The organism is Mastigocoleus testarum BC008 (assembly GCF_001456025.1).
Lineage (GTDB): Bacteria > Cyanobacteriota > Cyanobacteriia > Cyanobacteriales > Nostocaceae > Mastigocoleus > Mastigocoleus testarum.
In genome coordinates this window covers 1-57,671 of sequence record NZ_LMTZ01000140.1, presented here as the reverse complement: position 1 = coordinate 57,671, position 57,671 = coordinate 1, and the positions used below count along the sequence as shown (strand labels likewise).

The following is a 57,671-nucleotide window of genomic DNA, read 5'->3' as shown; positions in this document are numbered from 1 at the left end:
GCCTTTACCAATTTCAATGTGATACCAGCACAAACCCATGAAAAATCTTGTGGGGTAGGGACCGCGACTATCCGTATCGTCGGTGTTTGATTCCATTGGTAACCAACCATAGCCGGGCACATAAAACTCCAACCATACGTGATTGTAATCCGGTTGTAAAGGAACACCCTTTTGATCGGGGTGGGGTGGACATTTGTAACGACCAACGGTACGACAAGGAATACCATTCAATCGACACAATGCTAATAAAACACCAACATACTCACCGCAGGAACCTACACCCCTTTCTAAAACAACGTCAGGGGTATCAATATACGGTTTAATCCCGTAGGATAGTTCGTCATAAACATAGTTACGAATGCTGTACATTTTTCGTAACAGATTTGTTTCCCGCCCAACAGCTTCATTTGCAGCGTGACGAACGATTGCTGTGTCCATAGCTAATTCGTCATCATCCACCAAATAGCGTTCGTGAAATTCCGCCGGGGGGTTGGGTATATTTTCCACATCTGGGGGCGTTATGCGGTATTTTACACCTCTAACCTCTAGGAGCGCCTTCCAACCAAATAAATGTCGTTCCCCAGGGGTGAGGGTTTCAAATTTAAATACTGCTACACTTTGCCCATCAATTAGTTCTTCAGTAAAAGGTAAACCTATAGGTTCGACACTTCTAACTTTTTGACGATCAGTGTTTGAAGGTAAAGCAATTCGCCATTCTAAATCTTGTAGGTATACCTCATCTAGAGGTGAAATCTCCTCCGCATAGGACATTTCAATTAAATACCCATTAGAGAGCGCACAACGTTTTTCCGGGTCGTAATGGTAATGTAGAGGATGAATGAAAGTGCGATCGCGACGGGCGACTTCATAACTGGGGTCGGCGTTTGGGTTATCGCGAATGTAAGTTTCATCGGAAGCATAAGCAATGTAAATATTCTTTTGCTCCTGCTCGCCATCTTGATGAATTGCAATCCCAGTTGGCGACTCAAAAGGGGTAAGGACGCTGAAAATAATCTCTCCCGTTCCCCTATCAATCACATAAACTGTTTGTTCGAGGTTATCGCAAACCCATAGAGTTTCTTCATCGACCGCTAAATTTTCAATTCCTACACCTGGTGCATTAAAACTAGTAATTTCTCGCCGCGTATCCTTTTCAAACACCAATATTTTACCCAGCCTTTGGCAAGTAACATAAATTGCTGATTCCCAAACAGCCACACCATCAGCTTCATAGGGTAAGGTAACAAAATGTTCCAGACCCAAAGAATTGAGGTTACACAGGTATACACTATTACCCCGGGTTACCCAGAGAGTATCTTGCCAAATTGATAGACCCGTAATATCCATAAATTCCCGGGTTTGGTGGGGATTAATAATTTTTGTGTTGTCAGAAACTGGATCTATTTGTAAAAGATGTCCCCTAGGAGTGTCAATCGCAATCAGGGTATCTTTAATGAAAGCTATGCCGCAGATGGCAGCAGCACTAAGGGGTCGAATGGTCTTTTGCCCAAACATTTGGCTCGCTAGAAAACGGGGGAGTGCAAAACTCATATTAAACTGATTCACCTGAAGGGCTATTGTGCTAATGGGCGTTTTATGACTTTAATCGATTGTGGTGTAACCTGTCGGAATAAAATCTAAGATTTTAATTACTCACAATTGATGATTTAAATTGACGATTTAATGTGCTATATATTGCTAGAAATTACACAAGATAATGTACATAATTTGATAATTAGAAAAGTAAAGTTAAAAAGTTTATCTGTGTATAACATCTATAAGATATAGCCTGGAGACAGGGAAAATGTAAATTTAGGTGATGCTTTTCCCGCTATCACTAAATTATGATCGAATTTTGTAACCATTTCCTTTAATCTACAAGATGTCTGCTAATTCTCTGCCTGAAAATATTGCTGCTTGGCATACTTTGGAAGTTGATGAAGCACTAGAACTGCTCTCTACTCAAGCAGACACTGGTTTAGCGCCTCAAGAAGTTAACTCGCGGTTGCAAAAATATGGTGCTAATGAATTAGAAGAAGCTGGCGGACGCAGTGCTTGGGAAATTTTGGTAGATCAGTTCAAGGACATTATGTTGTTGATGCTGATTGCTGTTGCCATTATTTCTGGGGTATTAGACCTTGTTGCTTGGCGATCGGGTACATTACCTGCCGGTGAAATTCCTTTCAAAGATACAATTGCGATTATGGCGATTGTGATCCTAAATGGAATTCTTGGTTATATCCAAGAAAGTCGTGCTGAGAAAGCCCTTGCAGCCCTCAAACAACTTGCTTCTCCTAATGTTCGCGTAATTCGTGACGGTAATACCCTGGAAGTAACGGCAAAGGAATTGGTGCCAGGGGATATTATGTTGATCGAAGCTGGAGTACAACTTGCTGCAGACGGTCGCTTAATTGAAGAATCTAATTTACAAATCCGGGAGTCGGCATTAACTGGAGAAGCTGAAGCGGTTAATAAACATGCTAAGAAACCATTGTCGGAAGAGTCTTCCTTGGGTGATCGCGTAAATATGGTTTTCCAAGGTACAGAAGTTCTTCAAGGACGAGGAAAGGTTCTAGTTACCGGTACCGGGATGAAAACCGAACTGGGCAAAATAGCCGAAATGTTGCAGTCGGTTGAAGCGGAAGATACGCCACTGCAGCAACGTATGAGCCAATTAGGTAATGTTTTGGTAACTGGTTCTTTAGTCCTGGTTGTAATTTCTATTGGTATTGGTTTATTGATGGGTGGAAACTTCATAGATTTAGTGGAAGTTTCTTTGAGTATGGCTGTGGCGGTTGTTCCAGAAGGTTTACCGGCAGTAATTACGGTAACTTTGGCGTTGGGTACTCAACGTATGGTACGCCGTAATGCCCTAATTAGAAAATTACCCGCAGTAGAAACTTTGGGCTCTGTAACTACCATTTGTTCGGATAAAACCGGTACTCTGACCCAAAATAAAATGGTGGTTCAGTCAACTTTTGTCGGTAAAGAATATTTCAGTGTCAGTGGGGAAGGTTATGCTCCATCGGGAGAGTTTTTGTTAGATGAACGAACAATAATCCCCGAAGAATATCCAGAGATACCACCCTTAATGGTGGCTTGTACTGTTTGTAATGATGCCATCCTGCAGCAAGAAAAAGGGGAATGGAAAATCTTAGGAGACCCGACAGAGGGAGCCTTAGTAACTTTGGCTGCAAAAGCTGGATTTGAAAAAGATCAATGGGATACTAAACTACCCCGTGCAAGCGAATTTCCTTTTTCCTCAGAACGAAAGCGAATGAGCGTGATTTGCCAGGTGGAGGAAGTTGAAACAGGTTTTTCGCCCATTCGAGATGTTGACCCCCAAATTAGTAATTTATTGGCAGACGAAAGTCATTTAATGTTTACCAAGGGGTCGCCAGAAATAATTTTGTCCCTTTGCGATCAAGTTTTCTTGGGTGGAAATTCTGTCCCTCTCACCGAAGAGCAACGAAAACAAATTTTAGCAGCTAATAATAAAATGGCGGGTGAAGGTCTTCGAGTGCTGGGTTTTGCTTTTAGAGCATTAGCAAAAGTTCCTTCCGAAGCTTCAGAAAAAGAAGTCGAGCAACAATTAGTCTGGCTGGGATTGACCGGTATGTTGGATGCACCTCGCCCAGAAGTAAGGGCTGCAGTCCAAGAGTCCCGCGATGCCGGAATTAGACCTGTAATGATTACTGGCGACCATCAGTTAACTGCTAGAGCAATTGCTACCGATCTGGGAATTGCTAATGGAGGGGACCGGGTGCTCACCGGTCAAGAATTACAACGAATGAGCGACCAAGAACTAGAGCAAAATGTTGACTTAGTAAATATTTATGCCAGAGTCGCTCCCGAACACAAATTAAGAATCGTTAAAGCCTTACAAAACCGGAATAAATTTGTGGCGATGACCGGTGATGGTGTAAACGATGCTCCCGCGCTCAAACAAGCTGATATTGGGATAGCCATGGGTATTACTGGTACTGACGTCAGTAAAGAAGCCAGTGACATGGTGTTGTTAGATGATAACTTTGCAACAATTGTATCGGCGACCAAGGAAGGTAGAGTAGTTTATACCAATATCCGTCGTTTCATTAAATATATTTTGGGTAGTAATATTGGTGAGGTTTTGACCATTGCTGCAGCACCTTTATTGGGGCTTCCAGATGTTCCCCTCACACCCCTACAAATTCTATGGATGAATTTAGTGACAGATGGTTTACCTGCTTTAGCTTTAGCTTTAGAGCCAGCCGAACCAGATGTGATGAAACGTCCACCTTTCAGTCCGCGTGAAAGTATTTTTTCTCGGGGTTTGGGTTTTTATATGATCCGGATTGGGATTATTTTTGCAATTATTACAATTATTCTCATGATGTGGGCTCATTCTCACGTCCAGTCTGTTGGTGTAAATGGACTGAGTCCCGAGCGCTGGAAAACGATGGTATTTACAGCTTTATGCATCGCTCAAATGGGTCATGCGATCGCGATTCGTTCCAATAGCAGGCTGACAGTTGAAATGAATCCATTTTCTAATCCCTATGTTTTAGCTGCAGTAACTGTAACCACGATTCTCCAGTTGATGCTAGTTTACGTCCCCCCCCTCAGGGGATTCTTTGGTACCCACGCCTTAAGTTTGTCTGAATTAGGTATTTGTCTTGGTTTTAGTGCGCTGATGTTTGTTTGGATTGAAGGTGAGAAATTATTTTTAAGGATTATTGGCAAAAAAAGTGTTTAGATTTTTGGAGTTAGGAGTCAGGAGTCAGGAGTCAGGAGTCAGGAGTCAGGAGTCAGGAGTCAGGAGTCAGGAGTCAGGAGTCAGGGGTCAGGAGTCAGGAGTCAGAAGTCAGGAGTCAGAAGTCAGGAGTCAGAATTCAACTCTCAGAATCGACAAAAAACAAATAACTAAAACACCGATCGCTTTAGCCATTGGGGGCGTTATTCACAAACTTTTAGGATTCACCTAAATTCCTTTTTGCAGTACATTTACTCTACAAAATAGTTTGCAGTATTCATTATCTGGATTAGTGAATTGCAAGTTACAGTAATCGCCGTCGTATTTTTAAGACATGTTTGTGCTCCCTATTCCCTTTAAACCAAAATATTTGTTCTAAATTAATTGTCCATTACTAAAGTAAAGGGTATTTCTACTCCTTTCTTCTGTCTTCTGACTCCTGAGTTTTGCTATTAATATCAAAAAACTCAATGGTACCAACAAATTCAAAAATCTGTTGTTTGATTTCTTTTGCAAGAGTTTCAGTATTTTCAAAGCCTTTGCTGTCTTTAAAATAATGTTGCTTGCTAATTACATACAAAAAATTATGTTTCTTAAAAATTAACAGCCCTCGGTAAGCATTTTTTTTCGCACCCGAACCATTACTTTCTTGATGAGTAACTGTCGACACATCAGGCATATAAATTAAAATGAAATATGCCCCCGACATTACTTGTTCGATAAATTCACTATACTCAACTTTTGACTTGGGTAAATTAGCGACTATTCCCCAAGGTACATACTTATCTAAAAGAACGTGGGGTAAATAGTCTTTTAACCCCAAAGACTCAATTTTGTTCGCTTGCTTCTGAGAAATAAGATAATAGTCAATTCGCAATAAAGTAGCAAAGTTATCAGAAAACTCGACCATTCCTTCTTGAAACTGAAGTTTGCCCCCTTTATCAGCCAGAACAGGAATTTTTAGACGAAAATTACCCAGGGGCGAACTATAAACTTTGTCATGAAAGTTTTCCAAAATAATCGTTTCATATTCATCATCGACATAAGATGTTTCTGCTTCTTTAATCGCCGCTATCACCTCATCGATTAATTCTCCCGCTTCAGTTTCTTCTACTCCTAAGGTTTTTTGGAATTCCTTAAGTAAAGTCATCTTTGATAATGGGATAGAGAACGTTTCTTCATCTACCAATACAGAAACGCCTACCCCAAAAGCATCTAGTACTAATTCCTCTCCAATATATTTATTTGCCGTATTAAAAACTACTCCTAATTCTTGATCTTCGGCAATTTCTAGAACTCGATCGAGAATATCCAATAAATCTTCATTGGAGTATTCTTCAAAAATGTCAAACTCCCATAAGACATCAGCGAGAAAGTCAACATCTAATTCATCAAGGGAAGTATCAGCTGCTGCGACCACAACTGCGATCGCCGCGACGGCTTCTTCTGCTGTCAGTTCTTCAGAGGATACCCCAACTGCATGAAATATGTCGTCATACTGCGCCATAACTGCTCCCTGCGTCAATATCTTGATGATGATAGTCGATTAATGCTATCAATGGGTAGTTTAGCAATGCAGAAATATTTATTTTGATTTATTTTGTTTTTTGCTGGAGTTTAAAAATCGTAACTTCATGCATTTAACTGCTTTTGAGCAATTATATTAATTTAAAGAACTTAACAATTTCTGGTACTATTCGCTTACATTCTTTTACTAATTTACTATCTGGTGGTCTCTGTGCCACCGTTCCAATAATAATTTTGATTGCAGTACGAGCTACTTTTTTTACTTGTGTTTCTGCTGGATTTTGACTGGCTAATGCAAGGTTTAATATTTGTTCTAATACTTCGGTTTTATCTTCGGTTCTTAGCTCAAAATCATTCTCGATAGTAGTTTTGAGTCGATTTAATAATTCTTTTATTCCCGATTTCTCAGAAAATGATTTATCTGGTAGATCTTCGATGATTTCATTAATGTTTTTAATTGAAAATAGTTGATCATCTTGAATGCTATCTTTAATCTCCCTAATTTCATTAATTAATTTTTGGGCTTCTATCAATATTGTATCTAAACGTTCTATTTTATCTTCAACAACTGCAGTTTTGATAAATATATCGCTGTGGTAAAAGTCTGGAATTTGTTCTGAAATTTTATTTGAGGCTTTTTCCTGTTCTAATCCTTGAGTTTTATTTGTTATCTTTGTATAGTTAATACTTGAATTAATCTGAGTTAAAAGTTGATTTAATATTTGTGCAGAGTTAAGTCCCAGATTTTGTAAAATCCTTAAGGAAACTCCTTCCCCTTCACGAATTAAAGCCAACAATAAATGTTGAGTATCGACATATTCTTGATGTAATTGGCTAGCTTCATGATAAGAAAGTTCAATTACGTTGGTAGCTCTTTGAGTAAAAGGGGCTTCTCCGACAAAAGAACCAGAGCCTCGACCAATACTTTTTTCTACCTCTATTCTGGCATCTTTAAGAGTTATACCTAAAGATTTTAAGAGATTGGCAGCAACTCCTTTCTCTTCCGCAATTATTCCTAACAATATACTTTCTGTTCCAACAAAATTATGACCCAATCGTTTGGCTTCAGCTTGGGCTAGTATAATTACTTGTTTTGCTTTCTCAGTAAAATTTTCCAAATTATTTGCTCCTAAAATGACCATATAAGTTACAGATAATCAATGATAATGAGAACAAAAAATTAGAGTTTTTTGATTTTTTTATTTTGTTTTAGTTTTAATTAATTTACCAAAAGTTATACTTTTCGTTTGCGGATTTTAATTGAGACTGAAAGTAAGATTTTTAGATTCTTTGTAGCTGGATATAATTCACCTATAAATTATCCTGGGTAGGATATTTTTACAGATAGTTAATATTGATTCTGTATTAATTTTTATTTTCCTTTTGGTTTTATCTTTTTTGCAAAGCAAGGTTTTAGCTAGGCAAATAAGGTAGCTACCTGAAATTACACACAACCTAAATTTTGCTGCAACAGTTACTCTAGAAAGCATGCTTTGTCGTGAATTCACCTATAGCTTCTATTTTGATGCAGTGGGGGACAATAAATTTAAGCTTGACAAATGCAAGCGCCATTCTAGCTTTGAGGAAGTGCTCAAAAACCATGCTTTTAAAATTTGAATTAAATTAAAGATAAGGCGAACGGTTAATAAGTAGACAGACTAGCTTTCATAAGCTGTCTTGAAATATATCTAAATAATCAGTGTGTTTACTAGCATAGGTAATTACTGATGGTTAAAACATCTCAGTATCAACTATCTGAAGATTCTCAAGAACAGTCCCTTGTCCTTTGGTTTAACGAAATCGGCATCAATGATATTGAGTTAGTTGGTGGTAAAAATGCATCCTTGGGAGAAATGATTCGGCAGTTAACTCCTCGAGGTGTAAATGTTCCTACTGGTTTTGCTACCACAGCCCATGCATACCGCTATTTTATTGAGTCAGCTGGTTTGGAAGAACAATTGCGATCGCTATTTGCTGACCTAGATGTGGAGGATGTCAACAATTTACGGCAAAAAGGACGAAAAGCAAGGGATTTACTGTTGCATACTCCGTTTCCTCAGGAGTTAAGAACTGCGATCGCCCAAGCTTATGAAGTTTTATGCAGACAGTACAACCCAGATACAGATGTAGCCGTTCGTTCTAGTGCAACAGCAGAAGATTTACCAGATGCAAGTTTTGCGGGACAACAAGAAACTTATTTAAATGTGAGAGGTGTACGAGGGGTTCTAGCTGCTTGTCATCGCTGTTTTGCTTCTTTATTTACCGACCGTGCAATTTCCTATCGTTACACTAAGGGGTTCGATCATCTTAGCATCGCTCTGGCTGTAGGCGTACAAAAAATGGTGCGCTCCGATCTAGCATCCTCTGGAGTGATGTTTTCCATCGATACTGAAACAGGTTTCCAAAATGCAGCTTTGATTACTGCTGCTTATGGTTTAGGGGAAAATGTGGTTCAAGGCGCGGTTAATCCAGATGAGTACTATGTGTTTAAACCAACTTTAAAAACCGGTCATAGTCCAATTTTAGATAAGAAGTTGGGCAGTAAAGAATTACAAATGGTTTATGATGACGGCTCCAAGTTTACCAAAAATATTCCAGTTCCTGGGGTTTTACGAAATAGGTTTGTTCTCAATGATGATGAAATTTTACAGTTGGGACGTTGGGCTTGTTTAATTGAAGACCATTATTCCCAAGTTCGCGGTACCTATTCCCCAATGGATATTGAATGGGCAAAAGATGGTATTACCAATCAATTATTTATTGTTCAAGCCCGTCCAGAAACCGTACAGTCACAAAAAAACCAAACTGTTTTACGGAATTACCGTTTTCGAGGGATAGGGAACAAGGGACAAGGGATAAGGGAGAGAGGAGAAGAAAATATTAATGGAGAACAGGGGGGTATACCCACTCCTTTAGTTACTGGACGAGCAGTAGGGGAAGCGATTGCTCACGGTAAAGTCAAGGTAATTTTAGATGTAGCAAGAATAGACCGATTTGAAACTGGCGATGTATTAGTAACGGATAGAACTGACCCGGACTGGGAACCGGTCATGAAACGCGCAAGTGCAATTGTCACGAATTCCGGAGGAAGAACCTGTCATTCAGCAATTATTGCCAGAGAATTGGGAGTTCCTGCAATTGTTGGGTGTAATGATGCGACAGAAGTTTTAAGAACAGGTCAAGAGGTAACAGTTTCTTGCGCTGAAGGTGAGGAAGGAAAAGTCTATCCTGGTTTAATACCATTTGAAATCGAAGAAAATAATATAGAAGATTTACCCTGCACTCGTACCCAAATTTTAATGAATGTGGGTAATCCTCAAGAAGTTTTTAGTTTGTCAGCAATTCCTAGCGATGGAGTCGGTTTGGCGCGGACGGAGTTTATTATTGCTAACTACATTCAAACCCACCCAATGGCATTACTTTACTTCGATAGTTTAGAAGATGAGTTTGCCAAAAGCAAAATTGCTCAAATGACGGCGCTCTACAATGATAAACCCAGCTACTTTGTGGAAAAATTAGCCCAAGGTATTAGCAGAATTGCCGCCACATTCTATCCTAAACCAGTAATCGTGCGTATGTCCGACTTCAAAAGTAATGAATACGCAAATTTATTGGGAGGAAAACAATTTGAACCCAAGGAAGAAAACCCAATGTTGGGCTGGCGGGGAGCAGCCCGCTATTATGATGAAGGCTATAAAGAAGGTTTTGCCCTGGAATGTAAAGCGATCGAGCAAGTCAGGGGAAAAATGGGTTTAACTAACGTTATTCCAATGATTCCTTTTTGCCGTACTCCCGAAGAAGGACGTTTGGTGCTGGAAGAAATGGCACATAATGGTTTGCGTCAGGGTGAAAATGGTTTGCAAGTGTATGTAATGTGCGAGTTACCCAATAATGTGATTTTGGCTTCCCAATTTGCAGAAATATTTGATGGGTTTTCTATTGGTTCCAATGACTTAACCCAGTTGACCTTAGGAATAGATAGAGATTCAGCCTTGGTCGCCAAGTTATTTGATGAACGCAGCCAGGGTGTAAAGCAAATGATACTTTTAGCAATCCAAGCAGCAAAAAAACATAACCGTAAAATAGGAATTTGTGGTCAAGCACCCAGTGATTATCCAGAATTTGCCAGATTTTTAGTTGAAGCTGGAATTGACTCTATCAGTCTCAACCCAGATTCGGTATTGAAAACCATCTTAGAAATCGCTGAAGTTGAAAAGGAAATTGGAGATTAACAAAAATAATAGACACCTCCAAGGGAGTATATTATCCGGAAAGTATTAATAGGTAAGTAATACAGCTAAAAAAATACCCCAAAATAGAAGTAATTTTTTGCCATTAGTTAAAAAGTGAATCCGAGAAATAATAGTCGGTGCTATCCTACTTAAACACCCTGCAGATTAAAATCACTAATTACAGTTATCAGTTAACAGTTGACTGTTGAAAGTGAAAAATAATTATTAGTATCTTGCCCATCTCCAGGATGAAGTGCGGTAAAAAGCTGTTTTTGTCAATTACGTCTGTACTATGATTCCTCTTGGAATATTCATTTCTTTGGAGGTGAGGGCTAGAAATTCTATTCCCGTGTTCTAAGAGGATGTTTTCAAAGCATCGTTCTCGGTAAGTTTCTGTGTGTATCCTTAAATTTCTCAAAACCTTAAATTCCATCTTAATAAGGACTTAGAGGGATTTAAAAAGTTTTTGAGTTTAATGAATTATTTATTAACTTACAGCTTGAACTAACTTAATAGCTTGAACACACATCTTCTTAGTAATCGGAGAAAGACTAAAAACTAATGGCAAATCATCAGTAATCGATAACAAATGATTAAAAAATGGTTTTGGATAAGCATAGCCGGAATATTTATACTTTCATTTACTCTGCGCTTTTGGGAACTCCAAAGGTTTAACACCTTAGTTTTTGATGAAGTGTATTATGCAAAATTTGCCCATAACTATCTCAATAATGTCTCGTTTTTTGACGGTCATCCGCCCTTAGGCAAATATATTATCGCCATTGGTATTTGGTTGGGCGATCTGCTCCCATTTGGAAAAGATACCGTTAATGGATTAACCGGTGCAATGCGATCGCCTTGGAGTTATCGCTGGATCAATGCTTTCTGTGGTGCATTTATTCCTCTGATTGTGACAGCAATTACTTATCAAGTAAGTAGGCGGAGAATTTTTGCTGTTGTAGCTGGCTTATTTACCGCCTGCGATGGCATTTTTCTTGTAGAGTCACGTTACGCCCTAATTAATCAATATCTAGTAATTTTTGGATTATTGGGACAATTATGTTTATTATTAGCCCTGAATAGTTATCAGAAGAAAAGAATTATTTGGCTGCTACTTTCCGGTATTGCTTTTGGAGCTTCCGCAGCTACTAAATGGAATGGTTTATTTTTTCTATTGGCAGTTTATCTTTTATGGGCAATTGTTTGGTTATTTCAATTTCTGTCAAGATTTAACTTTAAGAAGTTAGGATTACAGCTAGAAGATTATTTAGAAAGATTTCTTGAATTAGGTTTTTTTAAGTGGTTATGGTATTTACTATTTGCTCCTGACAGATTGGATAGAGCGAGGGACGTTCGGTATTTTCGTAGAGGTTATATTCATCCCCTTCAAAATTTAACTCAGTTTGGTGTCGGGCAAATGGTAATCTTCTTTGGTATTTTACCCGTCATCGTTTACAGCATACTTTGGGTTCCACATTTATTATTAGATACTAAATTCGGTTTTATTGAAGTCCATCAGCGGATTTGGCAATTTCATCATCGCCTGGGTGGTAATAATTCAGACGTACATCCCTACTGTGCAGCTTGGTATAAGTGGCCACTAATGATGCGTCCGATCGCTTATTTTTATCAAAGAGCACAGTCGGTTGACGACCCTTTACCCGTAATGGGACCACACTTAAATAAAGTCGGTGGGAAAATAATTTATGATATCCATGCCATGGGAAATCCTTTACTGTGGTGGTTGGGTTTAGTAGCCTTATTTTTTCTCTTAGTAGTCCTAATTGCCCAAATATTAATTCCTTGGTTTGAAGGAAAGCGTTTTCCCTACACCGCCAACTTTAATGTGGATATTTGGATTGCTTTATATTTATTAGTCAATTATGGCGCTAATTTATTACCTTGGGTGACAGTAAATCGCTGCGTATTTATTTATCACTATATGTCGTCTGTGATATTTGTATTTATGGCATTTGCATGGTTAGTTGAATGCTGCATCAGTAGCTATTACAAGGAAACTCGCGCCCTCGGTGTAACACTTACTTTTCTTGTGATTGCTGCTTTTATTTTTTGGATGCCGCTATATTTGGGCTTACCACTTTCTCCTGAAGATTATAAATTAAGAATGCTATTTGACTCTTGGATTTAATTATTACTACTGACTGCGCTGACTGCAAATATCCATTTAGCAGAAATACACACAGAGTTTTATCCTAGGTTCGAATAGTTTCTGTTAAAGATTAGCAGTTCTAAATCGACCAACATAACAGCTGTAAAAACTCCATAACCAATATTTCTATTTCTACAACGAGATTCTTGAGGAAATAATTATCTATATATATCCACATATATCCGTAATTACACTATACATAATATTTCTTTTTTCGTAGAACGGGTACTTTCATGCAGGACTTTTCTTGATAAAGTGAATATCTGTATTTAAGTCATATAAATTATTTTTATTAGTATATGTTTTTTTAAATTTCTCAATATATACAAATGTATACAATCAAATTTAATTCATATTTTTTATCTGTATAAAGCTTAGCTGTTTGTTAAAATTTAAACTATAATTAAACACAAATGTAGAGCCTCTTTAAAATTTGAAGGCTGAAGTACATAAATTAATTTCAATTTATAAGTACATCAATTAAACTCTTGTAATCCTAATTTTGAAAGCTCTATCTATTTTTTATATCTTGTTTTAAAATTCGATTTTCAAATCATAAATAAAATATTTTCTGTTTGACTTATCGTAATTTTAGTGTTCATTAACAATTCATTCTCAAGTTTAGATATTGGATAAAATTTGATACTTGCTGCTAACTACAAAAATAACTTTCGTGATTTACAGTAATTAATTTTTTAATGCCTAGCTGGATTGAATATTATATTTTTATGGTAGTTGAATGAATATTAATGACATAAATTATATATTGACGGAATAGTAAGTTTTTACTCTTTAACAGTATTTTTTTACTTGTCATACTTGGATTAACTTTGACATTAAATTTCAAGATCTATTTCGACTTACTTCAGGTATTGAATTATTAAACTCTCTATATTAATAACATCAAAATTTTATCAAGATTAATTTTAAAGCAAATTAACACAGTAAATACATTGTATTAAATAGTAAAACTTCAATAATTGAATTTAGTGTCAATAAAATAGGTAATTTTTTTGTACATAGGAGAAGATTGATCATGAGTAATCTAGAATTTCAAGAAATTAAATTTCATGATATTCAAACTCAAGAAAATAATTCTGAAGATATAAGATTATCGGAATTAGCAGAAAGCCCCATTAATCGTAATAATAAAATTCAACCCCATGGAGTATTACTAGTATTACGAGAAACAGACCTAAAAATTTTACAAGTTAGCACTAATATCACAGAAATACTCAATATTGAACCGAATCAGATACTTGATAAGAGTCTTGAAGAATTACTAGACCCTTTTCAAATAGAGAATATCAAAAAAGGATTATTACAAGAAAGTATAGATCTGATTAATCCCAGCAAAATTTGGATGCGCAAAAAAGGTGACGATTATGCAGTTTTTGATGCTATTTTTCATCGCAATCCTCAAGGCTCTTTGATTTTAGAGTTAGAGCCAGCTTTTTCTCAAGAGAATATTCCCTTTTTAAGTTTTTATCATCTGGCAAAAGCATCAATTAGTCGTTTAGAAGAAACAGCTAATCTAGAAGATTTCTGTCAAATTATTGTCCAAGAAGTCCGAAAAGTAACAGGTTTCGACCGAGTGATGCTGTATAGATTTGATGAAGATGACCACGGTAGCGTCATCGCAGAAGAAAAGATTGATAGCTTAGAACCTTATTTAGGTTTACATTATCCAGAGTCAGATATTCCTAAACCAGCAAGAAAACTATTTTGTGCGAATTGGATTCGATTCATCCCCAATAGCCACGCAACAAATGTAGACCTAATTCCTAGTACCAATCCAACAGTCGAAAGCGCTACAGATTTAACGAATTCTATCCTCAGAAGTGCTTCTCCATGCCACATAGAATATTTGCACAATATGGGTGTTGGTGCTTCTTTAACTATTTCTTTGGTCAAAGAAGGTAGACTTTGGGGGTTGATTGCTTGTCATCACCAAAAACCCAAATATGTTTCTTACGAACTGCGAAAAGCTTGCGAATTTTTGGGAAGAGTAATATTTTCAGAAGTTTCAACAAGGGAAGAAACAGAAGATTACGATTACCGTATGAGACTGACATATATTCAATCCACATTGATTGATTATATGTCTCAGGCAGAAAATTTTATTGATGGTTTGGTTCAACAGCAACCAAATATTCTTGACCTGACTAGCGCTCAAGGTGCAGCCATTTGTTTTGGTGGTAATTGGACTACAGTAGGTGAAACACCAACAGTAGAAGAACTAAATTTTTTAGTTGGATGGTTGAAAAATAATGTAGAAACAGAAATCTTTTATACTGATTCACTCCCACGCATTTATCCCGATGCAGAAAAATTTAAAAACGTTGCAAGTGGATTGTTGGCTATTCCCATTTCTCAACGAAATTATGTATTGTGGTTTCGACCGGAAGTTATTCAAACTGTAAACTGGGGAGGCGATCCTAATAAACCTTACGATCTCAAAAAAGAACAAGATGATTTACAGCTATGTCCCCGTAAATCTTTTGACTTGTGGAAACAAACCGTTCAATTAACTTCTTTACCCTGGCGAGCTGTTGAAGTTAAAGCAGCATTAGAATTACGTAAAGCGATAGTTAACATTATTCTGCGCCAAGCAGATGAATTAGCACTATTAGCTGCTGACTTAGAACGTTCTAATGGAGAGTTGAAAAAGTTTGCTTATGTTGCTTCCCATGATTTACAGGAACCCCTCAATCAAGTAGCAAATTATGTACAACTACTAGAAATGCGCTACAAAAAATCGCTAGATGAAGACGCAGATGAATTCATCAATTATGTAGTTGAGGGTGTTAGCTTGATGCAGACTCTAATTGATGACGTCCTAGCCTATTCTAAGGTGGACATGCAAGTCGGTAATTTTCAGCGAACTGAGGTGGGAAAAGCTTTAGAACGTGCTTTAAATAACTTGCGGGGACGCATCTCTCAAAGTGAAGCAATTATTAACTATCCGGATTTGCCAATTATTTTGGCAGATGGAACGCAATTAATGCAGCTATTCCAAAATCTCATTAGTAACGCGATCAAATTCCGTAGCGAAAAACCTGTGGAAATTGATATTAATGCTTCCCGTCTTGAAGATGAATGGTTATTCAGCGTTAGAGATAATGGTATTGGTATCGATCCTCAGTTTAGCGATCGCATATTCATCATTTTTCAACGCCTACATGCTCGGGACGAATACCCAGGTACGGGTATGGGATTGGCTATATGCAAGAAAATTGTTGAATGTCATCGGGGACGAATTTGGGTAGAATCCCAACTCGGAGAAGGTGCTACATTCTACTTTACAATTCCAGTCGGAGGAGGGAAAATACGCGATCGTGAATGGAGAAATAGAAATCAATAAAAAAATAATCTTTTTGGTAGAAGACAACAAAGCAGATATTAGGTTGATTCAAGAAGCACTCAAACATAGCTCCGTACCCCATGAAATAATTACAGTCAGGAATGGGATGGATGCAATGGCTTACTTGCGCAAAGAAGGAGACTATGCGGAAGCAATTCGTCCCGACCTGATTTTGCTGGACTTAAATCTACCAAAAAAAGATGGTAGAGAGGTCTTAGCTGAAATCAAAAGCGACCCCGAACTCAAGCGTATTCCTGTAGTTGTTTTGACCACATCTCGCAATGAAGATGATATTTTTCAAAGCTACAACTTACACGTAAATTGTTACATTACCAAATCTCGTAATATCAGTGAACTATTCCAAATTGTCAAAGGAATAGAAAGTTTTTGGTTTTCGATTGCAACTTTACCATTGCATTGAAAAAGACAGGGAACAGAGAACAAGAAACAGGAAACAGGGAAAGATAATCTCGATGACAAATGACAAATGACAAATTATGTTAGGAAGCTCAGTTAACATCTTATTAATAGAAGATAATCTTGCAGATGCGAGATTTTTACATGAGGTGCTGAAGCAACCTAAATTCAAGAATTTTAGTTTGTTTCATGTTAAACGATTAAAAGAAGCTCTAAATCTTTTGGACAAATCTTCACAAGTTTCTGTCTGTTTTGATGTTATTCTGCTGGATTTAACTCTTCCAGACAGTCAAGGACTTGATTCTTTACAACCCTTAATGGAATGTGGTGTTAACTTACCAATTGTCGTACTAACAAATACTAACGACAATGAACTAGCGATAGAAGCTGTAAGACAAGGAGCACAAGATTATTTAGTTAAACGTCAGGTAAATGATGAGTCTCTTTTACGTTCTTTGAGATATGCAATCGAACGCAAGCAAACCCTTGAAAGTTTACACACTCTAAATCAAACACTCAAAGAAGAAGTTGACAAATGTACTTTAGAACTAGTCAAAGCCCAAGAACTTAATCAGTTTAAATCTGAATTTGTTTCTATTTTGTCTCATGATATTCGTAATCCCCTAAATACCATTCTTCTAACTGCAGGATTACTACAAAATAGTGACGAACAATTATCTAAAGAAAAAAAATTAACCCATTTTCAAATGATTCGCTCTGCGATTAAAAATATGGCTTTACTATTAGATGAAGCTTCATTTATTGGTAAAGCTGATACAGGTAGACTTAGATGTCAAATTTCTCAGCTAGACTTACAAGATTTCTGTAGTGAAATTATCAAAGGGAGCAAAATAAGTGCCAAATATAGAAATATTAACATCACATCTATTATTCCTGAAATAGATTTTGAAATATTTTCTGACGAAAACTTATTACGACATATTTTAGATAATTTACTCACTAACGCTGTTAAATATTCACCCCCTGGTAGCACAGTTCACTTTGAACTCAAGCTTACAGAAGAATTTATAATATTTTCTATTCAAGATTGGGGTATTGGTATCCCGAACCAAGAACAACAACAACTATTTCAACCTTTTTACCGTGCTTCTAATATTGGCATGATTCCTGGTACTGGTTTGGGATTATCAATTGTAGCAAAGTGTGTTGATGCATTGCAGGGCGAAATAGAATTCGACAGTCAAGTTGATTTAGGTACAATATTTATTGTTAAGCTACCATTGATCAAAGTTTAAATTTCTAATTATTTTTACACTTTTATTTTTTCAACTTTTGCACTATCTAGACTCAAGAAATCTCTAATTTCTTCTAGCATTTTTTCGACTTCACTGTAGTTAGAGTTGCGATACAAAGGGATTTTTCTCTTCGAATCGAGAATAAGATTAAGTTTATGAATTCCAGTATCATAATCATCACTTTCTGATTCAATAGATAAATTAAAATTATTACCAAGGGAATACTTGTTTTTTTTGAACCAAAAAACCATAAATTTTATAACTATTAGGTCTCCAGATTCACGATCAAAAATCATTTTTTCGTAGAACGGCTTCGATTCTAAAAGCGAACAGATGACAAAGAGAAAGAAGCCATAAAATATCATAACTCTTACTTTCCCTGAATTCACTTCATGGGACAAGTGGTCTATTTGCTTATTTTCGGAAATTGTTTCTTCTGAATATGTCAGCAAATGATTAATATATCTACCGGCTTTTTCTACTTCGTTCTGAAGTTTTTTTAGACTATCAAGTTTAAGTTCTTTAGTTTGAGATTTATGTTGAGTTGAATAAGTAAAAGAAGATAATTGAATCGTTCCAGGCTTATTATTTGCTATTATCTTCGTCAATGCTTCCGACTTAGTTTGCTTGTGTTCAATTTTACTCCCCTGAATAATATTGTCTTCAAATTCACATTCAAGGGATTGGGAACTTAAATGAGCGCAGTTGGATTTAATTTCTTTTTGTTTTAATTCATCAAATTTAAAAAGTGGGTAGAGTAAAAAAGGTGCAACAATAACTGAAATTATAGTATAAAATCCAGTTCGATTGATGTGAATGGTCAGTTTTTCAGATGCTTTTTGAACAGTAGTCATGGTTTTGATAGTTAATAAATATCAGTTGATAATTTAGCAGAAGAACAAATAAAAAATAACAGATTAGTATTAACTTTTAGTTTTAAGTCAGATTATATATCGCAAATTTTCTATATACTAAATTATTTATACTCAAAATTTCATAGTTTATTGAGAATCTACAATTTATGAGTTTGCCTCATAATTACTACATAAAAATTCTATGATTTTGTTTTGCTTATACTTGAGTTCTACAACTATTTAAGTTTTGGCATGGCTTTCTAAAACTTTATTGGATTAAGCTTAATTAAATTCAATTTAACTATTACGTAAACCGAATTATTGTCTTGGAAATTATTATATTGTAAATTATTTTTTGGACATTATTTCAACTCACACAGATACAGTTTAAATAACCTCCAATATAAACTATTCCCATGCTTCAGAAGCCTTACCATATACTCCATTCTGGGGGCTATTCAATGGGATAGGTGCAGAAAATAGCACCATAATTTTTATATATGCAGCATCAATTTCTAAATTTAATGCCTCTTATTTGTTTTAATTCATCGGTTTATTTGCTAAAGCTTTCGCATTAGCACCCACTAAAAATTACTCCCTTTTTGTTGGGGATTATCTCGTCCAAAATTCTCTGGTTCATAAAATTTTAAGTCACTTGCACCTGTTAAGGCCACTTAGGCTTTCAGGAGCAATATCATAATACTAGGTAAATTGGCAAAAAGCACGCCTATTTTCAAAAAATCCTCCAATTAGTATAGTCCGCAGATAACTTGAATAATCTACAAGTTTCATAATTCAAATACTACATAAAAGGCAAAATAAAAATTTAGATCATTGCTGGCTAAAATACAATTAATGACCAACTACATACCTGTAAATCCGGCCAATACAACCTGATATTAACTGGGAAACAAATTTAAAATTCCAATTGTAAATCTCTCATTAAACTTGAAATTGTCTCAGGATCGCCCTGGGAATAGTAACCACCATTCAATTGAGCTATTCGTTGCAGCACATCAGAATTGAATTCTCCATCTTCTCCATAACCAACAGTTAAAAAGGTAATCCTTTTCTCACTATTGAATCCACTACTTTTCAGTTCTTTCTCCAAATCCTGGAGAGAAATCTTTGACTCAGAGTCTTCCCCATCAGTTAATACGAGAACAGCATTAATTGTATCCGAGTGGAGATTTTGTTGCAGCCAATTACGTGCATAAATTGCAGCATCATATAGTGCGGTTCCACCATCGGCTTTTAAACTACCAATAAACTGTAAAGCTTTTTCCTGTCCTTTCTGACTTGCGTCCACAATAACAGGACGCCTAACTGCAGAATCAAAATCAATTAGAGCAATTTTTTCTCTTGGTCCCATATTACTTATGTAAGTTTGAAGAGTATTTTGAACTGCAGATAACTTATTTCCCAACATTGAAGCAGAGGAGTCAATAACCACAGCAACCAAAGAAGGTTTTTTCGCTGTTTTTTGCCAAGAATTTAGCATAGCTTCCACAACAGAAGGTTTTGGTGGGCTGAAAGAATGATATTTTGCTGTTGCTTGAACGCCAAATTCTGGAGAGAATTTTGTACCCAGACTAACTCCAGGTATACCTGGACGCAAACCTAAACTAGTTGCGATTTCTTGAACTTCGGGAGAACGGAAGTATTCAATCACTTGTTCTGCAGCTGCTTTTTCATCTGCACTTACCCAAGGAGCATTGGGTATAATCGCCCGCATATTAGAAGTAAAAGTTGACTTGGGATAGACTGCTTGATAACGATTTTTCCCTGGTTCTAAATTCGAATTAGCAGAAATAACTGAAGATTCATACACGGAACCGACAGAAGCCCAAGAGGGACCATTTTCAACCATTGCTTTTGCTAAGGAGCTAGTAGAAGAACCGTATCGAGTAATTTTACTTTGAATTTTCTTGACTTGCGGTTGATATTTTTGTACATCTGCGACTGTGATTTTTTCTGGTGATTTACCAGAAACAGCTGCAAATTGTGCAACCAAAGCTTGCAAACCAGAATTGGAACGGGTAGGCGCTGTGTGGACGTAATATACTTTGCTTGATGGACTTGAAGAATAAATATCCTGGTGAGTTTTTGCTTTAGCCAGAGATTGAAACTGATTATTTACTTTCTGTAAACCCTTGGCGATATCAGAGCGTGCCATAAATACCATAGGGCTATTTGCCAACATTGGTGAGTCAGCTACTTCAGGAATATACTTTTGACCAGGAAATAATTTATTAACTTGATAAATTAATTGACTTTGATAAATTTCACCATCAACAGAAAAAATTGTTGGGAATTCTTCTCCATCCGCTTGAAGATCACCATTTTTAAGCTTATTTGCAAGACTCACCACTTTAGCAACAACATCACCGCTACCTTTTGCTTCACAGTAAACTTTAAACTTTGTCCCATTACTTAATTCGGGTCGCGTATCATTAAATTTTTGCGTAGCTTCCTGACAAAATTCATCTAAAGCACTCCCAACTAGCAGTTTAATCTTTAACCCAGGAAAGTTATCTGTCGCATAGTTGTTGCTTTCTTCTGTTGTGCAAGCTGTAAGGAGGAAGATACTTAAGACTGTCGTAAAAAAATTAATGGATAGATGTTTTTTTTTATTCATAGTAGCAAGCATATAAAGGCAGATAGATTATCCCTATAAAAACGTCAAAAATAAAACCTAGTAAACACTTATAAAAAATATCTATAATTACAAATAATCAAGATACTAACTGATGCTTTATTTACTCGCCAGTGCTATATGTAACTAAATCAACAATAATTCGTGAAGAGAATAATAATTTGACAATCCAATAAAGTGCGTAATTAGCAATACCAGCAAAATTGACACGCAATAAATAATATTACTGAGGTGCAATTTCTTATCCTTCATTTGTTTCCAGGTCTATGGTTTGGGATTAGGACCAATATTTAAAATCTATGGTTTTAGTATTTAAGTTTTTGATATATGCCTAAAATCAGTGAAAACTACTGCTAATTCCAGCTTAACAATGAGACAAAGAAGTAATAATTGCAGAGTAAGCTAACATTTTGTTGCAAACAACTAAATCCCTACCGGGTAGGCATATTTTTGTGTCATGATTGCAAACTAGAAAACATATTTCTTTGAAATCACAGGGAATCTCAAATGGCTCTCCGACTAGGTGACACAGTACCGAATTTTACCCAAGCTTCTACCCATGGAGAAATCAATTTTTATGATTGGGCAGGTGACAGTTGGGTTGTGTTATTCTCACACCCAGCAGACTATACACCTGTTTGCACTACCGAGTTAGGAACCGTTGCGAAACTTAAGCCAGAATTTGATAAGCGTAATGTTAAGGCTGTGGCTTTGAGCGTTGATGATGTTGACTCCCATAATGGTTGGGCGGTTGATATTGAAGAAACCCAAAGTGCTAAACTTAACTACCCCATTTTGGCAGATCCTGACCATAAGGTTTCTGACCTTTACGATATGATTCACCCCAATGCAAATGCTAAGGTGACCGTAAGGACGGTGTTTGTTATTGACCCCAACAAAAAGCTACGACTAACTCTAACCTATCCTCCTAGCACTGGACGTAACTTTGATGAAATTTTGCGGGTAATTGATTCTTTGCAGTTAACAGATGATTACAGTGTTGCAACTCCTGCTGACTGGAAAGATGGTGATGATTGTGTAATTGTCCCCACACTCCAAGATCCAGATGTTCTCAAAGAAAAATTCCCCAAAGGATATGAAGTTGTCAAACCTTATTTAAGGATGACTCCTCAACCCAACAAGTAATAACATGTTTGTCTGAATAACGACTTGATTACTTTCGATACAGTTAGCTGGTAATTGGTAATTGGTAACTGGTAATGGGTGTTAGCAGCAGGCGGTTAGCGTTAGTGGCTCCATTCTAGAGGTGGGACAACTAAGGTAGGGTGACGTTACTCAAAGGTTAACTGCCGACGCCGCAGGCTAAGGGTATACCGTAGGTATTGATTGTATTAAAAATCCTAGGGATAGTTATTTTTAAGCCTCAAGCAGGCTTAGAAGTATAGATAGTGCCCCATAAATACAATGTGGATTTGCTCTAGAACATTACCTATTACCTATTACCTATTCCCGTTACTTATCATTTAAATTATTGACCGCCTATTGACCGCCACAATAGGCCACAATTTTTATAGTAAATCTTCAAATGGATATTATTTATGGATATTAAAGATGGTTTTGTGGGTACCGTTGGTAACACACCACTAATTCGCTTAAAAAGCTTCAGTGAAGAAACCGGTTGTGAAATTTTAGGGAAAGCAGAATTTCTCAATCCTGGAGGTTCGGTCAAAGACCGCGCTGCGCTTTATATTATTCAAGATGCAGAAGAAAAAGGTTTACTTAAACCAGGTGGTACTGTTGTAGAGGGAACAGCGGGAAATACGGGTATTGGCTTAGCACATATTTGCAATGCTAAAGGTTATAAATGTTTAATTATTATTCCTGAAACTCAATCACAGGAGAAAATGGATGCTTTGAGGGCATTAGGTGCTGAAGTTAGACCAGTTCCTGCAGTACCTTACAGAGATCCAAATAATTATGTTAAGCTTTCTGGTCGCATTGCATCGGAAATGGAAAACGCCATTTGGGCAAATCAATTTGACAATTTAGCTAATCGTCGCGCCCATTATGAGACTACAGGTCCAGAAATTTGGAAGCAAACCGATGGAAAAGTTGATGGTTGGGTAGCTTCAACTGGTACAGGCGGTACTTTTGCTGGTACGGCGATGTATCTTAAAGAGAAAAACCCTAACATCAAGTGCGTAGTTGCAGACCCAATGGGTAGTGGTCTCTATAGTTACGTTAAAACAGGTGAAATCAAGATAGAAGGAAATTCCATTACGGAAGGGATTGGTAATAGCCGAATCACTGCAAATATGGAGGGTGTACCCACCGATGATGCAATTCAGATCGATGACTCAGAAGCATTACGGGTTGTATATCAGTTACTTCAAAAAGATGGTTTACTAATGGGAGGTTCTACAGGTATTAATGTTGGTGCGGCTGTAGCATTAGCAAAACAGATGGGACCGGGACATACAATAGTTACTATTTTGTGTGATAGTGGTGCTCGATATCAGTCACGCATATTTAATCGTGAATGGCTAGCCTCAAAAGGTTTATCAGTTGACGCCTGATATTTAAGATTAAAAGATTTTTCTCTTTAAAGCACCTATTAGCTTAAGCATAAAATAATGCCATGCTTCAAGCTTTGGTGCATTTCAAAATAAATTCTTAATATAAATTCATCTCATAAAAATTAAAGACTATCACTTAAGACACCACGATTTTTTTAATAGTTAATTTCTGATTGCTTCGATAAAATGACTTCTATGGGAACGGCGTTATGAGTAGTATATCCCAACCGTCCGACTCATCAAGACAAAATTATTCATCTTATCCTCAATGCGTACGGATATGTGTGAATCGTACTTGTCGCAAACAAGGTGCAAAGTCAGTATTAGCAGCTTTTGAGGTTAGTACTGTTCCTGGAATAACAGTAATGGGGAGTGGTTGTTTGGGACAATGTGGTAATGGTCCTATGGTACTAGTGTTACCAGATGTTACCTGGTATTGTGCTGTCCATCCCAGTCAAGTTCCATTAGTGATAGAAAAACATCTACTTGGTGGTGAAAAAGTCGAGCAGATGCTTTATCGTCGTTTTCATAACAGGGAACAGTGTTAGCGTTCGCGCAGGGCGGTCTCAGCGTGGCGTTAGCCATACAGTTAACAGTGAATTGGAGGTAATTGGTAACTGATAACTGTAGCCCGTAAGGGCATGGCGTTAGCCATAAACTGACAACTGACAACTGACAACTGTTAGCGCCTAGCGGTTAGCGGCTCGTGTAAGCGCGCCCTGCGTGACGTTAGTCAGAGGCTTTCTTTGCCGACGCCGCAGGCTCTAGCGTACCGTAGGTATTGCGTGCGCGGTAGCGCATTAACTGATAACTGATAACTGATAACTGATAACTGATAACTGACAACTGATAACCGTCAAGAGGTTTGGAAGCGTGTCGTCTGAATCATGGCATCCAATTAATATCCAGCAGCTGCGTCAATCCCTAAAAATGAAGTGGCTGACTTACTATAAAATAAATCGGCGTTGGTTAGTACGGATGCAAGTTTGGGGTACCTTCAATGGTCGTCGTCGTCCCTATTCTGGTTTTATTTTGGCGACGGTCACGGCTTTGGAACCTAAACTACATCATATTTTGCCTTTTGTATTAGATCTGAATAATAATCCTGATGACATTATTGCTGCTTTAGGTCTTAACTTTAACCCGGAAGAACAATTACATTTAGTTAAAATCGATAATATTTCAAATACAACAGCCGCAAAAACTGTTGAAAGTCAAGCAATTCCTCAATCTTCTGTTGCTCAATCTTCTGTTTCTAAGCCTTCAATTTCTCAATCTTCTGTTTCTAAGCCTTCTGTTTCCCAATCTTCTGCTTCAAAACCTTCTGTTTCACAACAACCCCTACAAAAGTCTAAGGCTTTACCAGCAGTTCCAGTAGTTGTTGATTCTTTCAAGCAACAAAATAATAATCAAAAAGAACAAGCTCATTCTTTAGCACAGCCTCGGGAGCAAATTTCACAAACCAAAATCTCACAAACCAAAATCTCACAAACCAAAGTCTCACAAACTAAAAGAGCCGAACCAACAATTGATGTAACAGTTACAAAACCCACAGATAAATTTGGGAAGGATGCAAGTAGTATACAGGATGCAAATCGTCAATCCTTCCCACAAAAACCCCTACCCCATCCTCAAACGAAACTTCAAACTAATTTTCAACAAAATCTCCCACAAAATATCCCGCAAAATATCAAAAAACTACCAACAGATAAACCCCAAACTATTTCGGTCGCATCCAATTCTGTCACATCAGAGGTTGAGGATAATCGCAGAGAAATACCACAACAGAAAATCGGTTTAAATCAGCAATTAAGAACTGAAACAAAAGTTAGTAAAACAATCCGCAGTCAAGAAGAATTGAAAAATCAGGAAAATTTTCAACGTGATAATAACAACGAAAGTGATGAGCAACCGGCTCGAGTCAATAGGTTAGCAAAATGGATTGATGAACTTTGTCAAGGTAGTGGTTGGGATCGGGATGATATGATTTTTATCAGATTTTGAAAAACGAGCTATATTAATTGAGTTTTAAGAAAACTTGGTTAATAAACCGAGTAATTTTTTACTTGTGGGTGTAAGAAGGGTACGACGGTAAGCATCAGCAGCTTTTTTAATACATTCTGCTTGGGTAGGATAGGGGTGAATTACACTGCTTAATTTACTCAAGCCAATTTTGTTGACAATGGCGGTGGTAACTTCAGAAATCATTTCCCCTGCATGGCGAGCAACAATCGTAGCACCCAGAATTTCATCCGAGCCCTTCTTATGAAGAATTTTTAGAAAACCTTCTGTTTCACCATCTGCGATCGCTCGGTCCACATGGCTAAAGTCAATTTTAATGGTGTTAATGTCAAAACCTTTTTCTTGAGCTTCCTGCTCGTACATTCCCACATGAGCAATTTCGGGATCGGTAAATGTTACCCAAGGCATTACTAAATTACTAAGTTTATAACGCCCCATGCCAAAAGGTGAAAATAAAGTATTTTTGATTACGATTCTTGCTGCTGCATCTGCTGCATGAGTAAACTTCCAGTTCATACAGATATCGCCTGCAGCATAAATATCAGGGTTGGTAGTTTGCAGATAATCATTAACTATTACCCCTTTACGGCGATCGTACTCTACTCCAACTGCTTCTAAATTTAAGCCATCAACGTTGGGGACGCGTCCTGCACCAGCTAAAATTTCGTCTACAATTACAGACTCTTCTTTACCCGTACAGGTCAAAAAGTGAATCTTTTTACCTTCTGGAGTCTTTTCTACTCGCCGTAACTGAGAGCCTAGTACCAAACGGATTCCTTCACGTTGCAAAACATTTTGGACTATTTCAGCAGCATCATCATCTTCTTTATTTAAGATGTGAGCACCGCGATGGAACAGAACCACCTGAGTACCAAGTCGTTGAAAAGCTTGGGCTAATTCAGAACCAATGGGACCACCACCAATTACTGCTAAACGTTGGGGTTGAGTTGTTAGGGAAAATACTGTTTCATTAGTTAAATAACCCGCTTCTTCAATTCCTGGGGTAGAAAGACGTGCAGCTCTCGCACCTGTAGCAATTACGGCTTTTTTATACTTCAAAACGCGGTCGCCAACTTGAATTTTATTTTTATCAGTAAAACGACCTTCTCCTAAAAAGACATCCACACCGAGTTTTTGAAAACGGGGAGCAGAATCGACATGACTGATACCAGCTCTAAGTTTCCGCATTCTCGCCATTACTGCGGGAAAATCCACATCAATATGTTCTGGGGGATTAATACCGAAGGGTTTAGCTTCGCGAATATCAGCAACTACACGAGAAGAACGAATAACACATTTGGATGGTACGCAACCAACATTTAAGCAATCTCCACCCATGAGATGCTTTTCAATTAATGCAACTTTTAAACCTAAGCCGAGACCTGCAGCACCTGCAGCGACTACTAAACCTGCGGTACCCGCACCAATTACAACTAAATCGTAGCAGTCAGCAGGTTTGGGATTAACCCAATCTGGGGGATGGACATGGGAGAGCAATTTTTGGTTATGCTCGTCCATTGGCGGAAGTGTGACTCTTTGAAATGCTGAATTTGACATGATTTTTATGGGGATTGGGGATTGGGGACTGGGGATTGGGGATTGGGGACTGGGGATTGGGGACTGGGGATTGGGGATTGGGGATTGGGGATTGGGGACTGGGGACTGGGGATTGGGGATTGGGGATTGGGGAATAGGAGATAACAAGTATTAAATTGTTTCGTCTGCAACCTGGTCTTGGGAAACTTCTTCATCGAGAGCTTTTCTCGCAATTTTAGTCACGTAGACAGTTACAGCAACCGTAGCGATTAAACCAACTATGCGGATAGTCCATTCCACTGCAGGGTTACTTGTCTGTTGACCTGCTCCCAATGTGGCAAGGTTACCTGCTAAAGAACCAAGATAAACATACATTATTGTTCCAGGAAGCATACCAACACTTCCAAAAAAGTAATCCTTGAGGGAAACTCCCGTTAAACCGTAAGCGTAGTTTAATAAATTGAAAGGAAATACCGGTGAGAGTCGGGTTAACAAAACTATTTTCAATCCTTCCCTACCTACTGCTCTGTCAATTGCTGCAAACTTTTGATTTCCTGCAATTTTGTTTGCAACCCAACCTCTGGCTAAATAACGCCCAACTAAAAAAGCCGCAGTTGCACCAAGTGTTGCACCGATGAACACATAAAGCGAACCTAAAAATACACCAAATACTACTCCAGCACCGAGAGTAAGAATAGAACCTGGTAAAAAAGCAACAGTTGCAACAATATAAAGCAACATAAAGACAATACCGCCAACTGTACCTTGCTCGTTAATCCACTCCAAAGCATTTAATAACCACTGTTGGGGATTAAAACCAGCTCCATCCGCAGTACCCTGAGCCAAAGCAGGATCTGAATGCATCAAAATGGGGAGCGCAAATCCTACAAGAACTAATATTGTTAACCGTAAATATGTTTTTTGGAGAAAAAATCTCGAGTTTCTAGTCTTTTTTAAGTCGCTGGAGTTTTCATCCCGGCGAGGATATAGTATTAATTTATTTGTCATGATTAAAAAATGAAATTTTTAGTTTAACTGTTAGAACAAAAACCTATTTTTCTTCAGTTATTTGTGTCGTAACAACACTTTCATTAAGTGCTTTCCGGGCAATTTTGGTGATGTAAACAGTTACAATTACAAAAGCAATTAAACCAATTCCTTGAATTACCCATCTAGCGATTTGAGTTTCTGGAGTATTGGGGAGATTTGAACTGTCGAGCCTTGTCAAATCGGTTGCTAAAGATCCGATGTAAACATACAAGATAGTACCCGGAATCATACCGATTGAACCCAAGATATAATCTTTCAGAGATACTTGGGTAACTCCCAACACGTAATTTAATAAATTAAAAGGAAATACTGGTGATAAGCGAGTCAGTAGAACTATTTTGAATCCTTCTTTGGCAATAGCTTTATCTATAGCTTGAAACTGTGGATTTTTAGTGATTTTTTTACGAACCCAATTGCGTGAAAAGTAACGCCCAATTAGAAAAGCAAAAGTTGCACCCAGAGTAGAAGCAATTATTACGTAGATGGAACCCCAAAACAAGCCAAACAGACAACCTCCTTTAAGAGTTAAAATGGAACCAGGTACAAATAGTAATGTTGCTAAGTTATAAATAGCAATAAATGCTATCGGACCTAACGTACCAAGACTTTCTACCCAGATAATCGCTTCTGCAAATGCTTGTTGTAAATTAAGGTGTTTATTGGTAATTATCAGTATAAAAACCAGTAAAACGATGGAAACTAGCTTTAATTTGGGATAAAAAAAACGTTGCTTTTGCTGACTCATAGCACTTATCAGTTAACAGTTATCAGTTAACAGTTTATGGCTGACGCCACGCCCTTATGGACTACAGTTATTAGTTAACAGTTTATGGCTTAATTTGTACCCTTGCGGGTTATAGCTAACATTTGACTGTTGGTAACTAACAGTTGCTAACCTGCAAGCTGTAACTTGTAACTCTTCTAACTAATTTCTTCACTGCTTCTCTATACAATTCAAGATAAGTTGCTAAGCTGAGAATCACCTTAAAAGCGTATAAGTTTTCCCTGACGATATAAACTACGAAGACGTTGAGGAGAAACGCCTAAAAAGTAAGCAACTATAACAATCTGATTAATTAAGGTAGTTTGAAAAACTCCTTTTTGTAACCAACGTCTAGCAGATGTGACTACTGGTACGCTAATGGTAGTAATTTTACCGAAGGACTGCAATCGTCTGACCAATTCAAAGTCTTCCATAATTGGTAATTCAGGAAAACCGCCTATTGCTTCAAAAGTCTGCTTCTTTAAGAATATAGCTTGATCGCCATAGGGCATTTGCCATAAACGCGATCGCAATTTAACTCCCCATTCAACTAACCGCAAACCGATACCTTTTGCATCAATTTTCAGGGTAAATGCACCCGCTACAATTTTTGACTTGGAAATTGGTGCTGAAAATATCTTTCTTACCATCACATCAAATTCTGCAGGTAAACGAGTATCTGCATGAAGAAACAAAAGAATTTCTCCTGTTGCTGCTGCAGCACCCGCATTCATTTGTAAAGCACGACCGCGATATCCAGAAATAATTTTGATGTCTTTGATATCCCTATCACCTGCATTCTGCTTGCAATATTGCTTCGTTATTGCAACGGTATCATCTTCAGAACCACCATCTACAACTATCACTTCAACATTTGTCCCTGTATTTATTGTGGCTAGTGTTAACTGAATATTTTTTGCTTCATTTAGTGTGGGAATAATAATGGAGATTTTTGGGGTTTTGAGTTTGTGACTCTTAATTCCCGACAAGTTACGTTCCTGTGAGTTCGATCTTTCTTTAGTAATCATTTAAAACCTAAAAATTAAAATCTAAAATCTAAGACTTAAAACTTGAAACTGAACTGGGAAAAATTGCTCGTTCCAATATAAGCTATTACAGATATCAAATAGCAGATAAGCGATAGAGTTGACTATTAATACAGCAAAAATGCATATCATAAAAATACGCGACGCATCTTTCTGAAAAAACAGATATTAGCAGTTATAGATATTCAAAATATGCTCGTAATTTAGAAATTGTTCGGTTTATAAATTTAAAAACCTAAACCTAGTATCCTCATCACAAAGTTAAAACTGCAGAGTTAAATCATACATATAATCAAAAAAACATACAATTACTACACTATAAATATTTATACATTAAATCACAAGTGAATTTCTTAGCTGTTGACCTAAAAATTTCATTCTAAAAATTAAATTATTAACTTGGCAAATAATAGAAAACTGTGCAAATAGAGACTAATAATCAAATTTTTTAGTAGAGGGGTTAATGTTGACCTTAATACTAGCTACCCTACACCTATAGTTAACCACTGTACTCCAGTAATAGAGTAGCAGTGGTAAGGTGGAAATCGAACAACTACAAAACGAAGGCGTAGTAAAATTAACTATTATTGAAGTGAATGAGGAATTTCGAATTGATATTAAAGCAGAATTAACTTTTCCTCAATAAATCTTGTAACTTATATTCAACCGCTCTAATGTAATCAGAGTTGTTAATTGTTTCTGGAGATAGTCTGCCATTATCAATTCCACGTTGAACCAAATCTTTTCCGGTAACTTCCTTAAATGCAATACTATTTAATAATGAGTGATAACCTGAAACACCTTTGAGTTGACCTCGATAAGCAAAAATCACTAAATTAAATGGCGTAACATTTTTAACTACTTGATTTTGTCCTACTTTGGAAGCGACAACATTTTCGTTAGCTAAAGCGGGTTGGATAGCAGTAGTTGCAAATAGAAGTGTTCCGATAGTAGCAAATAATAAACGTGGCATAATCAAGGCTCCGATATCAAAAATGTGTTTAATTCAATTTGTTTTCCTTGATTAATATCATGCTTGACTAAGCTGAGAAGGCAATAAGTGATTTATGAGATATCGATAAGAAATTATTGAGAAATCTGAGAAAATATTATCCATTTCTAGGAGAAATTGGAGCGCTATTTCAAATTCAAAATATAGTTTTATACTGTATTAGATTTTAATTCAAATTTCCTTTATATGTCTAATGAAAAACTACACTCTAGCAGTCGATTAAATTTTTTCATAAATCCTCAAACAGAAGTAGATTAATATACTAAAACCCACACTCTAAGGTCATTATACTTGTGTAATAATACTCGTAAACACATCATTTTGCGAGTGTAGAACCGCATGACATTACAACATAATGAAGTCCGAAAACTCTCGCTCCATCCTAATGAGATAACGGCTAAAACTGAACTAGAGAAATTTGACTGCGTTTACCTGATAAACCCTCATACTTTTGGTACCGGTCGTCAGCGTGTCATGTATAACCTTATCTATAATCTGGCTCGCTTGGGTTGTGAGCGACCGGTACATCTTTTTTATAATCAGTGGAAAACTAAATTGTGGTATGCCATGCTCGGTTATTATCCTCAGGGGTTAGAGGATTATCACAATCACTTTTACACCTGGCAACAAACTTTGAAGGGAATGACAATATGGTTTCACCCCATTCCTATGGAGCGAGAATATACCAATCTTTTGTGCCAATTTAAGGAATGTATGAAAGATGAATCCGCTGAGCATTTTTGGTTCTCGGTTTGGCGTGATGATGCTCCGGGTTGCGAACTGGATGCTTTTAAGGCAAATGCCATCGTTGAAAGTATTCAATTACCCAAACAGAGCTACCTGAAATTTTATAAACATTCTCCTCTTTTCCAAGATCTACGACGCGAAGAAATCCCTAAAGCAAGAACTGAAAAACGCTCTTCCTACTGTCCCCATGCTCTCTTCACCAATAATTTGCGGACTTATGTCAACAAGGGTCTACATCTTTTACCAAAGCAAGATCCTAATGGAAAGAGTGATGGGAATAAGAAAATTCTGACGATGTTCGCTGCCTGCGATAACTTTACACATGTTCAAGAAGTATTAATCCCAGATATTATTCAAAACATGACTGCTGAAGCACAACCGTGCATCATTATTTTGCAGTCATTCCTTTGGTGGTCAAAACAGTTGAGACCTTGGCCTTGTTTAGTCAAGGGTGATTTGATCGCATATCTTATGGATGGACCACCCAAGAGCGATACGCCCTTAGGCATCGGCTCAGCCGCACCTGCGGTGAACGGCGATCGCAAAAAAGAACATCACAAACTTCTCTTACCGATTTACCCATCCAAACCAGATCGCGATCTTCTATCCCAACTTAATACAATCCCTGCTTCTGCAGAAAACTATAAAAATAAACTCATCCAAAATATTATTACCCTTGCCAGAGAGGAAATTGAGTTAATTTCTGTTTATTATACTGAACATCGCTCCCACCTATGCCAAGTTACATATTCCAAACTACTAGATGCTCTAAGGAAAGTTATGGAAATGAATCCTAACCCTTACGACAAACCAGTTGTAATTGCTTTCCTAGGAGAAGATAGAATAAGTTCTAATTTACCTGAGTTAGCTGCTTTATTGAAGGGTGAGAGCAATCCAGAAGAAATTCACGAAATAATTAAGAAAAAACGTATTGTCTGGCAGAGTTTCGGCAGAACAAACTATATACCTCTGTTTCAACAATACTCACTTTTTTTTGTTACAGAGGGAGCAAATACCTGGCAAGAAACCTTATCCATCGGTAAACCCACTCTATCTGTCAATCCTAATGGAGATACCCAACCATGGAATCACGATTGGTTAAATGCAAATGGGGCAAACTTGGTCAAAGACCCATCAGAAGAATTGGTTGCACTTGCATTAAATCCTAAAGAAAATAATTTAAGCTTCAATAAGCTATCTCAGTTTATCCGCGATGTGAGGGTAGATGAGAGTAAGCTTTGTCTTTACTTCCAGAAATGGTCAGAGATTTTAAACAAACATGAATGCAATCAAGTTGTTACAGCACTTTGTAAACTTTCTTCTCTTTCAAACGAATAAGTGTGTATTAGATAAAGTGCAAAAGTAGATTGCTGCTAGCATACCGTAGGTATTGCGTAACGCACCATTACAAATTTCAGAATTACAGGTTCTTAAATTCTCATTCTTATATTTTCAATTTAAAAATGAGCAAATAGGTACAATAAATATTTCTGTGCAATCAGACTAGTTTAGTACTGTCATCAAAAGGGGTTTTGAATATGCAAGTGGAAGAGATTATATCAAAATTAGAAAATAATACTGGGGTATTTCCTCGTAGAGCCTTAGAAAGAGCTATTGAGGAGAAAGAAGCTATTACTCCTTTTTTATTATCTACCTTATCCGAATGCAAAGATGACCTCGAGAATGTAATTAATAAAGATGCATATATTTTACATATTTATGCCTTATTCTTACTCGCACAATTTAGAGAATCAAAGGCTTATCCTCTCATAATAGATTTCTTCTCAGCCCCTGGAGATATATCATTAGATGCAACTGGAGATGTAGTCACTGAGGATTTACCTCGAATACTAGCTTCTGTAAGTCATGGAAATATTAAACCCATCAAAACACTTATAGAAAATCAAGAAGTTAATGAATTTGTTAGAGGCGCTGCGATAAGATCCTTAATTATTTTAGTGGTTCAAGAAATTATTCCTAGAGAGCAAGTAGTAGAGTATTTCAAGGAAATTTTCTCAACTCTCTTTGCAAATAAACCTTCTGCAAATGTCACAGAAAAAGAACCTGATTTTATGTGGACCGATTTAGTAATTAATAGTTCGATACTTTGTCCTACAGAACTAAAAGAATACATTGAGCGAACTTTTGATGAAGAACTGATCGATCCATTCTTTTTCGACCGGGATGATTTTAATTATTATCTTCAATTAGGTTCAGAAAAAAATTTACAGAAGATTCGTAACGACCCGCATCATTCTTTGGTTGAAGATGCAATATCTGATATGGAATCTTGGTCTTGCTTTGATTGGAAAGTACACAAAAAATTTCATAAACGTAATAATATTATGGAGATAGAAGGTTTTTCAAAGTCGGTGAAAAAATCTAAAAACAAAGCTAAGAAAAAGAAAAAAATGCAGAAAGAATCTCGTCGCAAAAACCGACAAAATAAAAAATAAAAGAGGATAATATTTATCCCCTTTTTATATTCATTATTCAATTTTAGGATGGTTTTAAGTTACTGGTATGTCTTGAGTTTCCGACTGACCTACCAATTTAACTTGACTCGACAAATATGAATTTAAAAATGCCAAGATTCCCACATAAAACAACAATGCAAACAATACTAGAGGAGTACTAGTATGACCCATCGTTACCCAAGGGAAACTAGAGAATAACCACACAAAAGGCGTTAACTGAGGATTTACCTGTGCAATACCCAATGCAATTGGTGGTAAAAATACTATTGCTGCGACACTACCAATAGACCAAAGATGACGCTTAGAAGTTTTCAGCATCAACATAATCTGAGCAACAGTAGCACAAACCATCATTAAAACAATAAACAAAGCTACATATAAAAGGGCTTGGAATCTACCAACGTCATTAATTAACCAGTTTATTGGAGCCCAGCGATCGCTATTAGAAACCTGCAACAATGGTGAAATGACAATCCAAACCATTAACGGAACGGTCGCAATTAATAGATGAATCGCTGTTGCTAAGAAACTCGGACTTTTTTCTGCAAAGATTAAATCTCGTATTTGGGAATTGTACCACCATCCCTGATAGCGAGAAGTTTGTTGATGTTTATATCTGGACCAATCTTGTACGGTTTGACGGACTGGAGATAAAATTGCAATCAGCCCGAATAACAAGATGACGTTCATAAACACTAGAAGGAAAGAGTTATTAGCTACTTGACGGTTTACATCACCAAAATTTTGCAACGTAAAACCCCAAAAAATAAATTGCAAACAAATTATAAGTAAATAACTCTGAGATTTATTTAAAAGGCTAGCATTAGGATTACGAAATAAGCGCTTTAACGATGTCCAGATAAAATAAATCCAAAAACCGTAATTTAACAAGTGCAAACCGATCAAAGTGAAGAAGCTTTTACCAATTGGAATCGAAAAGAACTGCAACTGTTCGATTTTAGAAGCACCATTAGTAAATGCAAAACCTGGAAATAAGTAACCAGCGATATGAATCGGACTTAAAATTTGAAACCAAATTGCTGCATGATTCACATTATGATAACTGTATGCAACAAGATTCCAAGTCAACATCAGGAATCCTAAAACTGCAGCACTTCCCAACCAAGGTTGAAAAAAGCTGAAGAAACGACCCCATAAACCAAACAACATGGCTAAGCTGTACAAGAAAAAGCAGCCAACAGCAAGAATGAGGTCGAAACTTAAGACATTAGTTAAAGGAATATTTCCTGCAATACTCGCCCATAAATGTAAAGGTAGCGCTGCTACTACCAGCAAGTATACCAAAACAGGAACACCTAGTATTTTACCGAGAAAAATATTTGCTTCTGACTCGGGACTAAGGCGAATAAAATTTAAAGTTCCTCGACGTTCTTCTTTGGCTACGTCATTAATTATTAAGTATGTTCCTCCTAAAAAAAGTGTAGAGATAAAAGTTATAGATAAAGCATTGAAAACATTTCTCCAATTATCTATCCACCACTGTTGCGCATTAATTTCTTCTGGCGGACAGAATTTAGGAATACTTGCTCTTAATTCTTCTTTTTGAGCTTTTAATTTTGCTTTTTTTTGTTGTAACTCTTGAATTTGTTCTGGCTTAGTAGTATTGAGTTTATTTGCCTGATCTAACTGATTACTTACTTGATAGTAATTATTATCAATTTGATAGATTTGCTGTTGTTTTGGTTTATAAACAGATGCTAAGGAACAATATTTGCCAGTGATGGAGTAATGTTTGTCAGGATAGTCACTGAACTGACCAAAAGAAATTGCAAGTTGAACTATTAATGAAAGACAGATAGTAATAATAACGGGAAAAACTTTTAGACGACCTTTAATTTCCCTCAATAGTTGAGGATTACAGTCACCGATTTTATCTAATAACATCATTGCTAATTGGTAATCGCTAATTGGTATTGATTGATTAAGATGCTTGTTTGTGACCCAGATTCAAGAAAATGCTTTCTAAATCTTCTTGGGTACATTGAAAATTACTCAAAGGAATACCTGCTCCAACCAAAGAACGTAGTAACTCGGCGCTGTCTTCCTCTTTCCCCGAAAAGTTAACCCGTATGCTGTTAGTTGTAGATAGCACTTCTAACTCTTCTACCAAAGAATTATTTCTTAGTTCCTTTTTGAGTTCTTCAAGATTCCCTAAGGTAGATATAACAATTTGTTGATGCGCTAAGCGTCCGTAGATATCTTGAAGTGAAGCACTTTCCACTAAAAATCCAAGTTCCATAATTCCTACAGAAGTACAAAGTTCTGCTAAATCAGTCAGAACGTGGGAGGAAATTAAGATAGTCATTCCCGCTTCTTGCAAAGCTTTGATAATTTCCCTAAACTGCATTCTAGCGATCGGGTCAAGTCCCGAAACTGGCTCGTCTAAGAGCAAAACTATTGGTTCGTGAATAATAGTTCTAGCCAAACACAGACGTTGTTTCATCCCTCTAGAGAGAGTGGAAATGACACTGTTACGTTTATTCTCGAGTTGGATTAGTTCTATAACTTCATGCAAACGTTGGGTTCGATATGGTTCTCGTAAATGATATAAACGAGCAAAATAATCTAGATAATCCCAAACTGTCAGTTCATCATAGAGAGGGTAATCATCGGGTAAGTAACCAAGTCTACGTTTCAGGGTAGGATTGCTTTTATCCCGCAGCAGGCGATCGCCATTAATAAATATTTCTCCATTACTTGGTTCTTCCGCTGCAGCTAACATTCTTATTAACGTAGTTTTACCCGCACCATTAGGACCAATTAATCCATAAACCTCACCTTCTGCAATCTCTAGATCGAGATTATTGACAGCAGTGTGTCTATCGAACTGTTTGGTTAAACTGCGAGTGTAAATTGCTAAATTTTTGGTCATAAGTTATGAACCTTAAACGAACCTTGAAGGAAAATTAAAAGTAACTTGTTATTTGAATCGACTTAGTTTCTGGTTACTAATTGAATTTTTTGACAAACAAATATGGTAAGCACATCTGGTAGATAGAGATATCTAACCGACATAGATATATGTGTTGGCTAGAATTATGTCTCACAAAGGTGAAAATTAATGATGGTAAAGCTAGCCTAGCCTTATTCTTCACAGATTTTCTTGTCGATTACAGAAATGGAAACCAACTTTTTATAAATTTCTCAATTTTTCAAGCTTTTTCTCGATCTGTGCTTCTGAAGATATATATTTTGTGGGTTGAAGTTTTCTACAATAATAAGTGAGACTGTTGGGCTTAATTTTCTCTTATCTCGTTTGAAGTCAGTGAAACTTTGCTATACCGTGTAAGAATTTAGAAGTGAGATCTAGTTCTTCCTAATTTACAGCTTATGAACTTACAGCTTATGAACTTATACATTACCTAATCAGGTAGAACTTTGGAGAACACTGTTTGTCCTACGGACACGCTATGCTAACGTCGTAGACGCGGTAAAAGCTATAGCTAGCAAACTTTTGTTCGCACAGCGAGCAGCGAGCGTAACGAATACGCTAATGACTCCTCGCCTATAGCGCTACATAACTTCTAAACTTGCAACTGCTGAATTTTATCTAAAAATATGGCTGCATCAAAAGGTAAATCTAAAAAACATTCCGGATGGCGGGAGTTTGGCGAGGATAACTCCATTGCAACCGAAAAAGCGACTCCAGATCTACCCCCAGAGAAGCAAAATATACGAGTACAATCAACCCGAGCAGGACGTAAGGGTAAAACTGTAACTGTGATTACAGGTTTCCAATCAAAAACAGAAACTCTACAAGCATTACTCAAAAAACTAAAAAGTCAATGCGGTAGCGGTGGAACTTTAAAAGAAAACGAAATTGAGATTCAAGGTGACCACAAGCAGAAAATTTTAGACATCTTAAAACAATTGGGTTACAAAGCCAAAATCAGTGGAGGTTAAATTAATATCTTTAGACATGACCTGCTATTTGATGTGATACCTGTCGTTTGATGCCATAAATGTTATCTTAAAAAAAATGATAGATAAAATCCTGCTCATATAAATTTAATAGGAGGGAGCTATGGATTTAGTTCGCATACTTTGTGCTATATTCTTGCCACCTTTAGGAGTATTTCTACAGGTTGGAATCGGAGTAGACTTTTGGATTAATCTACTTTTGACTATTTTTGGTTTTTATATTCTAGGAATCGTCCATGCTGTCTGGGTAATTGCTAGAAAATAATTTTAAGTGTTGAAGATTAGAGATTAACTAATAAATAATTTGCGATTTGGGTTGAGTAATAGCTTAACCCAATATTTATATATTTTATTGATATGCTTATCAAACTAAAAAGTACTAAATAACAATTTGTTTATTATTTTCTTATTAAGATAATAATTCTATCAAACATAAGTAAAGTATCACAAAATATTTGGCTGTTTCAAAATTTGGCTGTTTCAGATTAAGTTACTTTAATGGAAGCCCGATCACAAATTTTGCACCTTTGCCGGGTAAAGAAATACATTTTAACTTTCCCTCATGTTTTTCTTCTACGATTTGGAGACTGATTGACAAACCTAAGCCAGTACCTTTACCCACAGTTTTGGTAGTAAATAAATGTTTAAATACATTTTTTTTAATCTCATCAGGTATTCCAGGTCCATTATCTTCGATTGATATAGTAACCACTTGATGTTCTTGAATAAACCTAGTAGTGATGTTTATTAAGTTCGGATTAGTTTGAATTTCACTGTAAGAACGTCCATTATTAATCTCATCAAAAGCATCGATCGCATTTGCAATGATATTCATAAACACTTGATTAAGCTGGCTGGGAAAACAATTAACCAGAGGTAACTCTCCATAATCTTTTTTGATTTCAATATTGGGACGACGCTCATTTGCTTTGAGACGATGTCTTAAGATTAGTAAAGTGCTATCTATTCCTTCGTGAATATCAAAATAAACTTTATTTGTAGTATCAGAACGAGAAAACGATCTTAAAGAAGTACTGATATTATAAATACGCTCGGCTCCCGTTTTCATAGAGTCGATGATTTGGGGTAAATCTTCTAATAAATAGTTTAATTCTATTTTTTGAGCATGGCTTTCAATTAAAGATACTGTTTGAGGATATTCATGCTGATAAAGTCTTAAATGCTCAATAAGGTTTTGGATATAATCTTCCGTGTGTTCTATATTACCAGCAATAAAGCTAAGAGGGTTATTAATCTCATGAGCTACTCCCGCAACCAACTGACCCAGAGCAGACATTTTTTCTGTTTGTATTAGTTGCATTTGAGTATTTTGTAAATCTTCTAATGCTTGGGAAAGTTGATTTGTCCTTTGTGCAACTCTTTCTTCTAAATCTTTAGTCAACTCTTCCAATAGAAAATTTTTATGTTCCAACGTTTTTGTTAAATTACTTAATTTTAAATGTACGCGAACGCGGGCTAAAACCTCTTCTTCTTCAAATGGTTTTGTAATATAATCTACAGCACCAACAGATAAGCCTTTTATTTTATCCTTAGAATCGATAGATGCTGTCATGAAAATAATTGGTATGTCCTGAGTAGTAGTATTTTGTTTGAGTAAATTACAGGTTTCAAAACCATCAATTCCAGGCATTTGAATATCTAATAAAATTAACTCTGGTTTTTGGTTGAGTACTTTTTGAATTGCATCTTGACCATTAATTGCTAACATTACAGTCATGCCATTTCGCTGTAATGAACGAGATAACATTGATAAATTAGTAGGCTGGTCGTCAACTATAAGTATCGTTCCCGTTTCTCGGACTTGCATAATTTTTTATTATCTTCCAATTATGATAATAGTATTAGCTATTAAAATATTTAATAATAGGTAGACCAAATATGTTAATATTATTGGCCATAAGTTGTAGAACATAATTAGATAAACTAACTACTTTACTCAAGTTAACGTAGATTTTTTTTTATGAATATACCTCCTCAAAAGTACATTAGTTTAAAATCGCTCTTACTCTTAATAATTTTTCCACAAGCTGTTATGCCAAAATTTTGATAAAAACTATCTCTTCACGATAAAAAACACAGTTAAAAGCTTTAAAAAGCTTAAAATTAATAGAATTTAAGTAATAAATCGATTTTTTACGTTGTCCTGTGAGCATCTTGAGGTTCAATAGGATGGATTTAGCATATTATGTCCTGAAGAACTATAATTTTTTACAAATGCTTAACTAAAATAAAAATAGTTTTTCTATTTTGATGAAACATTAACTAACCTCAAATAGCCGATAATTTTTGTGAATTTGGATACTCGTATTAATACCTATGTACCTCCTAGAATTTGTAGCGAGACTTGTTAATAACAATATGGGACGCAGTATTTTCACACAACCCATAACGATAAATTTGGCAGAGGTTCTCGGGAAAAATCTAAAGTTTTGTATCAACTAGAGGCAGCTTTGTCAAGGCGCATATTGTAACAAGATAAAATCTATTAGGACTTACACATTGTTTTCTGGGTAGGGTATATTGTATTTGTGCGTTTATTTTTATCATTTGCTTTAATTCTCTATCTTCAACATCATTACATTAAGTTCGTTCTGCAGTAATTGAATATACATAATTACGTAAGAACACTATGGCGAGTTTGCCCTACCTCGAAGATACTTAAGTTTCCAGATATTTCTGGCATAAATTTTGTAAATTTTACGTGGTGGTACTAATGCACCCTTTTAACCACCGCGTTTTTTATTTTCAATATTATTTTGAAGTATTCTTTTTGAAATATTCTTATTTTTTCTAATTTCTAAGTTTAACCACACCAAAACGTATATTATTTCAACTATGTATTTTTTTATATAGCAATCCTAAGTCATTTGCGAGAATCAATATTGTAGAGACGTTGCAGAGCCTGCGGCGTCGGCGTTAGCCTCTGCAAAGTCTCTACGGGATTTATCTATTCACAAATCAAATATGATTGCTATATATATTTTTTGGTGTATATTTTCCTCATTTTAGCTTGGGAGTTTAGAAGGGGATGGGAGATCCAAAGTACATTTTGGCGTTGGACTTGGGTACCACAGGTAACCGGGCATTTTTATTTGATAGAAATGGTCAAGTTGTTGGGAAAGCATACAAAGAATTGAGGCAATATTACCCTCAACCCGGATGGTTAGAACACGATCCACTAGAAATTTGGCAAGCTACTTGCTGGGTAGCAAAAACTGCTATCGAGAAAGCGAATATCAATTCAAGTGAAATAGCTGCACTTGGATTGACAGTACAGAGAGAAACTTGTTTGTTATGGAATCAAAACACGGGAGAACCTTTACATCGTGCTATTGTTTGGCAAGATCGACGAACTGCTTCGGAGTGTGAGGATTTACGAACGCAAGGTTATGGACCAGAAATCTATCATCGTAGCGGACTAGTAATTGACGCATATTTCTCAGCAAGTAAGCTTGCGTGGCTGTTGAAAAACATACCGGACATCGATTATAAAAGTACTCTGGCTGGGACTATTGATAGCTGGATACTCTGGAAACTCACAAATGGAAAAGTTCATGGGACTGACCATAGTAACGCCAGTCGTACTATGCTCATGAATCTTGAAAATTGTCAGTGGGATGAAACATTATTGGATTTATTTCAAATACCTACGGATATTTTGCCAACAATAAAACCAAGTTTCGGAGAATTTGGAGTTACAGACCCAAAAATTTTAGGTACGGCTATTCCCATCACTGCAATCTTGGGGGATCAGCAAGCGGCTTTATTTGGTCATTGTTGCTGTCGTCCTGGTTTGATGAAGTGTACCTATGGAACCGGTAGTTTCTTGGTTGCTTATACCGGCAAAGATATAGTTCGTTCTCAAAATCAGCTTCTCAGTACCGTGGCATGGAGTCAAATAAACCAAAATAGTAATTTAGATGTAAGTTATGCTTTGGAAGGCAGCATGTTTACTAGTGGTGCTTGCATTCAATGGTTGCGTGATGGTATCAAGCTTATTGAAAATGCCGTAGAAACAGAATCAATGGCAACAAGAGTGAAAAATAACGGTGGGTTATACTTTGTTCCTGCTTTGAGTGGGCTTGGTGCACCTCACTGGGATATGTCTGCTAGAGGAAGCTTTTTTGGTATTACTGCTGGAATTACCTCAGAACATATGGTGCGTGCTGTTTTGGAAGCAATAGCTTATCAGGTTAAAGAAGTTGTGCAAATTATTGATACTGCTAGCATTAATCCCATCAAAGTACTAACAGTAGACGGTGGTGCTTGTCAAAATAATTTCTTAATGCAGTTTCAAGCAGATCTTTTACAAATACCTGTGGAACGTCCAATGATGTGCGATATAACCGTACAAGGAATTGCATTTGCTGCTGGTATAGTTGTAGGATTTTGGGAAAAAATTGAAACTCTTCGAGAAGGACGAGTAATTGAGCGTGTGTTCAAACCCAGTAAAGATTGCAATCATGCTCAAGCTAATTTTAAAACTTGGCTTCGTGCTGTTGAGCGCTCAAAGCATTGGTTAATTGAAACTCACACACCTTAAAAGTGGTGCATGGAATTCTTAGTTTTGCGAAGGAAGGCTAATGTTGAATCGCTTATAGACCTAGTCTTACACCAACAGCCTGCATAAGTATAAGGCAAGAACCTCTAATTCTTGGATCGTACTCTTTGTTTTGCCGTTAATTAAACACAGAAATCATCTCCTTCTGGCTCTGACATCCAACGATTTGTAAGCTTTTCTTCTATTAATCCTTCCTGAACATATTTCTGATAACGTGGATTATTTTTTATCTCTTCGGGAAGCCAATTTTCTCCAAGACGCAGTCGATACTCTCCTAATGTTAATGCACCAACCTTTTTACCTGAAATCTTTTTAGGATGTAAAATTACGCAAATAAGCTTCTTTTTGTTTGATTTACTCATAATTTTCAGATTATAAGTTTGATATTTGAACCTTAATTATGTAACTCGAATTTATGCTCTGTATACTCTGGAAAAGTAAGCAAGCACATAAATAATTGAGAGCATGTAAAACGTGATGCACAAAATCATTACTTGGCATTGCATTCTGCTAACATATTTAGAGTCAGATATGATTCAAATCGCTGTGATTCTTAAAAACTCTAATACTTCACCCTGACTCTAGAAATAAATCAAATAAATTCTGCTCCAGTTTAAATTCTGGTCCTTTCTTATAGTTAGCGATGCATAGAATTTCTTGCGTATCATAATCCAATCAAAATTATTAAATCAAGTAAATAATTTCCTTGACTATGGATATCTAAATTCCCAAAAATACCTATAGATTAAATTCGATATCAACTTTAAAAAGTGACTTAAATTATTGATACTATTTTTAGTGTAAGAATATCATCGCTGCTACACAGATTGCACTATATTACTTATTACTTCTGGTATTGGTTTTGGCAACTCGAACGACTATCTCTAAATTCTGTTCATTACAATTATTTTCATATCTATAAGCAGAAGATTATACCAAGAGAGCACAATCTACACAGCTGATATCATACAGTCGCGAAGAATAATGCCAATTTACTATATACATATTAAATATCTGCATCTTCAAAATGTAAATAATTATTAAATTTATTGTGATGTAGCGCAAAAATTATAATTTATCTGAGCTTAGTTAAGCTATTTGAAATCAGATATAAAGTGAATATCATGTTGTCAATGTATTGGCAGTTGCGATCGCTGATACTATCAGTATGTATAGCTTTGGAGCGAAGAAAGTATAAACTGAATATTTTTGTCAGCCTGTCTTGATGTCATTTAACGCCATAATTTCATACTTATGAACAATAGTATATGTAGCAAAGTGATAAATAAATGCAGGTATTGCTAGCTACAAATCCCTGCATTTATTCGTTACCATGAGATAGTAATCGAATCGTCAAATAATCCCTGGTATTAGTCCAGGGTTTTTTTATATATACATATACTCACAGTTTTTTCTCAAAGAAAAAGTAATATATACTACTTATTGTGGAAGTGTAAAAAAATATATTCATCCTTGTAACTTTTGGCATGATTATTTTCAGTTTAAGAAAAAAAATTCATTAAGCAATATACTCCCAAAAGGATTCAAAAACTAGAGATTGTTACTACGCTTGCAGAAGATTTCCGATTTTTCCGAGCTTGAGTTATTTTTTTTAAATTCAATTGGATTTGCTCGGGCTTCATTATTACTGCTGTGTAGGGTACGACTCCAGCTTTCTCACTACCAATACATCTGGCTGCAATCCTTGATAAATCAAGACTTCTAGGAGGTATATAGGGACCGCGATCGTTGACCCTAACTACTACTGTTTTTCCTGTCTGAGTGTTAGTTACCCGTAGAAAAGTATTGAATGGTAAGGTTTTATGAGCAACAGTGAACTCATTTTGGTTGTATCTCTCACCATTTGCTGTCAAGCGTCCATGAAAATAGTCTCCATACCAAGATGCAAAACCAGACAAACGTTCCTGGGAAGCTTTCAAGTTATGCATTGTGACTTGTGCTTCTGTTAAGGATAGTCGTGGAGTGTGAAGTGCTGAACGTAGATTATTTATCCATTCGATTGCAAGCAGATCTGGATTCCGATGATTTTTTCGAGAAATTTCTTGGTTTATACCGAATAAAAACCGATTCCCCACCATCAATGCTGGAGTTCCGTTGATAAAAGCTGGTCTGAGTTTAGAAGCGTGGAAACTTGACGATTCTAGAAGTTTCTTCAAGCGCAGCTGCATCAAATTAGCTTGGGATTTATTTGGTAGATTAGCTATCAGATGATTCTTTAACCACACTTCATATTTTTCTTTTCCTCTACGAATTATAAGCACTGCTGAAGACATTGATTGGAGATTATTTTTTGTATTACTGGTAATATAGAAAATGTTTTGCAGTGCTTGACCAAGCCATCCTGACGATGACTGCATAACTCCTGAGGATAAAAAATCTTGCTGCAAAAATCTAGTTTTGATTGATTGAAGAGATACAGGGAAGCTAGATTTAGTTTGTATTTGCGGTGATTTAGGAAAAAGATTTTGAGAGGAAGAACAAAATTTAGTACTACGATAGGTAATTTTACGTTCGGATTTCGGCGTTGACAGAGAATTGACTAATTTTTCATTTTTCCAATCCATCTTCAAAAACCTTGAAGGAGGAATAGCTGCACCCCATAAATTAAAATGTGATGGAAAAACTTCACTTAGAGAACTTTCAAGGCTGGAAACAACTCTCTTTTGTACAATGGTCGAAGTTGGACTTGGTGACGAAATTTGATTGAAAGACCAAGCCGCACTAAACCAAGATGTTACCCAAATCATCCCAAAAAATAGCATGGTTCTTTCAATTTTATTTTTAATTACCGTGCTTCTGATAAAGTGCAGATCTACTTTTCGCAAAAAAAGAATTTTCAACAATTAAATTGTTTTATATCTACTTTGCAAAACAGATAAGCTATATTTTTTACTCATATTCCTCATCGATACTCACTGAAGCTTATCTTATCTTTCAAAAGATTGACAGACAAATAAGACATTTGGATATTAATTCATTAAATTATGGCTTTTACAATTTGAATTTTTTATAACTGCCATCAATTAACTCACTTAATTATATTTTTGCTGAATTTTAAGCAACAGTGTAAATACTTATTCATAAGATGTATATTATTTTTGAGATTTACAGTTTTTGCATTTACCAAATTATATTCTTCAATAATTAGCTGCATTTTGAGAAATATTCTAATCATCTATCTGTGTTTTTTTGATTAAAATAGCCCTCTAAAATTTTAATTATTACTATTTTTATTCCTAAAAACTTAAAAACATTTTTTTGTTTCTAATAGTTAATTTAATACTGTGAATCATATGATAAAGTTTTGTTTTTATCGACGGAAAATACAGACTTATAGCTATTTATTTAAGACAACTTTAAAGACTATTGTGAAAAGATATATTGCAGAGCCCTTGAGATATTGGATATATCTAAAACATTAGATTGCAAAGTAAATAAATAAAACAACGATAAATCTATTGAGAATATTTATCTATTAACTCAAGTTTCTAGTGAATTAACTAATTTTCCTCGCTCCCCTTTTCCTCGCTCCCCTAAGTCTCCCAATAAATAATTTGACCTATTTTCCTCTCCTCACACGGCTAGAGGGATAAAAAGCCAGGAAATTTGAACTAACAACTTAGATTATTAGAATTGGTTTGGAAGCTATTTGACCTTGATTAGCTTGCTGACAAGGGATCAATATATTGCTCATTAGTATAATTTTATGGCCAATCATGCGATAATTTGCGTTCAATAATGTTCAATGATAGTTGTGGTTTAATTTCAAACTAAGAGTAATTTATTGTCAAAGCATTTAGCGGAAAACTTCTGTTAGCGTGTGAGAATAAATACATATATGTGCTTTAAATTTTCATGTACGCTTTACAACTTGCTTCAAGACTAGTAAAAACAACTTCTAGTAAAAAAAACTCACAGTCAATGAATTCTGAGGTAATCCTGTGTTAAGTTACTAAACTAATCAAATTACTTAGCTAAGTACAGATAACGCAGGAATATTAGGATAATTACGTAAATAAAATCTTGGAATCATTTACGATAATTAAGCAATAACTGCAAAATGTAACGGATTGCAAAGTATAATGAGAACGACAAAGTTGTAAAGAAATATTGGGTAATAGTAAAGTTAAATGCGAGTAGCAATCGCAGGAGCAGGTCTAGCAGGACTTTCTTGTGCCAAATATCTTACCGACGCAGGTTACACTCCGATTGTTTTGGAGAGTAGAGATGTACTGGGTGGTTTGGTAGCTGCATGGAAAGATGCGGACGGCGACTGGTATGAAACAGGACTGCACGTGTTCTTTGGGGCATATCCCAATATGTTGCAGTTATTTAAAGAACTAAAAATAGAAGATCGGTTGCAATGGAAAGAGCACACCATGATCTTCAATCAACCGGAAAAACCCGGTACCTATAGTCGTTTTGATTTCCCCAATTTGCCAGCGCCGTTAAACGGAATTGTGGCAATTTTGCGGAATAACGATATGTTGACTTGGGGTGAGAAAGTCCAGTTAGCAAAAGGACTCGTTCCTGCAATGCTCCGGGGCCAGAAATATGTTGAATCAACAGATAGGTACACTTTTTCTGAGTGGTTAAAGATACAAGGTGTAAGCGAAGAAGTTCAACAAGATATTTTTATTGCCGCATCGAAGTCACTAAACTTTATAAATCCTGATGAGATATCAGCTGTAGTATTGTTGACAGCACTCAGGCGTTTTCTCCAGCAGAAAGATGGCTCGAAAATGGCATTTTTGGATGGTGCCCCTCCAGAACGTCTTTGCCAACCGATGGTAGATTATATTACTGCCAGAGGTGGGGAAGTTAGGCTGAATTCTCCTCTTAAAGAAATTATGCTAAATCCTGATGGAAGTGCGAAAGGCTTCCTAGTTAGGGGATTGAACGGTGCGTCGGATGAGATATTAACAGCTGACATCTATGTGTCTGCACTGCCAGTAGATCCACTTAAAGTTATGTTGCCACCTTCTTGGAAAAATCTAGAATTCTTCCAGAAGCTAGATGGACTAGAAGGGGTACCGGTAATCAACTTGCAATTGTGGTTTGACCGTAAACTTACAGATATTGACCAATTACTGTTTTCACGCTCGCCTTTGCTCAGTGTATATGCTGACATGAGTAATACCTGTAGAGAATACGCTAATTCTGAAAGGTCAATGTTGGAATTAGTTCTTGCCCCAGCTTCTGATTGGATTAGTAAATCTAACGAGGAGATTTTGGCAGCAACTCTTGCAGAATTAGAAAAACTTTTTCCTCAACACTTTGGCGGAGAGAATCCAGCCAAATTGCTGAAATATCACGTCGTAAAAACACCGCGTTCCGTTTATACGGCAACTCCCGGTCGCGAAAACTACCGTCCTTCCCAGAAAACTCCCGTAAGTAACTTTTATCTTAGTGGCAGCTATACCATGCAACCTTATCTCGGTAGCATGGAAGGTGCCGTACTTTCTGGTAAGCTGACAGCGCAGGAGATAGCCAGCGCCAATAAGGTGGCAAAATCTTCTGGAGAGCACAACACGCTAAAACCTCAGCCTGCAACGAATGCTGCAACTGCCTGATTCCCCTCTATGCATGAAAACTTCCGTCTCTGTGGACGAGTCCTACAAACTTTGTCAGCAACTCACAGCAAAGTATTCCAAAAGTTTTTACCTCGGTACTCTGCTGATGAGTCCAGCAAAGCGTCGAGCGATATGGGCAATTTATGCTTGGTGTCGCCGTACAGATGAGTTGGTAGATGGTCCTGCGGCTGCAATGACGACCCCAGAGACTTTAGATCTCTGGCAACAGCAGCTAGAGTCAATTTTTGCCGGCAATCCGGTAGATGATTTTGATGCGGCTTTAGCTGACACTATAAAAAAATTCCCAATGGATATCCAGCCCTTTGAGGATATGATTGAGGGTCAGCGCATGGATTTATACCGAAGTCGCTATCAAACTTTTGATGAGTTATACCTTTACTGTTACCGAGTTGCTGCTACGGTTGGTTTAATGTCTACAGCAGTCATGGGAATAGATATTTCTATGAATACTGCTCCCTGGAATAAAAATAAACCACCATATAATCCAATTCAAGAGGCGGTAGCCTTAGGAATTGCTAATCAGCTAACTAACATCTTACGGGATGTTGGTGAAGATGCTCGTAGAGGGCGGATATATCTTCCCCTCGAAGACTTGGAAAGGTTTAATTACACTGAAGAAGATTTATTCAAAGGTGTAATAGACCAACGATGGCGCGAACTGATGCGTTTCCAAATCAAAAGGGCACGTCAGTTTTACGTCCAAGCACAAAAGGGTATTCATTATTTATCAACCGATGCCCGTTTTCCTGTTTGGGCTGCGCTGATACATTACAGTCGCATATTAGCGAAAATCGAACGTAACGATTATGATGTATTCAGCCAACGCGCCTATGTACCGCAATGGCAAAAACTTCGTAGCTTGCCTATCGCTTGGATACGAGCTCAAGTTCTCTAGTGAACGGCATTTCAGTCACTAGTCTGTTAGTCTTCATAAAATTGACTGCAGACTATTGACTGGTAAGCCTTGACAAGATGCCAATGAGTCAATATAATTTATAATCGTTACCTTGGAGAGGTGGCTGAGTGGTTGAAAGCGGCAGATTGCTAATCTGTTGTACGGATCGTAAGGCCGTACCGAGGGTTCGAATCCCTCTCTCTCCGTTTAATTAATCTAATATGCAAATCTCTAAACTAATATTTTGGCTAAGATAATTAAAAATTCTTAGAGTAAATTTTGGATTGTTGATGTCAAAGTTGTAGGGAATGAGTCTTAAATAGTATTTTTATCTGAGTATTTCTTATACCAATTTGATAATAAAGTCAGCAGTCCAAAAACTGCTGACTTTTATGTAATTTACTATTAAAGACCTTTAAAGTTGTAACCAACTCCAAGCATCAAACCAATATCTGTATCGTCGAAGAAAGCAGCACTTATCGCAGCATTTGCTGTAAACTGCGAATTCAGAGGCACATCCACCCCACCTGTAACTAAGAAAGCCGCTTCAGAATCATCGCCTGTCTCAATAGCTGCTCCTGCACCGATGTAAGGAGCAATTGGTAGTGGTTCAGTAAATGGGTCCGCTGCATTTAAGGAAAAGTCATAGGTAAGGGGGACGAGAAACATAGTATCGTCACCAAGTACTGCTGCAGGACGCAATGATATTTTTTTGGTTAATCCTACTTTACTAATAACGACAAAATTACCGTCACCAAGGGCTGAGGTACCATCCAAACCGATATTCGCACCAATCCCAATATAGCTGGAGCCACCACGGGTAGTTCTACCAACACCAATATCTGCTTGGGCTAATTTTTTTTCTGATTTATTCTCAACCTCTGTGGAGTTTTCCTTTAAACTCTCGAGAACTGCTGATGAAGTTGAAACGGTTCCAGGGATAGGGGTAACTCCAGTGGTTTTATTTTGTGGATTTATGGTCTGGGAAATTTGCTCTGGTTTGGGACTACCTTGTGCCGATAATGCTTGTAATGAGTTTTGATTATTATTCGAAAATGCTTCGGAGATTGGAACAATCATCTCTGGGCTGGAAGTTTGTCGTTTAATATCTTCCCAAGTGAATCCTCCTTGAGGGTTGGACACCTGCAAATCTGCTTGGTTACCCAGTCTAGGTGTTTGATTTACTGTTTCAGCAATAGCAGAATTTCCATTGCTGATAACTGCTAGAGACGCCAAACCTAGAAAGCTAAATATACTCTTACGTAGAAAATTTGTATTCACATTCACTCCTTAAAACTTTGCTCGCGAAAAATATTTACATGAATTTTATGATAGACGTTGCTATTTTAAGGCAAGTTTTTTTAAAGCAACACCCAATATTGAATGCTGCAACTAATATTTATGCATGTTGTTTAATCCAAGGCGTTATAAATTGATATAACATCTAGTAGATTTTACATACATCTGGCTGTAGGTAAGCACGCTTAATTTTCATGAGTGCGGCTCATGAATTAATTTTTTAGGGTTAACTTTGGGATTATTTTTTTAGATAATACCCATGATAGGGAAAGACTACTTCATATGATAGAGAAAGACTACTTCATATAATGCTAAGCTACGCATACTTTCTGTAACTCTGACCTTAATTCTTTGTACTAAAACAAAAATATAATCCAAAAATATCATTTAGTGTTAGCGAGGTATCAACTGTGATTTATATCAGTATCTCAAAATCAATAAAAATTTATAACTCTTAAGTAATTTCAAAATTACAAGTAAAGAGCTATAAATAAAAATTTATTACTCCTCAGTAGGGATGTAAATTCTTTAAAGATATTCTAAAATTTACATATTAGATTATGATGCTTTTTGTAAAAAATACGTAAATACTCCTAATTTGTATTTTGTTTGTGCTACTTTAAAGATTATCCAAAATATAAATTGTGACTTAACTAATATTGCGGATACATTATTTTCATTTGTGCGATATAAAAGTTAGTTCTTACACCATTTCTCAAATAATCAGAAGGTTTGTGGGAGGTAAAAATCTCACTTTATATATTAGGGGTCAGCTGGTAAATATGAAATTCTTAACATATTAAAAACCTTTTTTATTTCATTCTGTAAGGTATAAGTGCTGAGACTCAAAAGATTGGTAAAACTATGTGGCTCTTCATTGTACTAAGTTAATTTCGCCTATTTGTCTTTCTAGTCTTCTTGAGTTGAGAAATTGTCTTGTTGACTATCGAATTGGAGTATAGCTTTTCTTCTAACACCTGAGAATAAAAAATCAGAAAAAATTTATTAGTATTGAGGTTTTTATTCTCTTAGACATCAGTTAAAGACCGCAGAATTATCTTTAATGTTTACAAACTCTTAGAAAAGAGTAATTGAGATAATTAATTTGAATAGCAATTAAGATTCATTGTAATATTTTCGAACAAATGTTACTAAGTGTCATCCAATATCAATATCAATGTTAATAAAGTCTAAACAACCTTTATTAGACCTGGGACTAATTTTCCATAAATTTTCGAATTAGGGAATATCCAAATTCGCATTATTGAATCTTTCATTACTAATAATTTATAGTTAAAAAAGTGACATGAGGAAAATTAAAATTCTCGACTTAGAAATTGATAACTTTTCACAAACTGAGTTTTTGCAGGAGTTTAAATCTGGCGTACTATTTACCCCTAATGTTGACCATTTAATGAAATTACAGAAGGACTTAGAATTTCAAAGGGCATATGATATGAGTGACTATAAAATTTGTGATAGCCAAATTATCGTATACGCATCGAAATTTCTCGGTACTCCCTTGGAAGAAAGAATTTCAGGTGCTGATTTCTTTCCTGCTTTTTACAATTATCATCGTAATAATCAAGATATTAGAATATTTCTTTTGGGTGCAGGAAAGGGTGTAGCAAGTCAAGCACAAAAAAATATCAATCAAAAAATTGGTCGCAATATCATTGTTGGTTCCTATTCTCCCCCATTTGGATTTGAAAAAGATTGGGCAGAATGTGAGCATATAGTGAATATCATCAAGAATTCTAGTGCAACTGTTCTAGCTGTAGGTTTAGGTTCTCCCAAACAAGAAAAATGGATTTTAAACTATAAGGAATCGTTACCAAATATCAAAATATTTATGGGTTTAGGAGCAACGATTGATTTTGAAGCTGGTAAGATAAAACGTTGTCCTAAGTGGATGGGTCAAGTTGGATTAGAGTGGTTGTTCAGATTAAGTCGCGAACCACAAAGATTATGGAAAAGATATATTTTAGATGATATCCCATTTTTCCTGTTGGTTCTAAAACAAAAGTTGAATCTGTATCGAAAAGATGACAAAACAACAATGATACTTGAGAAGTAACAAATATTTTGTCAGGTAGTCGTTGTATATACTGCCGGTAACTGCCTAGGTATTAGTAATTAATAAGGGGAGTTACTGCTGCCGATTAAATTAATTGCAGACATGTGTGTAATTATACGCTTCGATTATTCTGATGGAATTCTTTCCAGTATTTTCGTAAAGCCTAAATTGCTGTGAAAATAAACATCTTTCCATATCCATCTTCAGGAGTTAACTAGTTATGCATTTCCACTGCAAAATGTGAAGCTCCTGAATTATATTATCTAATCGAAATATTAGCTGATTTTAAGCTCTGTTCTCTATTAAGTTTATTCATCTTTCGAAAAAAATTATATTTCTAACCTTATTAGATAGCAATAAAATCTAACGGTGAAATATTATTCTGATTATTTTTATTTACCGGTCAATCATCATTGTTTGAAACTATGTATATAGCTAATAATGACAAATGACCAGTGACTAATTGCTATTTACTACATGTCAATAATTGCTTTTGCAAATTGTTGGGAAACAAATGGTAGTATTTCTCGATTTTGGGCATTTTCTTTCCCTTCAGTAAATACTACTAATAGGTAGGGACGACTGTCAGGGATTTCAATGTATGCAGCATCATGGCGATTTTTGGAAGTCCAACCCGCCTTAGACCATATTTGCGCTTCAGATGACAAAGCACCACCCAAAAAGCCTGTTATCTGATCTTCTTCTATGTCTAGAGGTAGTTCTTCGGGGTTGAGAGAACGCTTCATTAATGCCATCATTTCTTGCGAGCGCGTGCTAGAAACTGTGACCCCTCCCATAATTCCATGTAACAGCCGTGCGATCGCATTAGTTGTCAGCATGTTACGATTTTCTAGCAATTCACCATAAAATGCTCGCTCCCTTCCATAGGGTCCGTCACCCCAAGTTTTTTGGCAAACATTAATATTTTCCAGTTCCTCCCATCCCAAAGATTTAAAATAACGGTTAACGATATGACGCTGTTGCTTCCAAGTTTCGAATGGTCCCGGAGGTAGCTCTGGTCCACTGGTCGTTCCAGTTAAGATGTCTAGGACTAAACTGGTAGCATCATTGCTAGATTCGATAATCATGTCCTTGATCGCCCTTTCTAATTCTGGGCTCGATTGGACCATACCTTTTTCTAACCATTCATGTATTGCTACTAAATAAAATAGTTTTACTACACTTGCTGGATAAATTCGCTCACTTCCACGATAAGTAAAACCACGTACGGGATGATTCCAGAAAGCTTTGGGAGTAAGGGCTCCACCGGTGTTCACAGGTACGGGCGGATCGTAAACTATCCAAGTTAAAGCAATTTGGTTACGTGCTAACCTAGGAAACTTCGCCCAGGTTGACTCTAAAATGCCATTACCGAGATTTTCAAGCTGTTCGCCTTGGTTAAAAAAAATCATACTCAATGAAGATAGCGATCGCAATTAATTTTTGTGTGAGAGGTTAAAGATTATTATGGTGTCTGCTGCACAATTACAAGCAAATATCGAATATGAATGCCTGAAGGATTTAGATTTATATGATTCTGCACAATGTACGACTTTAGCAACTCAAGCTGCAAAGGGTAGATACTTACGGATAATTGTAGAAAGCTTAAAGGAAAAATCTGTGCGGGTGCGCTTGTGCGAAGATGATTATCCTGGTTGGATATTAATTTCTGATTTGGAATTCCTCAATCCTACTACCCAAACTTATCAAGCTAAATTTTTTACTCCAGAACAAATAGAACAGTTATTGCCAGATGCTATAGCTTTTACCCGCAAAGCGATGGAAAAGTCAAATTATTATTTGTGGGGAGGAACAGTAGGACCTAATTTTGATTGTTCGGGATTAATGCAAGCTGCATTTGCTTCAGTGGAAATTCGTATACCCAGAGATGCTTACCAGCAAGAAGGTTTCTTGGAGCCAATATCTGTAGAAAATTTACAACCGGGTAATTTCGTGTTTTTTGGGACTCCCCAAAAAGCCACTCATGTGGGACTCTATTTAGGAGACAATCGCTATATTCACTCATCTGGAACAGATATTGGTCGAAATGGCATTGGAATCGATATTCTCTCGGAACAGGGAGATGAGGTTAGTCGGTCATATTACAAGCTGTTACGTGGCGCTGGCAGAATAGTTAGAAATTATCAACCCAATTATCAGCCTAATTATTCAGCAGGTGAATAAAAACATCCAGGAGATTCATCATACCCAAAAATATGAGCAATAGATTGTTAGTAAAAAACGGGTTAGTTAGTAACGAGGAAGGAATTTCGCCTGTTTTGGCAGTTTCTATAGTTGTCCCTGTATATAACGAAGTTGAAAGTTTACCCCATTTGATTGAGGCAATCGCTTCAACTTTAAGTAATACTGATTTGAGTTATGAGATTATCTGCGTAGATGATGGTTCAAAAGATGGTTCGGCTAAGTTGTTAAAGGAACAAGCTGAAGCTCGCACCGATCTACAAGCAGTAATACTCCGTCGTAACTACGGTCAAACCGCTGCAATGTCAGCAGGATTTCACCACGCACGGGGTAAGGCGATCGTTACTTTAGATGGCGATTTGCAGAACGATCCGGCAGATATTCCTATGCTGCTAGACAAATTAGAAGAAGGTTTTGATTTAGTAAGTGGATGGCGCAAAAAACGCCAGGATGCAGCTTTGACCAGATTACTTCCCTCTAAAATTGCCAACTGGTTAATTGGAAGGATCACAGGAGTTAAATTAAATGACTATGGCTGTTCTCTCAAGGCTTATCGGGGCGAACTAGTAGCCGACATGAATCTTTATGGAGAACTACACCGATTTCTCCCAGCCCTGGCTTATATAGAAGGAGCAAGAATTACCGAAACACCCGTACGTCACCATGCTCGCCGTTTTGGTAGTAGTAAATATGGAATATGGCGGACTTTTCGGGTGTTAATGGATTTATTAACTATTGCTTTTATGAAAAAATTCCTGACTCGTCCCATGCATGTATTCGGACTGTTAGGTTTAATTTCTATAAGCTTTGGTGGAACGCTGGGAATTTATTTAACTTGGGTTAAGTTCATTTTGGGTGAAGATATCGGCAATCGTCCCCTGTTGATTTTAGTAGTTTTGCTTTTGGTTACAGGGGTACAATTATTTTGCTTCGGATTGCTTGCAGAATTACTCATGCGTACTTATCACGAATCTCAGGGACGTACAATCTATCGAGTTAGAGAAGTCGTCGGTCGAGATATTAAGTAATGTAAAGATATAATGAATACAGTTATCAAAGAATAATTATAAATTGTCAGTAATTGGGAACAGCAAACAATATTAGTTCAATCTGGAATTAGTCATAAAGCGAACAAAAAACAGGAAAAATGGGAAAAACATTTAACTGATAGCTAATAACCGTTAACTGTTAACTGTTAACTGATAACTGATAACTGATAACTGAATCATTACCGATTTGCATCTACCGTGAAACTACTCCTCACACTCGATAAAAAATTACGATCTAACCTGTTGATTTTATTTGCAGCAGGTTTATTATTTTGGTGCAGCATGGCTTCATTCCTACCCACTCTACCCCTTTACGTTGACCATATTGGGGGAACAAAGCAAGAGGTTGGGATTGTAATGGGTAGCTTTGCTATAGGTTTGTTGTCATTTCGTACTAGGTTGGGTAAATTTTCCGACCGAAGGGGACGAAAAATAGTTTTACTTATTGGGACACTAGTAGTAACAATTGCTCCTTTATTGTATATAGGAACAAACTCGATTTATGGCTTAATCGCTATTCGTGCTTTTCATGGTATAAGTATTGCTGCTTTTAGTACTGCCTACACAGCGTTGGTTGCTGATCTAGCACCGGAAGAGAATCGCGGTGAAATCATTGGTTACATGAGTTTGGTTAGTTCTTTAGGTGTAGCCATTGGTCCGGCGGTTGGAAGTTATTTAGTTGAGACAGCAGGCTATCCGCAGCTATTTCTTTTTGCTTCTGGATTAGGATTTGTCAGTATCTTATTTTCTACACAAATTACCAATCCCCCAATTAATTCATCTGGACAAAAAAATAATAAAAGTAAGTTTTGGCAGTTATTTGCTGATCCTAAAGTTCGGGTTCCGGCAATAATATTGTTACTCGTCGGTCTTAATTTTGGCAGTATGAGAACTTTTGTTCCTTTGTTTATTAAATCTACCGATGCAGGATTAAATCCCGGTTTATTCTATACTGCTTCTGCCACTGCCGGCTTTAGTGTCAGATTACTTGTAGGTAGGGCTGCAGACCGTTACGGTCGCGGTTTGTTTGTAAGTATTAGCCTTATCTTGTACGTTATTGCACTGGTTAATATCTGGTCTGCTAATAGTTCCCAAAGCTTCCTAATTTCTGGGGCTATTGAAGGTGCTGGCTTGGGAATGTTAATTCCAATGATATCCGCAATCATTGCTGATCGTGCTTTACCAGAAGAACGGGGACGGATGTTTGGCTTTTGTTTAACAGGATTTGACTTAGGGATTGCGATCGCAGGTCCAGTTTTAGGTACTGTAGCTGAGGAAATTGGCTACCGCAATATTTTTGCCTTTAGTGCAGCTTTAAGTTGTCTTGCTTTTCTGATATTCATTACGCAATCGAGCAAAGATGTTTCCCATTCATTACGTTTTGCTTTTGGTCGGGGACAAGATCTTTACGCTCTAAATCAAATAGATAGAAATTTAACTACAAAACATTCCCAATCCTAGGAAAGTTTTTTATAGTTTTTTTTCATCAAGGTTGTACCTACAAACGAGATTTTTCAAACAATTAAAGTATCCCCTCAAAATTCCGGGGTAAGGAGTTACTCAGGTATCCATGACCAACCAAAAGGATTAGAAGAGGACTTATCCCGAATTA

Annotated in this window: 39 protein-coding genes, 1 tRNA gene and 1 pseudogene (1 of these 41 running past the window's edge); 24 read left to right on the top strand and 17 right to left on the bottom strand. The window is 36.6% G+C overall.

Annotated features, from left to right (window positions below; all coding sequences use genetic code 11):
* A protein-coding gene (locus BC008_RS37270) for a transglutaminase domain-containing protein (protein ID WP_027841549.1) crosses the window boundary here: on the bottom strand, nucleotides 1-1,551 show its 5' portion. It extends 120 nt beyond the left edge of the window; only the first 1,551 of its 1,671 coding nucleotides appear in the window; it begins with the start codon at nucleotides 1,549-1,551; its stop codon lies beyond the left edge, outside the window.
* A 331-nt stretch (nucleotides 1,552-1,882) separates the two neighbouring features.
* Here BC008_RS37270 and BC008_RS37265 point away from each other — a divergent pair, with 331 nt between their 5' ends.
* Together BC008_RS37265 and BC008_RS50890 are read left to right on the top strand one after the other, a co-directional pair.
* Nucleotides 1,883-4,735 (top strand): cation-translocating P-type ATPase, encoded by a 2,853-nt coding sequence (locus BC008_RS37265; RefSeq protein WP_027841548.1) that lies wholly within the window; start codon nucleotides 1,883-1,885, stop codon nucleotides 4,733-4,735.
* Nucleotides 4,728-4,964: a hypothetical protein gene (locus BC008_RS50890; RefSeq protein ID WP_201026216.1), complete on the top strand. Its 237-nt coding sequence runs from the start codon at nucleotides 4,728-4,730 to the stop codon at nucleotides 4,962-4,964. The genes BC008_RS37265 and BC008_RS50890 overlap by 8 nt, the downstream gene beginning before the upstream one ends.
* Nucleotides 4,965-5,144: 180 nt before the next feature.
* Here BC008_RS50890 and BC008_RS37255 read toward each other — a convergent pair whose 3' ends face one another.
* Entirely contained in the window at nucleotides 5,145-6,239 is a 1,095-nt protein-coding gene (locus tag BC008_RS37255; protein WP_058184454.1) for a hypothetical protein, read from the bottom strand.
* A 753-nt stretch (nucleotides 6,240-6,992) separates the two neighbouring features.
* Nucleotides 6,993-7,401 (bottom strand): annotated as a pseudogene (locus BC008_RS51850) (Clp protease N-terminal domain-containing protein); the annotation flags it as partial.
* A gap of 585 nt (nucleotides 7,402-7,986) precedes the next feature.
* Here BC008_RS51850 and ppsA point away from each other — a divergent pair.
* The 5 genes from ppsA to BC008_RS37225 all read left to right on the top strand — a co-directional run bounded on the left by ppsA (nucleotide 7,987) and on the right by BC008_RS37225 (nucleotide 17,698).
* Complete coding sequence (gene ppsA / locus BC008_RS37245; protein WP_027843879.1) at nucleotides 7,987-10,491, top strand: phosphoenolpyruvate synthase; 2,505 nt, start codon at nucleotides 7,987-7,989, stop codon at nucleotides 10,489-10,491.
* A 589-nt stretch (nucleotides 10,492-11,080) separates the two neighbouring features.
* Nucleotides 11,081-12,640 (top strand): dolichyl-phosphate-mannose--protein mannosyltransferase, encoded by a 1,560-nt coding sequence (locus BC008_RS37240; RefSeq protein WP_027843878.1) that lies wholly within the window; start codon nucleotides 11,081-11,083, stop codon nucleotides 12,638-12,640.
* A gap of 1,057 nt (nucleotides 12,641-13,697) precedes the next feature.
* Nucleotides 13,698-16,025 carry a sensor histidine kinase gene (locus BC008_RS37235; RefSeq protein ID WP_082650721.1) on the top strand — a complete coding sequence of 776 codons (2,328 nt, stop codon included), beginning with the start codon at nucleotides 13,698-13,700 and terminating at the stop codon, nucleotides 16,023-16,025.
* 13 nt (nucleotides 16,026-16,038) lie between these two features.
* Nucleotides 16,039-16,446 (top strand): response regulator, encoded by a 408-nt coding sequence (locus BC008_RS37230; RefSeq protein WP_201026217.1) that lies wholly within the window; start codon nucleotides 16,039-16,041, stop codon nucleotides 16,444-16,446.
* A gap of 76 nt (nucleotides 16,447-16,522) precedes the next feature.
* On the top strand, nucleotides 16,523-17,698 hold the full coding sequence (locus BC008_RS37225) for a hybrid sensor histidine kinase/response regulator (RefSeq protein WP_027843875.1): 1,176 nt from the start codon (nucleotides 16,523-16,525) through the stop codon (nucleotides 17,696-17,698).
* Nucleotides 17,699-17,712: 14 nt separating this feature from the next.
* On the opposite strand, the gene BC008_RS37220 is transcribed toward BC008_RS37225, so the two are convergent.
* Together BC008_RS37220 and BC008_RS37215 are read right to left on the bottom strand one after the other, a co-directional pair.
* Nucleotides 17,713-18,552, bottom strand: coding sequence for a hypothetical protein (locus BC008_RS37220; RefSeq protein ID WP_027843874.1), 840 nt, complete (start codon nucleotides 18,550-18,552; stop codon nucleotides 17,713-17,715).
* Nucleotides 18,553-19,468: 916 nt separating this feature from the next.
* Nucleotides 19,469-21,190: a VWA domain-containing protein gene (locus tag BC008_RS37215; RefSeq protein WP_027843873.1), complete on the bottom strand. Its 1,722-nt coding sequence runs from the start codon at nucleotides 21,188-21,190 to the stop codon at nucleotides 19,469-19,471.
* A 525-nt stretch (nucleotides 21,191-21,715) separates the two neighbouring features.
* Here BC008_RS37215 and BC008_RS37210 point away from each other — a divergent pair.
* From BC008_RS37210 to BC008_RS50010, 4 genes are all read left to right on the top strand, one after another.
* The gene (locus BC008_RS37210; RefSeq protein WP_027843872.1) at nucleotides 21,716-22,354 is read left to right on the top strand and encodes a peroxiredoxin; all 639 of its coding nucleotides are present in this window, start codon (nucleotides 21,716-21,718) and stop codon (nucleotides 22,352-22,354) included.
* Nucleotides 22,355-22,767: 413 nt separating this feature from the next.
* Nucleotides 22,768-23,745, top strand: coding sequence for a cysteine synthase A (locus BC008_RS37205; RefSeq protein WP_027843871.1), 978 nt, complete (start codon nucleotides 22,768-22,770; stop codon nucleotides 23,743-23,745).
* Nucleotides 23,746-23,954: 209 nt separating this feature from the next.
* Nucleotides 23,955-24,293 (top strand): (2Fe-2S) ferredoxin domain-containing protein, encoded by a 339-nt coding sequence (locus BC008_RS37200; protein WP_058184450.1) that lies wholly within the window; start codon nucleotides 23,955-23,957, stop codon nucleotides 24,291-24,293.
* Nucleotides 24,294-24,618: 325 nt separating this feature from the next.
* Nucleotides 24,619-25,749: a DUF5331 domain-containing protein gene (locus BC008_RS50010; RefSeq protein ID WP_235595999.1), complete on the top strand. Its 1,131-nt coding sequence runs from the start codon at nucleotides 24,619-24,621 to the stop codon at nucleotides 25,747-25,749.
* Between the two features lie 24 nt (nucleotides 25,750-25,773).
* On the opposite strand, the gene BC008_RS37190 is transcribed toward BC008_RS50010, so the two are convergent.
* Entirely contained in the window at nucleotides 25,774-27,324 is a 1,551-nt protein-coding gene (locus tag BC008_RS37190; protein WP_027846835.1) for a mercuric reductase, read from the bottom strand.
* A 7-nt stretch (nucleotides 27,325-27,331) separates the two neighbouring features.
* Here BC008_RS37190 and BC008_RS50885 point away from each other — a divergent pair, with 7 nt between their 5' ends.
* Nucleotides 27,332-27,478 (top strand): hypothetical protein, encoded by a 147-nt coding sequence (locus BC008_RS50885; RefSeq protein WP_201026215.1) that lies wholly within the window; start codon nucleotides 27,332-27,334, stop codon nucleotides 27,476-27,478.
* Here BC008_RS50885 and BC008_RS37185 read toward each other — a convergent pair.
* From BC008_RS37185 to BC008_RS37170, 4 genes are all read right to left on the bottom strand, one after another.
* Complete coding sequence (locus tag BC008_RS37185; RefSeq protein WP_235596003.1) at nucleotides 27,475-28,167, bottom strand: TVP38/TMEM64 family protein; 693 nt, start codon at nucleotides 28,165-28,167, stop codon at nucleotides 27,475-27,477. The genes BC008_RS50885 and BC008_RS37185 overlap by 4 nt on opposite strands.
* 187 nt (nucleotides 28,168-28,354) lie before the next feature.
* A complete protein-coding gene (locus BC008_RS37180; protein WP_027842663.1) occupies nucleotides 28,355-29,098 on the bottom strand; it encodes a TVP38/TMEM64 family protein in 744 nt (247 codons plus the stop codon).
* A gap of 239 nt (nucleotides 29,099-29,337) precedes the next feature.
* On the bottom strand, nucleotides 29,338-30,144 hold the full coding sequence (locus tag BC008_RS37175) for a TIGR04283 family arsenosugar biosynthesis glycosyltransferase (RefSeq protein ID WP_082650720.1): 807 nt from the start codon (nucleotides 30,142-30,144) through the stop codon (nucleotides 29,338-29,340).
* Between the two features lie 646 nt (nucleotides 30,145-30,790).
* A complete protein-coding gene (locus BC008_RS37170; protein ID WP_027842661.1) occupies nucleotides 30,791-31,135 on the bottom strand; it encodes a hypothetical protein in 345 nt (114 codons plus the stop codon).
* Nucleotides 31,136-31,513: 378 nt separating this feature from the next.
* On the opposite strand from BC008_RS37170, the gene BC008_RS37165 reads away from it, so the two are divergent.
* Both BC008_RS37165 and BC008_RS37160 read left to right on the top strand, forming a co-directional pair.
* Nucleotides 31,514-33,259 carry a hypothetical protein gene (locus tag BC008_RS37165; protein WP_027842660.1) on the top strand — a complete coding sequence of 582 codons (1,746 nt, stop codon included), beginning with the start codon at nucleotides 31,514-31,516 and terminating at the stop codon, nucleotides 33,257-33,259.
* Between the two features lie 200 nt (nucleotides 33,260-33,459).
* The gene (locus BC008_RS37160) at nucleotides 33,460-34,377 is read left to right on the top strand and encodes a DUF1186 domain-containing protein (protein WP_027842659.1); all 918 of its coding nucleotides are present in this window, start codon (nucleotides 33,460-33,462) and stop codon (nucleotides 34,375-34,377) included.
* A gap of 54 nt (nucleotides 34,378-34,431) precedes the next feature.
* Here the strand turns inward: BC008_RS37160 and BC008_RS37155 are convergent, their stop codons facing one another.
* Complete coding sequence (locus tag BC008_RS37155; RefSeq protein ID WP_027842658.1) at nucleotides 34,432-36,306, bottom strand: hypothetical protein; 1,875 nt, start codon at nucleotides 36,304-36,306, stop codon at nucleotides 34,432-34,434.
* Between the two features lie 34 nt (nucleotides 36,307-36,340).
* Nucleotides 36,341-37,291, bottom strand: a complete 951-nt coding sequence (locus BC008_RS37150) for an ABC transporter ATP-binding protein (RefSeq protein WP_027842657.1) — start codon at nucleotides 37,289-37,291, stop codon at nucleotides 36,341-36,343.
* 686 nt (nucleotides 37,292-37,977) lie between these two features.
* On the opposite strand from BC008_RS37150, the gene BC008_RS37145 reads away from it, so the two are divergent.
* Nucleotides 37,978-38,322 carry a translation initiation factor gene (locus BC008_RS37145; RefSeq protein ID WP_027842656.1) on the top strand — a complete coding sequence of 115 codons (345 nt, stop codon included), beginning with the start codon at nucleotides 37,978-37,980 and terminating at the stop codon, nucleotides 38,320-38,322.
* Nucleotides 38,323-38,443: 121 nt separating this feature from the next.
* Nucleotides 38,444-38,605 carry a YqaE/Pmp3 family membrane protein gene (locus BC008_RS47080; protein WP_072207805.1) on the top strand — a complete coding sequence of 54 codons (162 nt, stop codon included), beginning with the start codon at nucleotides 38,444-38,446 and terminating at the stop codon, nucleotides 38,603-38,605.
* 225 nt (nucleotides 38,606-38,830) lie between these two features.
* On the opposite strand, the gene BC008_RS37140 is transcribed toward BC008_RS47080, so the two are convergent.
* A complete protein-coding gene (locus BC008_RS37140; RefSeq protein WP_027842655.1) occupies nucleotides 38,831-40,168 on the bottom strand; it encodes a hybrid sensor histidine kinase/response regulator in 1,338 nt (445 codons plus the stop codon).
* A gap of 1,221 nt (nucleotides 40,169-41,389) precedes the next feature.
* Between BC008_RS37140 and glpK the strand changes: the two genes are divergently transcribed.
* Nucleotides 41,390-42,904, top strand: coding sequence for a glycerol kinase GlpK (glpK, locus tag BC008_RS37135; protein ID WP_027842654.1), 1,515 nt, complete (start codon nucleotides 41,390-41,392; stop codon nucleotides 42,902-42,904).
* Nucleotides 42,905-43,044: 140 nt separating this feature from the next.
* Here glpK and BC008_RS37130 read toward each other — a convergent pair whose 3' ends face one another.
* Together BC008_RS37130 and BC008_RS37125 are read right to left on the bottom strand one after the other, a co-directional pair.
* The gene (locus BC008_RS37130) at nucleotides 43,045-43,284 is read right to left on the bottom strand and encodes a hypothetical protein (protein ID WP_027842653.1); all 240 of its coding nucleotides are present in this window, start codon (nucleotides 43,282-43,284) and stop codon (nucleotides 43,045-43,047) included.
* Between the two features lie 1,182 nt (nucleotides 43,285-44,466).
* Entirely contained in the window at nucleotides 44,467-45,705 is a 1,239-nt protein-coding gene (locus BC008_RS37125; RefSeq protein ID WP_027842652.1) for a septal ring lytic transglycosylase RlpA family protein, read from the bottom strand.
* A gap of 1,368 nt (nucleotides 45,706-47,073) precedes the next feature.
* On the opposite strand from BC008_RS37125, the gene pds reads away from it, so the two are divergent.
* The 3 genes from pds to BC008_RS37110 all read left to right on the top strand — a co-directional run bounded on the left by pds (nucleotide 47,074) and on the right by BC008_RS37110 (nucleotide 49,638).
* Nucleotides 47,074-48,516 (top strand): 15-cis-phytoene desaturase, encoded by a 1,443-nt coding sequence (gene pds / locus BC008_RS37120; RefSeq protein ID WP_027842651.1) that lies wholly within the window; start codon nucleotides 47,074-47,076, stop codon nucleotides 48,514-48,516.
* Entirely contained in the window at nucleotides 48,500-49,432 is a 933-nt protein-coding gene (gene crtB, locus BC008_RS37115) for a 15-cis-phytoene synthase CrtB (protein WP_027842650.1), read from the top strand. The genes pds and crtB overlap by 17 nt, the downstream gene beginning before the upstream one ends.
* Nucleotides 49,433-49,546: 114 nt before the next feature.
* Nucleotides 49,547-49,638 (top strand) — tRNA-Ser (locus BC008_RS37110).
* A 199-nt stretch (nucleotides 49,639-49,837) separates the two neighbouring features.
* Here the strand turns inward: BC008_RS37110 and BC008_RS37105 are convergent.
* Nucleotides 49,838-50,713, bottom strand: coding sequence for a hypothetical protein (locus BC008_RS37105; RefSeq protein WP_027842649.1), 876 nt, complete (start codon nucleotides 50,711-50,713; stop codon nucleotides 49,838-49,840).
* A 1,324-nt stretch (nucleotides 50,714-52,037) separates the two neighbouring features.
* On the opposite strand from BC008_RS37105, the gene BC008_RS37100 reads away from it, so the two are divergent.
* Entirely contained in the window at nucleotides 52,038-52,808 is a 771-nt protein-coding gene (locus tag BC008_RS37100) for a WecB/TagA/CpsF family glycosyltransferase (RefSeq protein ID WP_027842648.1), read from the top strand.
* Between the two features lie 473 nt (nucleotides 52,809-53,281).
* On the opposite strand, the gene BC008_RS37095 is transcribed toward BC008_RS37100, so the two are convergent.
* Nucleotides 53,282-54,220, bottom strand: a complete 939-nt coding sequence (locus BC008_RS37095; RefSeq protein ID WP_027842647.1) for a serine hydrolase — start codon at nucleotides 54,218-54,220, stop codon at nucleotides 53,282-53,284.
* A gap of 55 nt (nucleotides 54,221-54,275) precedes the next feature.
* Between BC008_RS37095 and BC008_RS37090 the strand changes: the two genes are divergently transcribed.
* The 3 genes from BC008_RS37090 (at nucleotide 54,276) to BC008_RS37080 (ending at nucleotide 57,520) form a co-directional block, all read left to right on the top strand.
* Nucleotides 54,276-54,992 (top strand): C40 family peptidase, encoded by a 717-nt coding sequence (locus BC008_RS37090; RefSeq protein WP_027842646.1) that lies wholly within the window; start codon nucleotides 54,276-54,278, stop codon nucleotides 54,990-54,992.
* 32 nt (nucleotides 54,993-55,024) lie between these two features.
* Entirely contained in the window at nucleotides 55,025-56,038 is a 1,014-nt protein-coding gene (locus BC008_RS37085) for a glycosyltransferase family 2 protein (protein ID WP_036265145.1), read from the top strand.
* 303 nt (nucleotides 56,039-56,341) lie between these two features.
* Nucleotides 56,342-57,520 (top strand): MFS transporter, encoded by a 1,179-nt coding sequence (locus BC008_RS37080; RefSeq protein WP_235595998.1) that lies wholly within the window; start codon nucleotides 56,342-56,344, stop codon nucleotides 57,518-57,520.
* Nucleotides 57,521-57,671: the final 151 nt, after the last annotated feature.

Excerpts from the sequence above, each read along its gene's own strand:
- BC008_RS37265 (WP_027841548.1), top strand. The coding sequence starts at position 1,883 with ATGTCTGCTAATTCTCTGCCTGAAAATATTGCTGCTTGGCATACTTTG.
- BC008_RS37255 (WP_058184454.1), bottom strand. The coding sequence starts at position 6,239 with ATGGCGCAGTATGACGACATATTTCATGCAGTTGGGGTATCCTCTGAA.
- ppsA (WP_027843879.1), top strand. The coding sequence starts at position 7,987 with ATGGTTAAAACATCTCAGTATCAACTATCTGAAGATTCTCAAGAACAG.
- BC008_RS37240 (WP_027843878.1), top strand. The coding sequence starts at position 11,081 with ATGATTAAAAAATGGTTTTGGATAAGCATAGCCGGAATATTTATACTT.
- BC008_RS37235 (WP_082650721.1), top strand. The coding sequence starts at position 13,698 with ATGAGTAATCTAGAATTTCAAGAAATTAAATTTCATGATATTCAAACT.
- BC008_RS37225 (WP_027843875.1), top strand. The coding sequence starts at position 16,523 with ATGTTAGGAAGCTCAGTTAACATCTTATTAATAGAAGATAATCTTGCA.
- BC008_RS37220 (WP_027843874.1), bottom strand. The coding sequence starts at position 18,552 with ATGACTACTGTTCAAAAAGCATCTGAAAAACTGACCATTCACATCAAT.
- BC008_RS37215 (WP_027843873.1), bottom strand. The coding sequence starts at position 21,190 with ATGAATAAAAAAAAACATCTATCCATTAATTTTTTTACGACAGTCTTA.
- BC008_RS37210 (WP_027843872.1), top strand. The coding sequence starts at position 21,716 with ATGGCTCTCCGACTAGGTGACACAGTACCGAATTTTACCCAAGCTTCT.
- BC008_RS37205 (WP_027843871.1), top strand. The coding sequence starts at position 22,768 with ATGGATATTAAAGATGGTTTTGTGGGTACCGTTGGTAACACACCACTA.
- BC008_RS37200 (WP_058184450.1), top strand. The coding sequence starts at position 23,955 with ATGAGTAGTATATCCCAACCGTCCGACTCATCAAGACAAAATTATTCA.
- BC008_RS37190 (WP_027846835.1), bottom strand. The coding sequence starts at position 27,324 with ATGTCAAATTCAGCATTTCAAAGAGTCACACTTCCGCCAATGGACGAG.
- BC008_RS50885 (WP_201026215.1), top strand. The coding sequence starts at position 27,332 with ATGGGGATTGGGGATTGGGGACTGGGGATTGGGGATTGGGGACTGGGG.
- BC008_RS37185 (WP_235596003.1), bottom strand. The coding sequence starts at position 28,167 with ATGCATTCAGATCCTGCTTTGGCTCAGGGTACTGCGGATGGAGCTGGT.
- BC008_RS37180 (WP_027842663.1), bottom strand. The coding sequence starts at position 29,098 with ATGAGTCAGCAAAAGCAACGTTTTTTTTATCCCAAATTAAAGCTAGTT.
- BC008_RS37175 (WP_082650720.1), bottom strand. The coding sequence starts at position 30,144 with ATGATTACTAAAGAAAGATCGAACTCACAGGAACGTAACTTGTCGGGA.
- BC008_RS37170 (WP_027842661.1), bottom strand. The coding sequence starts at position 31,135 with ATGCCACGTTTATTATTTGCTACTATCGGAACACTTCTATTTGCAACT.
- BC008_RS37165 (WP_027842660.1), top strand. The coding sequence starts at position 31,514 with ATGACATTACAACATAATGAAGTCCGAAAACTCTCGCTCCATCCTAAT.
- BC008_RS37160 (WP_027842659.1), top strand. The coding sequence starts at position 33,460 with ATGCAAGTGGAAGAGATTATATCAAAATTAGAAAATAATACTGGGGTA.
- BC008_RS37155 (WP_027842658.1), bottom strand. The coding sequence starts at position 36,306 with ATGATGTTATTAGATAAAATCGGTGACTGTAATCCTCAACTATTGAGG.
- BC008_RS37150 (WP_027842657.1), bottom strand. The coding sequence starts at position 37,291 with ATGACCAAAAATTTAGCAATTTACACTCGCAGTTTAACCAAACAGTTC.
- BC008_RS37145 (WP_027842656.1), top strand. The coding sequence starts at position 37,978 with ATGGCTGCATCAAAAGGTAAATCTAAAAAACATTCCGGATGGCGGGAG.
- BC008_RS47080 (WP_072207805.1), top strand. The coding sequence starts at position 38,444 with ATGGATTTAGTTCGCATACTTTGTGCTATATTCTTGCCACCTTTAGGA.
- BC008_RS37140 (WP_027842655.1), bottom strand. The coding sequence starts at position 40,168 with ATGCAAGTCCGAGAAACGGGAACGATACTTATAGTTGACGACCAGCCT.
- glpK (WP_027842654.1), top strand. The coding sequence starts at position 41,390 with ATGGGAGATCCAAAGTACATTTTGGCGTTGGACTTGGGTACCACAGGT.
- BC008_RS37130 (WP_027842653.1), bottom strand. The coding sequence starts at position 43,284 with ATGAGTAAATCAAACAAAAAGAAGCTTATTTGCGTAATTTTACATCCT.
- BC008_RS37125 (WP_027842652.1), bottom strand. The coding sequence starts at position 45,705 with ATGCTATTTTTTGGGATGATTTGGGTAACATCTTGGTTTAGTGCGGCT.
- pds (WP_027842651.1), top strand. The coding sequence starts at position 47,074 with ATGCGAGTAGCAATCGCAGGAGCAGGTCTAGCAGGACTTTCTTGTGCC.
- crtB (WP_027842650.1), top strand. The coding sequence starts at position 48,500 with ATGCTGCAACTGCCTGATTCCCCTCTATGCATGAAAACTTCCGTCTCT.
- BC008_RS37100 (WP_027842648.1), top strand. The coding sequence starts at position 52,038 with ATGAGGAAAATTAAAATTCTCGACTTAGAAATTGATAACTTTTCACAA.
- BC008_RS37095 (WP_027842647.1), bottom strand. The coding sequence starts at position 54,220 with ATGATTTTTTTTAACCAAGGCGAACAGCTTGAAAATCTCGGTAATGGC.
- BC008_RS37090 (WP_027842646.1), top strand. The coding sequence starts at position 54,276 with ATGGTGTCTGCTGCACAATTACAAGCAAATATCGAATATGAATGCCTG.
- BC008_RS37085 (WP_036265145.1), top strand. The coding sequence starts at position 55,025 with ATGAGCAATAGATTGTTAGTAAAAAACGGGTTAGTTAGTAACGAGGAA.
- BC008_RS37080 (WP_235595998.1), top strand. The coding sequence starts at position 56,342 with ATGGCTTCATTCCTACCCACTCTACCCCTTTACGTTGACCATATTGGG.